This window comes from Burkholderia sp. AU16741 (genome assembly GCF_002223345.1).
Classification (GTDB): Bacteria; Pseudomonadota; Gammaproteobacteria; order Burkholderiales; family Burkholderiaceae; genus Burkholderia; species Burkholderia sola.
Genome location: NZ_NKEZ01000011.1, coordinates 740,537 through 797,742, shown reverse-complemented (window position 1 = coordinate 797,742; position 57,206 = coordinate 740,537). Strand labels below are relative to the sequence as shown.

The window sequence follows — 57,206 nt, the reverse complement described above, 5'->3', positions numbered from 1 at the left end:
CGTTCGTCGGTCGGCGTGCTGCAATTGCCGAAGGGCGCGTCGGTCGAAGCCGATTTCATTTTCGGGTTGAATCGCGGGGGCGCCACCGGTTGATTCGGAATGGCCGTGCCGACGGACCGGGCCGATCAGCGGCTTGAACTGGCCGATGCGCCGGATCGCGATCTCGAAGTTGGGGCTGAACAACGCGGCGAACAGCGGTGGATCGAAGGTTTCGACGGAGACCAGACCGAGTATCCGCAGCGCGAGGGCCGGTGCATTCGCGATGTCTTCCATCGCGCGCCACAGGCGGAAGTACTCGCGGGTCGTCAGCCCGTTCTCCGGCCGCGTGAACGGATCGGCGGGCAACTGCGCGCGCCGCAGCAGTTCGTCGACGCGCCGGCCGAGGTCGACCAGCACGACCTGCCAGCCCGGCGAAATCGCGAAGCGGTTCAACGCCGCAATTGCCCGGTTTCGACGAGCTGCTGGAAGAAGTCGTTCATCGACTCGGCGAGCGGGCGATAGCGGATGCCCAGTTCGTTGCGGCTGCGACTGTTGTCGGCGCGCCAGGGCAGCCCGACGTTGCGCGCGATCATGCGGCGCGTCACGCTCTTGTTGGCGAGCGGGCCGACGAGCCACACCAGCCATTTCGGCAGGATGCGCCGCGGAATCGGGTAGTCGGCGCCATACCGTTCCAGCAGTGTGGCGGCCATCGCCGGCAGGCTCGTGTCGTGCGCCGACACGATGTAGCGGCCGCTGGCGCTCGGCAGGAACGCCGCACGCAGATGCGCGTCGGCGACGTCGCGGACATCCACCGCGCCCACGCCGAGATCGGGCACGCCGGTCTTCATCGTGCCGTTGCCCATCTGCCGCACGATCTCGAAGCTCTCCGACGTCGCGTACGGATTGATGCCCGGCCCGATCACGAGCGACGGATTGATGGTCACGAGCTCCCAGCGTTGCTGCTGGCGGGCGATCTTCCACGCTTCGCGCTCGGCGACCGTCTTCGAATACGAATAGGGCTGATGGGTCAGCGACGAACTGGTGTTCCAGATTGCTTCGGTAAACATACCGTCCGGTGTCGCGGCGAGATCGGCGTTGTCGCCGTAGATCGCCGCGCAACTGCTGGTCAGCACGACGCGCCGCACCGACGGCGTGCGGTTGGCCGTCTCGAGTACGTTGCGCGTGCCGAGCAGCGCCGGATCGACCAGCTCCTTCTGCGGATCGCGAACGGTGACGGTGAACGGCGACGCGGTATGGAACACGGTCCCGCAACCGGCCATCGCGTCGGCGTACGACCCGGGTTCGAGCAGGTCCGCGCGGAAATAGCGGATCGTGCCGGGCTTGCCGGCCGCGATGCGCTGGAGATGCTCGAGCTTGTCCGGGCTGTCCGGGTCGCGCACGGCCGCATGGACCGTCAGGCCGGCCTCGAGCAGCCGCTGCACGAGCCAGCCCGCGACGTACCCGGTCGCGCCGGTCACCATGACGGGGAGGTCGGTATCGATATGCATGGCCGGGATGCCGTAGCAGAGGAGATGCGCCATGATGCCGCCTTTTGCGCGCCACTTCACTCGCAAAGCGCGCCAATCGACATGCAGGGGCGACAGGCGGCGCGATACCGGCACGGCCATGCCCGATTTCCAGTCGAAGGAATGACGACTGGAACGATGCGGGGCGTTGGAACTTCAGGAGGCGTGCGACGAAGCCGCACGTCGCTGCCGACGGCCGATTCATCAGACATGAAAGCGCGCGATTCGCCGGAATGCTCGCCATCGTGCTGCTGTGCAACGCGCCGTCGCGGCGGCCGGCCGTTTTCACCCCGTCCTTTCCGAACGCCATCGGCCCAACCATATCGGCCGGCATCCCCACTTTTGGGGATGCCGGCGCCCTACGGTGCGCTTACGATGGTTACCGAGGCATCGCGACCGGATGTCGCCGGAACAATCGGACAGGCCTGTCGTTCCTCTGTCGATCGCCGTGTGCATCCGCACAATCGATTGACACGTTCGTCGCATACGCTGAGGCGCAACGTGTGCGGTGCGTCGTGGCGCCGCGGACGATGGCGCGTTGATGACGGAAGGCCTGATGTCGTATTTCGGGGATTTCAATCAATATGCTCGCACGAGACTATGTGGAGCGTGAGCTCTCTCACATCCAGAGAATGGTGGCGCTGCTCGACAGCGAGACGGCCGTCGTCGATGTGTCGATGTCGGGGGCGGGGCGCGTCAGGCATCCGCGATACTGGCGCGGGCGTATCGAGGAACTGCTGTCGACGCCCGACGTGCCGCGTCACGTCAGAAAGCTGAGCGAAGCGGTGCTCGCGAAGCTCGACGAACTGGAAGCGCGGTTCACGACGATGAAGTAAGTGCCTCGTCGGAGCGGGCGGCGAAACGCGTTCCGGTCGCGTCGCCGGTTGCGTCGTTTTGACCGCGCGTCGTCCCGCTATCCCGCCATCCCGCGCCGCGCAGGCCGCCGCCTGCGTCAACACGGATTGCGTCGTCCTGTTGAAAAATAACCATTTCGTTTGACGAGAAGCAGTCACCCCCGTGGTATTTCGATCACATCCGCATCGTCAATTTGAACAATGAGGTCGATTGAGTAAGATGCCCGAACGGCGTTCGATAAAAACGCACGGCACGGGGTGGCCAGATGCAGATGAACGGGTTGGTTCCATCGGCATGGATCGATGACGTCTACGCCGCGGCGCTGGGCGACCAGCGATGGGAGGCGGTGCTGGACGGGCTGCGCGTGTCGGTCGGCGTCCGCATGGCGACGCTGCTGTCGTTCGACGATGCGGCGCGGCTGCCGGCGATCGAGCAGGCGGCCGGCGACGATCCGTCATGGGTCGCCGCGTGCCACCGCCGCTACAACACCGAGTTCTACCTGTACGACCCGGTCGTGCCGGTTGCCGCCGACTGGCAGGCAGGGCGCTGGTTCGAGGACGTCAAGCATCTGTCGGTGCGGCAGCGCACACATGGCGTGTTCTATCGGGAATTCCTGGAGCCGTTCGGGATCGGCAGCATTTCGGGCCTGTACATCCATCGCGGCGAGGGCGCGGGCGCTTTCCTCAGCGTACAGAGCGGCCCCGAGTCGCAAGGGCTTTCCGACGAGCAGCGTCGCGCGATCGAAATCATGGGCGCCCACATCAGCCGCGCGCTGCGCATCCACGCACGCATCGCCGAGCTCGAAGCGCGCGTGGCCGCGGCGGAATCGGCGCTCGACGCGGTGCCGGTGCCGATATTCCTGCTCGGCCCGCAACGCGAACTGCGTTATACGAACCGCGCGGCCGATCAACTGATTACCGCCGAACCGGCGCTGCGAATCCTGAGCGGTCGTTTTGCGCCGGAAGGCTGCATCGACGACGCGCAATGGCGGCATGCGTTCGCACGCGGCGGGCTGCTGCTGCGTCGTGCGACCGGCGAGCCGCTGCCGCTTGCGTTGATCCCCGTGCCCGAACAATCGCGCCTCGCGCGCGAACGGCCTGGCGTCGCGGCGCTGATGACGGCCGCCGACCTGCGTTCGCCGTCGGCGCGCGCGCAGCGCTTGCGGGTGTTCTACGGGTTGTCGTCGGCGGAGGCCGATCTCGCCGTATTGCTGTGCTGCGACGGGCGCTCGCCGCAGGAATGCGCAACGCTGCGCGGCGTGTCGATCGGCACGGTCCGCGCACAGATCAAATCGATCTACACGAAGACCGACGTGGCGCGCGCCGCGCAACTGACGTCGCTGGTCATGCAGACCTGAAGGATCGATGCGCGCGAGGCGCCTGCGTTTTTACCTACCCGCCGCCGATTCCCTGCAGTATCTTGCCGGTCCCGCCGCAGACGGTGCACGCCTGCCCCTCCACCATGCCGGTGCCGCGGCAGACGCGACACGTATCCTCGCCGATGCCCGGCGCATCCGCGGGGCCTTCGTCGCCGCCGTTCGGCGGGGTAGCCGGGTCGGGCGGCGCTGATCGCTTCGTGATCGACATGACGGGCTCCTTTCGTGTTTCACGCCGGAACGGCGCGCATCGCGCGTGCCTGGCAGGCGGCGCGCCCGACGACCCCGGATGATCGAGCGCATGGGATATCACGGCGGCGTGGCAATATTGTAGTCAGTCATCATATGACATGGGCCCAACGAAGCGAAAGAAGGCCGACGGGGTGGGCCAAAACTCCGGCGTCAATGTTCCAATCGGCATGCCGATCCGCTTCCGGAAAACGTTTCGCGAAAAAGTCCGAAAACATAGAATCCGGTGCCCCGATTCCTCCGTGAGCCCCTGATGACAGCGGTTATAGGGGTATGCACCAAGTGAGTTAAACGATTAACCGACGTACATTCGCTCAACACGTCATACGACGTATGACTCCGCGGTTCGGGGAAGCGCCTGGCTGAAGCCCGCACGGGCCGCCGGATCGCCGCACAACAACGATCGACCATCCTGGAGACTCACCATGAAGCACCGATTCACCGGCTCCCGTATTGCCCTGGCCGTCGCCTTGATGGCCGGCTTCACGCTATCCGCGCAGGCGCGCGTGTTCCGTTCGGCGGACGTGCACGGCGACACCTTCCCGACCAACATGGCCGTGAAGTTCATGGGCGACGAACTGTCGAAGCAGACGGGCGGCAAGGATTCGATCAAGGTGTTCGGCAACAGCGCGCTCGGCTCCGAGAAGGACACGGTCGACCAGGTGCGGATCGGCGCGATCGACATGGCGCGCGTGAACGGCGCGTCGTTCAACGAGATCGTGCCGGAATCGCTGATCCCGTCGTTCCCGTTCCTGTTTCGCGACGTCGACCATTTCCGCAAGGCGATGTACGGCCCGGCCGGCCAGAAGATCCTCGATGCGTTCACCGCGAAGGGGATGATCGCGCTGACGTTCTACGAGAGCGGCGCGCGCTCGATCTACGCGAAGCGCCCGGTGCGTTCGCCGGCCGACATGAAGGGGCTGAAGGTGCGCGTGCAACCGTCGGACCTGATGGTCGACGAGATCCGCGCGATGGGCGGCACGCCCACGCCGATGCCGTTCGCCGAGGTGTACACGGGCCTGAAGACGGGCCTCGTCGATGCGGCGGAAAACAACCTGCCGTCGTACGAGGAAACCAAGCATTACGAAGTGGCGCCCGATTACTCGGAAACGCAGCACGCGATGACGCCGGAAGTGCTGGTGTTCTCGAAGAAGATCTGGGACACGCTGTCGCCGCAGGAGCAGGCGGCGATCAAAAAGGCGGCGGCCGACTCGGTGCCGTACTACCAGAAGCTGTGGACCGCGCGCGAGGCGTCCGCACAGCAGCTGGTGACGAAGGGCGGCGCGAAGATCGTGCCGGCCGCGCAGATCGACCGCGCGGCGTTCGTGAAGGCGATGCAGCCGCTGTGGACCAAGTATGAAAAGACGCCGCAGATGAAGCAGATCGTCGACGAGATCGAGGCCACCAAGTGACGCGTCGCACTTCCCTGAACGGCGCGTCGGCCGCGGGTTCGACCGGCGGCGGCGCCGCGGACGGCGCGGCACGGGCGCGGCCGCACGCCGCGCCGCTGCTGCGCTGCGTGAACGACGTGCTGTTCCGCGTGCTCGCGGTGGTCGCATCGGCGTGCCTCGCGGTGCTCACGGTGCTGGTGTTCTACGCGGTCGTGATGCGCTACGTGTTCGAGAACGCGCCGGATTTCGTCGAGCCGATCGCGCTGCTGCTCGTGATCGTGATCGCGATGTTCGGCGCGGCGATGAAGGTGCGCGACGGCGGCCATATCGGCCTCGATTCGCTGGTGCGCCGGCTGTCGCCGAAGGCGCGCACGGTGGTCATCGCGATCCAGCACCTGAGCCTGATCGCGTTCGCGATCATGATCATGGTCGGCTGCGGCGGCATGGCCGCCGAGACGATGGGCGACCGCATCCCGATCATCGGGCTGCCCGAAGGCGTGCGCTACCTGATCGCGATGCCCGCGGCGATCGCGATCATCTTCTTCTCGCTCGAGCACCTGCTCGCGCTTCGTCGCTCTTCGTCGGGACAATAACGCCATGGAACTCGCGATTCTGTCCGTCAGTTTTCTGATATTCCTCGTGCTCGGCGTGCCCGTGTCGTTCGCGCTCGGCATTGCGTGCGTGCTGACCTACATGGTCGAAGGCCTGCCGATCGCCACCGCGATGCAGGCGATGATCTCGGGGATGAACGCGTTCTCGTTCCTCGCCGTGCCGTTCTTCATCTTCTCCGGCGAGCTGATGCTGCATGGCGGCATCGCGGACCGGATCCTGCGCTTCGCGCAGGCGACCGTCGGCCACTTCCGCGGCGGCCTCGGGATGGCGAACGTCGTCGCGTGCACGCTGTTCGGCGGCGTGTCGGGCTCGCCGACCGCCGATACGTCGGCGATGGGCGGCGTGGTGATTCCGCTGATGAAGCGCGAAGGCTACAGCGCCGCGTACGCGGTCAACGTGACCACGCATGCGTCGCTCGCCGGTGCGCTGATGCCGACGTCGACCAACATGATCATCTACGCGTTCGCCGCGCAGGGCATCACCGGGATGCTGCACGGCCAGCCGGTGAGCGGCGTGTCGATCGGCGACCTGCTGTTCTCGGGGCTCCTGCCGGTGCTGTGGGTGATGGGCTTCGTGCTCGCCGCCGCGTACTGGCAGGCCGTGCGTCACGGCTACCCGCGCCGCGAGGACGGCTCGTCGGCACTGCCGCGGTTTCCCGGCTGGTATGCGGTGCTGCGCAGCTTCGTCGGCGCGGTGCCCGGGCTGATGGTGATCGCGATCATCCTCGTGTGCGTCGCGAAGGGCATCGCCACCGCGACCGAAGCGGCCGCGATCGCCGTCGTCTACTCGCTCGTGCTGACCGCGGTGGTGTACCGCACGCTGACGGCCGAGAAGCTGCGCCGCGCGCTGTCGCATGCGGCGCGCACGACGGGCGTCGTGCTGCTGCTGATCGCGGTGTCCAACATGCTGCGCTTCCAGATGTCGTACCTGGAGATTCCGGATGCGATCGAAGGACTGCTGAAGCAGTCGACCGCCGCGCCGTGGCTGATGCTGCTGTATATCAACATCATCCAGGTGTTCCTCGGCACGTTCGTCGACATGGCCGCGCACATCCTGATCACGACGCCGCTGTTCCTGCCGATCGCGATGGCGTGCGGCGTCGGGCCGGTGCAGTTCGGGATCATGCTGTTGCTGAACTGCTCGCTCGGCCTCGTGCATCCGCCGATCGGCTCGGTGCAGTTCGTCGGCTGCGCGATCGGCAACGTGTCGATCGGCGAGACGACGAAGATGGCGTGGCCTTACTACCTCGCGATCTTCAGCGCGATCAACATCGTCACGTATCTGCCGTTCTTCTCGACGTGGCTGCCGAGCGTGATCAGCGGGCACGCGGTGTTCTGATCGCACGCTTCGCCCGTCGCGGCGCCGGACGACCGAGGGTGTCCGGCGCCGCGCTCGCCTGTGCGCGCGTGCCGGCCCGCCGCGCGCGGCCGGCTCAGTCCTGCCGTCCGTCCGGCTCGACGTGGCGATCGGCCGAGCGTTCGTCGCGCCAGTGCGCCAGCGCGCGCCACAGCGCCGGGCGCGCATGGTCGCGCGGCGGCAACGGGATCACGCAATCGACGCCCCGCACGTTGACCACCACGCCCGAGTCGGGCAGCGTGGCCGGGATGCCGGAGCACGAAGGGTCGACGTCGGGTTCGGACGGGGTGCCCCGGTCGGGCGGGCGTGGCGACATCATGCGCATTCTCCGTGAGGTGTCGAAGCAGTGCATCAGTAACGGACCCGCCCGACCAGGCCGAGCGGATCGATCGCGTGCTGGACGGCGCCGGCGAGCTGCCGGTGCGCGGCCGGCACGTGCTTGCGGTAGTACGCGATATTGACCGGCCCGATGCCGTGTTCCGCGCTGAAGCAGCCGCCTGCCCGCACGACGCGGTCGTACAGCGCGCCGCGCAATGCCACCTGTTGCAGCGCTCCGTAGCGTTGTGCCTCGGTAGGCGGAATCGACACGACGAGATGGCAGCCGCCGTCGCCGAAATGGCCGAACGCGTGACAGTGCAGCGCCGGATGCGCGGCGGCGAGCCACTGCTCGGCATCGGCGACGAATCCGGCCAGCGCGCCGCGCGGAAACGACACGTCGAACGACAGCGGCAGGCCGCCCTGCGCGACCGCGGCCGGCAGTGCGTCGCGAATCCGCCAGAAGCGTTCCGCCGGCGCGCATGCCGCGTCGAGGACGAGCCGTTCGTTCATCAGCGCGTCGAGCGTCGCGACCGCGCGTTCCTCGAGCAGCGCATCGAGCCCCGGCATGCCGGTCGCGATCTCGACGAGCGCATAGCATCCGGCTTCACCGGGCTCGAACGGCGCGCGCAATGCCGGAAATGCCGCCGCGACGCAACCGACCGCCGCCGCCGACATGAACTCGAACGCCGACACCATCTCGCCGAATGCGCGTTCGAACGCGAGCAGGCCGGCGAGTGCCGCGTCATACGACCCGAACGCGACGAACGCCGCGCACGACGACCGTTCGAGCGGCGCGAGCGCGAACGACACGGCCGTCACGAGCCCGTTCGCGCCATTCGCGCCGATGAAGCATTGCGCGACGTCGAAGCCCGCGTTGCGCTTGCGCAGCGGCGCGAGCGCGTCGATCACGGTACCCGCTTCGTCGGCCAGCACGACTTCGACGCCGAGCACGTGACGGCGCACGTCGCCGTACTTGATCAGGCGGCTGCCGCCCGCGTTCGCGCCGACGAGGCCGCCGGCCGCCGGATCGCTGCCGAGATCGATCGGCACGCAGAGGCCGGCTTCGCCCGCCACGCGATTGAGGTCGGACAGCCGCACGCCGGCGTCGACCGTGATGCTGCGATTGGCCGGATCGAACGCACGGATCGCGCGCATCCGCTCGAACGACACCACGCATTGCGTGCCGCTGCGATCGGGCACGGCCGCGCCGACGAGCCCGCTGCGCGCACCCTGGGCGACGAGCGCGATCCGGTGCGCGACGGCGACGCGGGCGAGCGCGCGCACGTCGGCGGTCGAGGCCGGCCGCGCGACGCCGAGCGGCACGCCGCCGTGTTGCACGACGTCGGTCGCATATGGCTCGCATGCCGCGCCTTCGAGCCAGCCGTCGCCGAGCGCCGCGGCGAGCGCGTGTCGTTGCGCGGCATGTGCCGCGTGTACTGCGCGGTCGGGCAGCGCGTTCATCGTCAGCGTGCCCGTGCGAGCTGCTTGCGCAGCCGGCCGCGCACGACGACCAGCGCGATCAGCGGCACGACGCCGCCCCACAGCGGGCTGTGACGCATCGCGATCGACACCGCGAGCGCGACGACGGTGACGGCGAGCAGCACGAGCGACAGCGAACGCGCCCGCGCGTGATCGACGAACGTGCCGTCGACGAAGCCGCCGTCCGACCACGCGGTATGCACGATGCCGACCACCAGCACGCAGACGAGCATCGCGGCCGGCCCGAGTTCCTCGCCCCACAAACGGCTACCTGTCGGCGAGACGAGCGCGAGCACCGCGCCGATCACGAGGAACAGGTCGACGCCGATCGCGATGCTGTTGCGCTCCGCGCGGCGGATCAGCCACGCGCCGTGCACGAGCGCGAGCACGCCGCCGATCAGGAACGCATGGGTCCAGCGCAGATCAGGCTGCTCGGGGCCGAGCCGGCCGTAGAACAGGAACACGATCGCCGGCAGGAAGTTGCTCGCGTGCAGCAGGTAGCCGGTTATGGGATTGCTCGATTTCATCGGGGGTTTCTCCTTCGTCGAAACAGCGTGGCGACGCGTCATGCGTCGTGCCAGCGGAACAGCCGCGCGGCGGCGAACAGGAACAGCGCGGTGCACGCGGCCATGCCGAGCAGTTGCGGCGCGAGCTGCGCGTACGGCGCGCCGTCGACCAGCGCGCCGCGCAGCGCAACGGCGAACTGGTTGGTCGGCAGGAACGCGAGCCCGGCCTTCAGCCACGCGGGCGCGTCGTGCATCGGGATCGTCAGGTCGCTGAAGAACAGCAGCGGGTAGTAGGTGACGTTGCACGCGAGTTCGGCCGCCGCGAGCGAACGGGTACGGCTCGCCAGCAGCACGCCGATGCTCAGCACCATCGCCGCGCCGAGCAGCACGATCGGCAATGCACGCAGCCCGTCCGGCGTCGCGATCGGCAGCGCGATGCCGAACACGACGCGCGCCACCGTCAGCAGCACGAGCGCCGACAGCGCCATCATCGCCATCCGCGCGACGATCAGCGCGGCGAGGAACACGCCGCGCGACACCGGGAAGCACACGTAGAGCTTGAACGTATTGCGCTCGCGAAGTGAGGCGATCGCGGTGGTCGTCGAATTGAGACCGATCGCCATGAACGCCATCACCAGGATGCCGGTCGCGAAGAACGCGCCGTAGTCGAACGGGCGGCGCGCGGGCGCGGCGTTCTCGAAGCGAGCCTGCGCGGCCGGCAGCCCGAGCCGCTGCGCGGCGCAGCGCGCGAGCGCGATCTCGACGACGCGCGACGCGGCCTTCACCGCGAGCGAGCCGTTGAAGTCGTAACGGATCGTCGCCGGCGTGCGTTCGTCCGCGCCGAGCACGACGGTCACGCGATCGGCCGGCGCGCCGCGCCCGCCGAAGGTCGCCTTCACCGTGTCGCTGTGCGACAGGCTGGCAACGATCTGCGCCTTGCACGCCTGGTTGTACGGCGTCGCGCCGCCGGGCATGTCGAACGCGATGTCGGCCGCGCCGAGCGAGCCCGATCCGCCGAACGCGAACAGCATCACGCTCAGCAGGAACACCGGGAACACGAGCGTCCAGAACAGCGACGAGCGGCTGCGCAGATAGCCGAGCAGCTCGTTGCGCACGAGGATCAGGAATACCTTAGCCATGGGTCGGGCCCTCGGTGCACAGGCGCAGCAGGTCGCCCGGCGTGCTCGGCGCGAGTGCGAGATGCTGGATGCCCTGTTCGCCGACGATCCGGTGCACGTTCGGATGCAGCGTCGCATCGCCGAACGCCTCGACCACGTGCGCGGCCGACACGCGCACGCCGGTCACGCCGGGCAGCGCCGCGAGCCGTTTGCGCAGCGCGCGCGCATCGGCTTCGTCGCGGCAATGCAGGACCGCGCGCGCATCGCCGACGAGCCTGGCGCGCAGCGTGTGCTGGTCGCCCTGGTAGCGCACGCCGCCGTCGCGCACCCACACGAGATCGTCGACCACGCTCAGTTCTTCCTCGGAATGGCAGATCATCGCGACGCTCGTGCCGCTCGCGCGATGGCGCAGCAGGTCGATCACGACGCCCGCGTAGCGACGGTCGAGGCCCGTGAACGGCTCGTCGAGCACGGCCAGCTCGGGCCGGTGCGCGAGCGCGACGTAGAGGTCCACGCGCTGGCGCTGCCCCTTCGACAGCGCGCGGCACGGCTTGTCGAGCAACTCGGCGATGCCGAGCGCGTCGGTGATCACCGAATCGGTGTGCGCGTACATCGCGCGGTGCAGCGCGACGATCTCCGATACACGCAGGTGATCGGGATACTCGACCTTCTGCAATTGCGCGCCGAGCCGCCGCAGCGAGCGCGAATCGCGCATGAAGCGTTCGGCCGGCACGTCGAGCACGCGCACGTCGCTGCCGCCGCGCCGGAAGCCGAGCAGCGTCTCGAGCAGCGTGGTCTTGCCCGAGCCGTTCGGCCCGACGATCGCGGTGATCGCGCCGAGCCGGAACCGCACGTGGCGCGCGGATAAGCGGAAATCGCCGGCCGCGACGTCGATCGCGCGCGCACCGAGCGCCGCGCCCGGCGCATGCGCGTCGGGCAGCGGCGGCGTGCCCGCGCGCTGCGGCCGGTCGAACGCGGCGGGCGGGCCGAACATCGCGCGCACGGACGCAAGAAACGAAACGCTCATCGTCGGCATCCTCAGTCGAACAGCATGACCTGCGTGTCGCGCGCGCCCCGGTACGGGTTGCGGCCGTGCGCGACCAGCATGTTGTCGACGACGAGCACGTCGCCGGCCTGCCACGGGAACGCGAATTCCTCGTCGTCGAGCGCGTCGTAGATCGGCGCCAGATCGTCGAACGGCATCGGCGCGCCGTCGCCGTAGCGAATCTCGTACGGAAACGCCGCGCGCGTGCCGTACATGCGCTGCAGGTAGCGATAGCTGAGCTCGCCCATCGAGCGCGGGTTCGGGTGCTGCGCGCTCGCCTGGTTGAACCACACCGTCTCGCCGGTGCGCGGATGCGTGCGCAGCGCGCTGCCGACGTGCGACACGGTCACGCTGCCGTCGTCGAGCCAGCGACAGCCGACGCCGCGTTCCGCGCACAGCCGCTCGACCTCGTCGCGCGCCGTCGTGCCGAACGCGTCGTCCCACGGCCGGTGGTAGGCGGCGAACGGCAGGTTCGGATTGGCGGCGAGGCCGTCCGCGCGGTCGCCCGGCGCGGCGAAATTGCGCAGGTACATCACGCCGCGCTCGGCGAACCGAGCACGCAGCGCGGCCGGTACGCGCGCGGTCACGCGCCGCATGTCGCAGATCGGCGTTTCGCCGCCCGCGTCGGCCGGTTGCCGGCAGTAGAACGCGACGAGGCGCGGGAACGCCGGCATGTAGGCCATCTCCTGATGCAGCCCGATCTTGAACGGCGGCGGCATGCGGGTCGATTCGTAGACCTGGCCATCGATCTGCTTGCGCGGGGCGGCGCCGGCCGTATAGCCGTTCGCGTGCGCCGGATACAGCGCGCCGAGGCGGCCGAACGCGGCGGTGTCGGGCACCGCGAAGCCGCGCCACAGCAGCGCGCCGCACGCGTCGAGCAGCGTGTCGATCGTGTCGAGCCGCGAGCGGTACCACGCGACGAACATCTCCGGCGACGTCGCGAGTTCGGGGCTGCGCGGCGTCACGCACAGCGGCAGCGTCGCGCCGGGCGCGACCGGCGCGCACCGCACGTCGTCGGCGCCGAGCCGCACGGCGGCATGCGCGGCGAGGAAGGCGAGATCGGTCATCGCTCAGGCCAGCGCCGGTTTCTTCAGCAGGATTTCGAAGCCGAGCGCGCCGAGCCCCATGCTCGGGCTGTAGATCGACGCAACCGACGACAGGCCGGCATCGGCCACCAGCGCATGCGCTTCGTCGAGCGTGATCTTTTCCTCGACGTGGGTCGGCGGATAGTCGGCGGCCGCGCGCATTTCGGTGAAGCGGTCGAGCAGGTGCTGCGGCGCGTCGCGGCGCATGTCGTGCACGAGCGCGATGCCGCCCGGCTCCAGCACGCGGTACATCTCGGTCAGGCTGAGCGCCTTGTCGGGCAGGTGATGTAGCGTCGCGCGGCCGACCGCCATCGTCAGCGTGCCGTCGTCGAACGGCAGCGCGAGCGCGTCGCCGACGCGCATCTCGATCGTGTCGTCGAGCCCGAGTTCGCGGATGCGCGGGCGGCCTTCGTCCAGCATCGCCGGATCGAGGTCGATGCCGACGTAGCGCCAGCCGCGCATCGCCGGATCGGTCGCGAGCCGCACCGGCACGACGCCGGTGGCCGTGCCGATGTCGGCAATCGTGCCGGCCGTCATCCCGCGCGCCAGTTGGCGGATGCGACTGATGAACAGCAGGTCCCACGGTTCGAGCGTTTCGGTGGCGAAGCGATCGTAGTCGTTCGCCGGGCGCAGGTTCTTGAGCAGCATGACGTTCCTTGTGCGAGAGGGTGAGGGTTCACAGCCAGCCGACCGGCACGGCGGCCAGCAGCCGTCGCGCGGTCGCGCTGTTGACGCCGAACGCCGGGCGGCGGCGCCGTTCCACTGCATGCGCGGCCATCGCCGCGATGCGCGCGGCCAGCCCGACGCCGACGCCCCACGACGGCGCGGCGACGCCGAGTTCGAGCAGCGTCGCGGCGGTCAGGAAATCGATGTTCGGCCGCAGCGCGCGGCGCGTGTCGGCCTGCGCGCAGCATGCGTCGAACAGCGTCACGTATCCGCCGTCGAAGCCGATTGCCATCAACCGGCCGCGTATGTGCGGCGGACGCGGATCGGCGACGAACAGCGGATGGCCGAAGCCGTACAGCGTGCGTTTCGCGTCGAGCGCCGCATCGATCGCCGCGCGCCCGGCCGCGTCGAGCGCGGCGGCCGGCGCGTGGGTGCCGCACGGCACCGACTGCACGAGCGCGGCGAGCCACTGCATCGCTTCGAGCGCCGCGCCGACGTGCGACGGCCCGCTCGCGAGGAAGCCGGAGGCGACGGCCTGGGTCAGCGTGACGCCGGTGCCGATCGCGACGCGCGGCGCGAGCACGGTCGGCGTGATGTAGCCGAAGCCCGCGTGCCACGCGACGAGCAGCATGTCCATCGCCGCATGCGCGGGCGCGTCGTGGCGCGTCGCGCCGGTCAGCACGAGCATGCGTTGCGCTTGCGTCCGCGCTGCATCGAGCGCCGTGCTGCCGCCGGCGTGCGTGCCGGCCGCGAACGGCCGGCCCTCGATCGCCGCATGCAGCAGGAACGGCGCGGCGGCCGCGCACAGCAGCATCGTGTCGAGATCGGCATCGTCCGGCGCCGGGCCGTGCACGCGTGCGGTCACGTCGTCGAGGCCGCGCAGCAGGCCGGACGCGGCCGCGAACACCGGCGCGACGCCCGCCGCGCCGAGATCGGCCGCGACCGACTGCGCGGCCGAGCCTGGCGCGAGCGCGTCGGTGAACGCGGCGAGCCGCGCGCTGATCGTCGCTTCGTGCGCGCGATGGTTGGCGCTGCCGGGCGCGACGTCGAACCACAGATGCGCGAGTGCGCCTTCGAACGTCGTCGCGCCGATCAGCGCGTTCAGGTCGAGATCGCGCACGCGCAGCGCTTCGGGGGCGAGCGTCGCGCCGTCGATGTCGGTGCCGCGATGGCGTGTCGCCGGCCGGCCGAGCAGGTTGCGCGGCGCATCGTCGGCCGCGGTCGTGGCGGCGGCGGCGCCGGAATCGAGTGTCGTGTCCATGTCATTCCACCGCGGCGAGTTCGTCGCTGCTGACGCTGATCGCCGCGTGCGCCATCGCGGCGATCACGGCCGCGTGCTGGTCGACGACGGGCAGCACGTTCGCGAAGTAGTAGCGCGCGCTTTTCAGCTTGCCGCGATAGAACGCCAACTCGGCCGGCGCGTCGGCGGTTTCCGGCGCATCGAGCCGGCGCGCGGCGATCGTCGCCGATTCGAGCAGCACCCATGCGGACGTGACGACGCCGAACATCTCCAGAAAGCGCGTGTAGAACTGGCTGCTGCGATGCGTGTGGCCGTCCTGCACGTCGCGCGCGATGTCGTCGAGCGCGGCGGCGATGCGATCGGCGCCCGCGCGTAGCGCATCGAACAGCGGCCGCAGCTCCGCATGCGTGCCGGCATGATGCTGCTGCGCGAGGAACGCGTCGAGTTCGTCGCGGTAGTACTGGATCAGCCGCGAATGGCGGCCGAAGCCGAGCTTGTCGCGCACGAGATCCTGCGCCTGGATGTAGTTCGTGCCTTCCCAGATCGACAGGATCTTCACGTCGCGCGCGTTCTGCTCGACCGGGCTCGCGTCGGTATAGCCGAGCCCGCCGTGCACCTGGATCGCCGTTTCGCAGATCCGCCACGCCTGGTCCGAGATGAACGCCTTGCAGATCGGCGTCAGCAGCAGTTGCAGCTTGCGATGACGCTCGATCTCGGTCGGGTCGGCGTCGGGCGTCGCTTCGAGCATCGCCGCGCGCGTCGCGGTCGCCGCGAGCTTGCCGAGCAGGCCGCGGCAGCCGTCGACGCGGCTTTTCATGTCGACCAGCATGCGCTGCACGTCCGCGTGCTCGACGATCGCGACCCGTGCCGCGTTCGTGTTCGACGCGCGCTCGATCGGCCGGCCCTGCAGCCGGCGGCCCGCGTACTCGACCGCGTGCAGGTACGCGCTCGATGCGACGCCGACGCCGAACATCCCGGTGCTCATCCGCGCCTGGTTCATCAGCGGCATCAGCTGCAGCAGCCCGACGTTGCGGCGGCCGCCGAGCAGCCAGCCTTTCGTCGTGCCGTTCGAGCCGAACACGAGATGCGTGTTCGCGCAGCCCTTGAGGCCCATCTTGCGCGGCAGGCCGATGCAGTCGACGTGGTTCGGCTGCAGCTCGCCGGTGGTTTCGTCGGGCCAGAAGCGCGGCACGACGAGGCACGACAGCGAGAACGAATCCGGCGACGCGGTGTCGATGCGCCCGAGCACGAAATACAGCGTGTTTTCCGTCAGCTCGTGCATGCCGGCCGAGATATAGACCTTCTCGCCGTCGATCGCGTAGATGTCGCGTTCGAGCGGCGTCGCGCGCAGCGCGACCGCGGTCAGGTCGGTGCCGGCCTGCGGTTCGGTCGCGCAGAAGCACGCGTCCCAGCGGTACGCTTCGAGCGGCGCGATGAGCGCCTTCTGGTGCGGCGTGCCGTGCATCTGCAGCAGCTTGACCGCGGGGCGCGTGAAGCCGCCGTACGTCATGAACGACGGATTCGCGCCCATGAACATCTCGTAGATCATCTGCGTGACGATCGGCGGCAGCCCGTGCGCGGTGCCGAACAGCGTGTTCGACCACTCGTCGCGAAAGCGCGCCCACAGTGCGTGGAAATGCGAAGGAATCCGTACCTGGCCGTCGTCGAGCAGCGTGCAGCCCTCGACGTCCGCCTGCTGGTAGCTGCGCCCGAGGTCGAGCGCGAAATCGCGTGCGCGTTCGAGCAGCGCGTCGATCGACGCGCGATCGTGCGTGCCGTACAAGCCGTGTTCCGCCAGGAAGCGCTTGTCGGCCTCGAACAGTTCCCACAGAAAGAAGCGCAGCTCGCGCAGGCTGACCTTGTAGGCGCTCATCATGCGTCTCCTTCGATATCGAGTGCGGCGTCGAGCCCGCCGGCCAGGTCGACGACGGCCGCCGCCGCCGCGCCATGCAGCGCCGCGTCCCAGACGAGCACCGTGCGGCGTTCGCCTTCGTCGAGCGCGCCCGCGAGCCGGATCAGCGCGGCGGCCGATTCGGCCGACGACAGATGGCCCGACCCGTCGTGCTGGATGCGCGCGGGAACCGGGATCGACGCGGCATCGGCCACGCGCGCCGCGAAGCCGGGGTCGAAGCCGGGCGGCACGCACCAGTCGATCTCGTTCGCACGCAGGTCGGCCTGGTCGAGCGCGCGGCGGATCGCGCGCGCGGCGACCGGTGCGAGCGTGTCGCGCAGCGCGGCCGGCGCGTCGGCCCACGGATCGGCGATCGACGGCCCGAATTCGAGCGCGACTGAGCGCACGCCGCCCCACGGGGCCGGCTCGGGCGTCGGTCCCGCGCGCGACACGAGCAGCGCGGCGGCGGCATCGCCGTAGCCGACCAGGTCGCCGAACTGGCGGAAGAACGGGTAGAGCCACTTGTCGCTGAGGATCACGAGCGCCTGGTCGCCTTCATCGCGCAGCAGCCCGTCGAGCAGCATCAGCGCCGAATACCAGCCGAGCGTGCCGTTCTGGCCGAGCGCGAACGGCGTCACGCGTTGCAGCCCGAGTTCGTACTGCATGCGGCCGACGACCGAGTCGCCGATGCCTTCGTTGAGCGCGCAACTGGCGACGATCACATGCGTCGTGCGGGCCAGCGCGCCGGAGCCGAGCTGGTCGCGCAGGTCGAGCGCCGCATCGGCGGCGAGATCGGCGAGGCTGCGCCCGGGCGGTGCGACGCGCAGCGCGGGCCGCCCGCCCGGCGCGAGACGCGTGCCTTCGTCGGGCGTCAGCGCGCCCATGCCGCGCGGCCGCGCAAAGCGCGCCTGCGGCAGCAGCAGGTGCCGGTAGCCGGGATGGCGCTCCTGCGCCTGGATCGCACTGAACACGACGGCGGGCGGCAGCACCACGACGCCGCCGGACAGCGCGAGCGTGCCGGGCGCGGCGACGCGCGGTGCACCGACACAGGTTTCGTCGAGCGTCGACAGGGTCATGCGGCGGTCTCCTCGAGGTTCGGACGCGCGAACGCGTCGCGATACTGCGCTTTCAGCGCCGGTCGGTCGATCTTGCCGTTCGGGTTGCGCGGCAACGCGGGCAGCGGCTCGACGACGAGCGGGTTCATGTAGGTGGGCAACGCGTCGCGGCACGCGCGGGCGATGTCGGCGCGGCACGCGTCGGCGTCGAGCGTCGACACGACGCATGCGGCGATCGCCTCGCCGAGCGCCGGGTGCGGGACGCTGAACACGGCGGCCTCGCGGATGTGCGGCAGCGCGAACAGCACGTCCTCGACCTCGGTCGGGCTCACGCGATAGCCGGACGTCTTGATCATGTCGTCGCCGCGCGCGACGAAATACAGGTAGCCGTCCGCGTCGCGCCGCACGATGTCGCCGGACCACACGGCGACGTCCGGGCGCGGGATTTCGCCGTGCCGGCGCGGCAGCGGACGAAAGCGCTGCGCGGTCAGCTCGGGCCGGTTCCAGTAGCCGAGCGTGACGAAGGCACCGCGATGCACGAGTTCGCCGGGCTCGTCGGCCGCGCATTCGCTGCCGTCCGCGCGCAGTACGAGAATCTCCGCGTTCGGCACGGCCTTGCCGATCGACGTCGGGCGCAGCGCCGCATCCGCGGGCGGCAGGTAGGTCGAGCGGAATGCCTCGGTCAACCCGTACATCAGGTACGGTGACGCCTGCGTGAACAGCGCCTGCAGCCGGTGCAGCAGCGGTGTCGCGAGATGGCCGCCGGTGTTCGCGAAGCGGCGGATCCGCGTGCGCGCGCCGTCGCTCCAGCCGGCCGATGCAAGCTGCATCCAGAGCGGCGGCACGCCGGTGATCGACGTGACGCCGAACGCATCGCAATGGCGCGGCACTTCGGCCGGCTGCAGGAAGTCGAGCGGCGTGTAGCACGCGCCGGACGCGAGCGCGGTCGTGAGCTGGCTCAGGCCCGCGTCGAAGCTGAGCGGCAGCACGCCGAGCACGACGTCGTCTTCGGCGAGCTGCTGGTACGCGGCGACGCTGAACGCACCCGACACCAGGTTGCGATGCGACACGACGACGCCTTTGGGCTTGCCGGTCGAGCCGGACGTGTAGAGCAGCGCGGCCGGATCGTCGTCGACCGGGCGGCCGAAGGGGGCCGCTGCGGACGCTGGCGTGTCGGTGCGGGGCGACTCGATCGCATCGGCGAGTTCCTCGATCAGCAGCGTGCGCGCGCCGACGAGCGCGGCGAGCGCCGGCAGGCGCTTGAGCCGCTGCGCGCCGGTCACGAACAGCGCGGCGCCGCTGTCGGCGACGATGTGTTCGATCTGCGCTTCCTTCAACTGCGGATTGACCGGCACGAAGATCGCGCCGAGCGCGTTGGCCGCGAGCATCGCGACCACGGTTTCGATGCGCTTCGGCGCGTAGATCGCGACGCGTTCGCCGGGCCGCACGCCGCGCGATGCGAGCGCGGCGGCGGCGCGCCGGACCGCGCGGGCAAGCTGGTCGTAAGTCAGGGTGCGGCCGCCGTCGGCGTACGCCGGATGATGCGGCCAGCGCTCGGCGCCGTGTTCGAGCAGGTCGGCGATGCTGATCAATGCGTTCATGATCGGCTCCTCGGGTTCAGGCCGGCCGCACGTATACGTGCGCGGCTTCGTGGGACAGGAAATGCGCCATCGAGTACGTGCGGTGATACGCGCCGCAGCGCTCGAACATCGCGATGTCGCCGACCTGCGGCGGTGCGCCCGTGTCGTCGCGGCCGATCACGTCCGCGCGGCTGCAGGTGCTCCCGACGAAGAGCGTTGGCACGCCGCGAGGCGGCGGCGCGGGCGTGCGGCGCACCAGCGACGGGGCGGCCAGGCGGCGCATCATCGTTTCGGTCTGGGCGAGCAGGAACGCATGCGACAGGCCGCCGTCGCAGACGGCGATCGTGCGGTCCTGCCACGTCTTGACCGCGACGACGCGCGTCGCGAACACGCCTGCATCGGCGAAGATCGCGCGGCCGGATTCGTGGGCGAGCGAATACTGGCCGGCGAGCGGCGCGAGCGCGGCGGCATAGCGTTCGAACGCGGCATCGCCCGGATGATCGTCGGCGAAACCGCCGCCGAGGCTCAGCGACGCGAGCGGCGCACCGTTGGCCGGCGCGAGATCGCGGGCCAGCGCGGCGAGCCGCTCGGGCAACACGAGCGTGTCCGGCTGCGTCGGGTCCTGGCGGATGAACGAATGCGGGCCGGAGAACACATGCAGCCCGGCGACGGGCAAGCCGGCGGCCGCGAGCGTGCGCACCGCGTCGTGCGCCTCGTTCGGCGTCATCCCGAAGTGGTCGTGCCACGGCGCCCGCGCGTGCTCGCCTGCCAGCGCGCCGGCGTTCACGCGCAGCAGCACGGCGCCCGGCGTGCCGCCGCCGGCCGCCGCTTCACGCGCGAGCGGCACGAAACGCGCGACCGCATCCGGGTTGTCGAGCACGAAATGGCAGCGCGACGCGAGCCCCGCGCGCATGAACATCTCGTCCATCGACGGATTGTTCAGGTAGCGCGGCGTCTTGATCCGGCCGATCACCGCGTCGAGTTCGCCGCGGCTCGCGAGTTCGACGCCGTCCTCGTACGCATGCGCGCAGCGCGCGAGCATGTCCTGGTTCGGGTTCGCCTTCAGCGACACGATCAACCGCGTGCCGAGCCGCGCCTTGAGCGACCGGTAGCGGGCGATCGCGACCTCGGGCTCGTACACGTAGCACGGCGTGCGCAGATCGGCGATCCACGCGCGATCGGCGGCGGGAAGCGGGCGCTCAGGCGTCATGGCGGCTCACCGGATGGAGCGTGGCGGCCGCATACGCGCCGCAGTTCGACTGCATCACGCCGAGCACGCGCCGGCCGTGCGCGACCGCATCGAGCCCGACGTCGGCCAGGTTGATCGGAAAATCCGAACAGCACGCGTGGCCGCGCGCATGGATGTTGTCCGCGTAGAGCCGCTCGGCCGGCACGCGCATCGCGCGGCACAGCGCGTTCCAGCCGGGCAGGTCGGCGTTGTGCGGCAGCACGAGATCGTATGCGTCGAGCGCATGCGGCTCGAGCGCGACGGCCGCGTCGATCGCGCGGCGCGTGTACGGCCATTCCATCATGATCAGGTCGGCCTCGTTCGCGGCGACGGTGTCCGACCCGCGATGCCATTTCGCATGCGTTTCGATCGCGATGCCGCCGAGCCGGTTCTTCGTGCTGTTGCGCGCGATCAGCATCGCGGCCGCGCCGTCGCACTGCACGCCCGTCATCTGCCGCATCCGGTAATCCTCGCCGTATACGCGGTCGGACGACACGACGAGCGCCGCATCGAGTTGCGGATGGCGGCGCATCAGCGCGCGCACGGTTTCGATGCCGGCCGCGACCGACACGCAGTTCAGTTGCGCGACGGAGCCGAGCCACAGCGGCTCGATGCCGAAGCGCGCGGCCACTTCGTGCGGCAGGCTGCGCGGCGCGGGCGGCACGCTGAACTGCTGCGTGTGCACGTGCACGATCGCGCCGACGTCGGACGGCTGCACGCGCGCGGTGTCGAGCAGCCGGCCGACCGCCGCGATCGCGAGATCGGTCTCGCTCGTGTCGAGCGCCATGTGGAAATAGCGGCTGCCCGACTGCGCGATCGCGGCCGCCCGCTGCGCCGGGTAATCGCGTTCGGCGGCCCAGGCCTCGATATCGACGGGCGGGCCCGGCAGCTCGTAGGCCACCGCGTCGATGCCGATCCAGAAGCCGGCGTCGCGGGATGCGTGGGAGGAGGGCATCGTCATGTCAGTTGAGCGGCATCGCCGCGTAGTCGAGGACGTCGAGCTTTTCGAAGGTCGCCTGCACGGTCGGCGTGAGCAGGCCCATCTCGCGGATCGTCGGCACGAGGCGCCGGAAGATCGAGCGGCGGATCGAGCTCGACACCGGCGACTCGCGCACCATCGCGCTGCATTCGCGCTTGGAAAGCCCCATCGGTTCCCAGATGTCGTCCGCGCACAGGTGCTCGTACAGCACGGCCGCGCCTTCGCAGATGAATTCCTCGCGCTCGCGCAGCTCGTGCGAACTCATCTCCGCGTACACGCGGCACAGCGTGATCCGGCCGACCGCGAAGTGGCGTGCTTCGTCGCGCTGGATCCGCAGGAACAGGTCCTTGACGAACGGGTCGGTGCTGTACGCGACGACGCTCTGGAAAATCGACAGCGCGATGCCCTCGACCAGCACCTGCATCCCGAGGTTCGTCATGTCGAGCGCGCTGCTCGTGATCGTGTCGTGCAGCAGCCCTTTCAGCGAGCGGCTCATCGGGTAGCTGACGTCGAGCTTCTCGTTGACGAGCTTCGCGTACGCCTCGACGTGGCGCGCTTCGTCCATCATCTGCGCGGCCGCGCACAGCCGCGCGCTCAAGCCGCTTTCGGCCGACGCGAGCTTCGACGCGCAGATCAGCGCGGCCTGCTCGCCGTGCAGGATCTGCGACAGCAGCCAGCCCTGCGCGTGGTGGCGCACCTCGCGCTTGTCGGCGTCGGCGAGCTTGCCCCACAGCTCGGTGCCGTAGATCAGCAGCGTCGGGTCGGGCATGCCGAGCGGGTTCGCCGGGTCGAGGTCGTGGCGCCAGTCGACGTCGGTCGCGACGTCCCACTGCGCGGCTTTCGCCTTCTCGTACAGCCGGTTCAGCGCCTCTTCGCGCAGCGCGTAGTCGTTCGACATCAGCGCGTCGACGGGCATCGACCAGCGGATGTCGGCCGTATCCTGCATCACGGTAAGCGTGTCATTCATGTCAGGGTCTCCCCGGCCGCGCGGCGGCGCCGGAATGATGGGCGGAATCGGTGAACGGGGCGGCGCGCGGTGCGCCCGGGTGCGGTTCGAGCCGGATCGCGAACGACGGCCACGCACCACGCAGTTGCGCGTCGAACGCATCGGCGAGCCGCGCGGGCCAGATCGCGCAGCACACGCGGTTGTCGCCGGCGAATTCCGCATCGCGCAGGATGCGGTCGCCGATCCAGGCGACCGGCGCGCCGCGTGCGGCATCGCGCAACGCTTCGTCGTACAGGTGCACGCCGAGCAGCACGTGCGGGGCGAGCAGTTCGGCCGGCAGCGCGCCGAAGTACGGTGCGCACACTTCGATGAAGAGGCGGGCGTCCGCGTGCACGGCGTCGCGAATCCGTGCGGCGATTTCCGCGAGGAACGCGAAATACTGCACGTGGTCGAGCAGCACGCGGCGTTCGCCGCCGGCCCCGTCGTGCGTATTGCCCGTGTCGTACGCATCGCCGGCCGCTTCCGCGAGCGCGGCGCGTGCGTAGTCGGCCGGCGTGTCGAGCGGCATCCGGTACGCGCTCGCCGCGACCGCGACCGGCTGGCGCGCATCGCGCTCGATCCGATAGGTGAAGTGAACGGGTCGCACCATGTCACGCCTCGCCGTCGAGAGAGAACGTCGCGTCCGGCGCGAACGCGACGTCGGCGATCGCGTAATAGCCGTTCAGCGCAAGCGAGCAGACTGCCGCGCGGCGCGGCGTGTCGCCGTCGCGGTGCGCGAGCAGCACCGACAGCCACGGGTCGCTGCCGAACGCATGACCGAACACGCCGTGGCCGTCCGGCAGCAGCGGCGTCTTGCCGACCGACGCGAGCAACGCGCGCCGCGACGTGGCCGGAAAGAACGGCAGCGCCGCGTGCAGGCCCGGGCGCGCCGCGCAGAACGTGCGGATGTCGCGGCCGAGCCGCACGACCGCGCTGGGCGGCGGCGCGGCGTCCGCGATCACCGACTGCGCCGGCTCGCGGCCGACGTCGACGAGCAGCGTGCAGACGCCGAAGCCCGAGCGCCCCCAGGCGGGATTGCCGTGCCAGTAGGTAAAGCCGTGCACGTCGACGTCGACGATCTGCAGGAGCAGCGTGCGCGGCCCGGTCTCGGCCGCGGTGGCCAGCGCGCGGCGCAACACATAGCCCCAGCCCGCGCATTCGTACGAGCAGGTCATCCAGTCGGGCGTGTAGTCGTTCGCGCCGGCAAGCGCCTGCGCGAACACCCGGTGCTGCGGCGAATCGTTCATCAGCAGCATCGACAGGATCGTCGAGCTGACCACGTAGTCGTCCGCGCCGACCGCGCCGCACAGCCGCTCGCGCTCGGCGCACGCGAGCGTGCCGATCACGTGCGCCGTGTCGTCGAGCGGCACGGCCGCGCCGTCGCGCGACGGCGCGACGCGCCGGTACGCGAGCGCCTGCACGGTCAGCGCGGTCGCCGGGGCCGGCTGGACGGCGGCGGCCGCCACGGGGGCAAGGGGCGCGAGCATCGTCGTATCAGGCCGCGTGCTGCTGGCTGCGCAGTTGCGCGTCGAGCTGCTGCAGCGTCGTGTACTGCGTGATGTTCAACGCTTCCGGATCGATCGAACCGTAAAGCTGTTCGCAGAACACGATCAGCTCGACGATGTTCAGCGAATCGATGCCGAGTTCGCCGATGCCGGCGTCCGTGTCGACGGTTTCGACGTTGAGGATCTTCGCGACTTCGCGGGACAGGATGTCGAGCGCGTCGGCCGGAACGTTCTGGGTCGTCATGAGGGGAGCTCCTGGAGTTGAGTTGAATTGATCGGGATCGATCGGCCTGTCGCGTGGATCAACTGCCGGCTTCGCAGCGCAGGCTCTTGCGAAGCTCGTGATAACACCGGTACGAACTGCCTTCCATCTTCGAAAACGCCAGCAGGTCGCGCTGGTCGTCGAACCGCGGCACCTTGCCGTCGCGCACGAGCGCGGTCAGGAACTCGTTCGACAGCAGCTTGATCGCGAGCACGCGCTGCACCTTGCCGAAGCTGTAGTGCGCGTCGTCGGTCTGGGTGCGCGCGGCGTCCGCGATGAAGCGGTGCACGGCGCGCGCGTCGGCGTCGAGTTCGACGCCGCCGGTCCGTTCGAGCCAGCCGACGTGCGCCATCAGCGCGCGGACGAAGTACGGCCGCACGACGGTCAGGTATTTGTTGAAGACGGTCGGGCCGCCGATCCGCAGGCGATCCTCGGCGGCGACGCGCACCTGGCCGCCGACGTTCGCGAGCTGCAGGTTGCCCGCGAGGAACGGCGCGCCGCAGGGCGAGCGCTTCAGTTTTCGATACTCGTCGGGCCATACGAGGTACGCGGCCGGGAACATCACGCCCGGCAGGCGTGCCGCGACGACGGCCATGCAGTCGCGGTGCGCCTCGATGCCCCACACCTTGTCGACGGTCAGCGCGAGCCCGTTGTCGTCGCTGCGCACGACGGTGCGCCAGGCGGCCAGCGTCGGGCCGCCGCCGTCGCTCATCAGGAACGCGAAGTTGTGGCCGGCGTCGATGCACTCGCAGGCGCGACGGTTCTGGTCGTCGGAGAAGAACAGCCCGAACATGATGCGGATGAACGCGCGCATGAACGGCTTGAACAGGTGATGAAATCCTTCGTTGCCGATCTGTTCGAGCAGTGCTTCGGTGAGCGGCGCTTCGTCGTGCCGCAACGGGGTCGACGCGGATGCGTCGGGCAGCACGTCCGGCGTGGCGGCGCGCAGCGCGATCACCATCTCGCTGTCGAGCAGCCGCACGGCGGCGGCTTCGACGAGCCGGGCCGCCGCGCGCGGCGGCGTGCCGATCGCGTCGAGGTGGCGCAGCACCGGATACGCGGCCTGGTCGGCCACGCGCAGCAGCGGCGACGGTGCGACCGGGGTGGGGGCGGAAAGCGTGGACATGGCAGGGTTCCTGTCAGAAACGCACGCGCACGGCGGCGTCGATGCGGGTGCCGAGACCGACCATCCGGTACTCGGACTGGCCGTCGGAGAAAGCGTGGGTGAGCGCGACGTCGACGCTCACGCGTGTGTTCACGTCGGCGACGACCTGCGCGATCGCGAGCAGGCCCTTGTCCTGCGGCGAATAGACGCCGCGCAGCGAATACTCGACGCGGCCGACTTTCTTGCCGAGCCGCGCGAACAGGTAGTCGCGCAGGCTGCCGTCGACGCTCACGAAGTTGGCCGTGCCGCCGAGGCCGGCCAGCGCGGCGCCGGGCGCGACCGGCAGCAGCGCGTTGTTCGCCTGCACCGCGCCGACCATCCGGCGCCACTGGCTCGCGTCGTAACGCGCTTCGTCGTGCGACCACTCGACGATCAGCGACAGGTTGCCGGGCAGTGCGCTCTGCATGCCGACCGCGCTGCGCCACACATATTGGCGATCGTTGCGGCGATCGACGGCGTCGTACGCGGCGGCCGAATCGAGCGGCGTGCCGTTCGCGATGAAAGCGGGCAGCGGGCGGGTCGTGCCGCGCTCGAGCCATGCGCTCGCATAGACGGTGTTCGAGCGCGCGACGTCCAACGACAGCGTCGCGCCCGCGCCGCCGCGGCCCGCGTGACGGCCCGCGAGCAGCGCGGCCGAGCCGCCCGGCCAGTTGTACGCGCCGCGCACGAGCTGCGTCGCGCCTTCGACGTCGCGGTTGTCGACGTCGTTGCGCAGCGTGCGGTTCTCGCCGGCGATGAACTGCAGCGTGGTCTGTTCGCCGGCCCATTTCGCCTCGACGAGCGGCGTGCCTTCGACGTCGCCGTAGCGATCGTAGATGTCGGCCGTCGCGGCCCGTTTCTGGAAGAAGCCGAGCGGGAAGAATGCCTGCGACGTATCGAGCGTGTCGATCCGCTTGCCGGCCGTCAGCGTGATGCCGTTGTCGAACGCGTAGCGCACGCCGGCTTCGTTGAAGCGGCTCGCCTGTGCGCCGAGCGAATGGTTGCTGGCGACGACGCGCGCGTTCACGAACAGGTTTTCGCCGTCGATGCGCGCGAGCAGCCCGGCTTCCTGCTGATCGCGCGGCGAGTCGCCGATCAGGCGGCCGAGCAGCGCGCGGCCGTCCATGTTGTCGACGGTGCGCGCGTAGCCGATGCCGTTGAGCGTGCCGAGCTGATCCATCAGCGATTCTCCGTGCGCGAGCGTGCAGCCGAGCGCGAGCGGGATGGCGAGCGCGACACCGGGCCAGCCGCGGCGGGCGCGATCGGGCGATGAACGGCGGCGGTCACGATGGGCGTCGGCATCGGCGTCGTACTCATTGGCCATCGGCGAGCGTGTCGGGATTGAACCAGCCCGACGGAATCTTGCGCGGCTGGCCGTCGAGGATGTCGACGACGCTCGCGCGCTGTTTCTCGACCTCGTTGCGATACGTGATCTTGCGGATCACCTTGCGGCCGTTCGCGTCGACCGGCGCCGAGAAGTCGGCGCTGCGAAACAGCAGGCCGCTCGCCAGGAAGAACTGCGCGCGCACCGGCACGTCGGTGTCGGGCGTGACCCACAGCTTGATCGTCGGGTAGACGTTGTCGGGATCGGTCGCGCTCAGGTCGAGCTCGGTGGCCGGCTTGCCGGCGATCGACGTCGTGCCCGGCACGGCCGTCGCGCGATAGCTGTCGGCCCAGTGCGTGCGCGTGATGTCGCTGATCACGACTTCGCCTTGCAGCCGCTGCATGCCGTTGATGCGCACCGCGCTGCGCGTGTTCGGCACGTAGAACCAGTGCCCGCGTGTCGTCGCGAGGTATTTCTGGCCGTCGTTCTCGCCGCTGCGCGTCAGCGCGAGCGTATCGCCGTTGCCGCGCGTGTAGACGAGATAGCGCGTCGCGTCGCCGGATTGTCCGCCGACTTCGTTGGTGATCTGGATGTTCGTCTGCGTATCGGCGGCCGTGCTGCGGTACGCGTCGGCGCGGGCGAGCATGGTCTGGGCCGTCGGCGCGTCGGCCGCGTGCGCGGCGAGCGGCGCGCACGCGACGAGCGCGGCGAACGTGAAGCGAATGCGGTTCATGGGGCGAGTCCTTCGAGGATGTTGCGTTTCGCGAGCCCGAGCGTCGCGAGCAGCGCCGCGGCCACGCCGAGCACGACGAACGCGGCTTCGACGGCGGCCACGGCGATGGGCGACACGGTGAATTCGAGCAGGATCGGTTTCACGCGGCCGGGCGGCGCGGGCAGGTGGATCTGCGCGTGATTGAGCGCGACCATCGTCAGCAGCGCGAGCGCGATCCCGGCCGCCGCGCCGAGCAGGCCGAGCAGCGCGGTCTCCTGGATCAGCACGCCGCGCACCGTCGCGGCCGGCACGCCGAGTGCGCGCAGCGTCGAGATCTCGCGGCGTCGCTCGACGATGCTCATCAGAATCCAGTTGCTCATCGACAGCAGGATCGTCACGCAGAGAATCGCGCCGAACACCGAGAACTGGTTCTTGTACAGCGCGACGACCTGGTGATAGAGCGACACGAGCTGATCCCAGGTCCGCACGTCGAGCGTCGGCAGCGCGGTGCGCAGCGCCGCGGCGGCGGCCGTCGTGCCGGCGGTGTCCTTGAGGAACACCGCGATGCGCGATGCACGGTCGGTGCGCAGCAGCGCCTGCGCGGCCGTGAACGTCACGTTGACGATCCGTTCGTCGACGTCCTTGTTGCCGGTGCTCATCACGCCGACGATCTGCGCGTCGGTCGCGTTGATGCCGCCGTGCGCGGTCGACGCCATCAGCTGCACGACCGAGCCGACGTGCACGCCGAGCTTGCGCGCGAGTTCGGCGCCGACCACGACTTCGGTCCCCGCGTTCGTCGGCGACAGATAGCGGCCCGACAGCACCGTGTGATAGTCGAAGAAGCCGGGCGGCTCGCGGTTCGGTTCGATGCCTTCGCCGACGAAGCCATAGCTGAGATCGCCGTTCGATACGAGCCCGTCGAAGTCGATGCCGCGCGCGGTGGTCGCGACGCCGGGCAGCTGTGCAATCGCCCGCGTGGCGGCAGCCTGTTCGTCGGCGGTCAGCCCGTACTGCAGTGGCCGTTCGCCGATCAGGTCGAGATAGCCGTGATGCAGCACCTGCACGTGGCCGACGCCGCTGTCGATCGACCCTTCGCGCACCGCGTCGAAGGTCGCGATCACGTAGCCGAGCGCGAGGCTCGACGCGAACGCGGCGACGCCGATCATCGCCATCGTCAGCACGGTGCGGCGCTGGTTGCGCCAGAGGTTACGCCACGCAAACGTCGACCAGTTCACGATTCACTCCCGGTACGCCGTCGCGCATCTCGATGCGACGCGGCAGGTGCGCGCACAGACGATCGTCGTGCGACGCAATCAGAAAGGCGGTGCCCAGCGTGCGGTTGGTGTCGAGGATCAGCTCGGCGACCGCCCGCGCATTGGTGCTGTCGAGGCTCGCGGTCGGCTCGTCCGCGATCACGATCGCCGGCTCCTTGGCGAGCGCGCGGGCCAGTGCGACGCGCTGCTGTTCGCCGCCGGACAGCTCGCCGGGGCGGTGCCGTTCGCGCGCGGCGAGCCCCACCGCGTCGAGCATCGCGCGGGCGCGTTCGCGCCGCGTGCGCGGCGTACCCCACGCGAAGCAGCCGAGCTCGACGTTCTCGAGCGCGGACATCACCGGTATCAGGTTGAATTGCTGGAACACGAAGCCGATACGTTCGCGGCGAATCCGTTCGAGCGTGTCCGGCGCGTCGTCGATGCGTCGGCCTTCGAGCCAGCGTTCGCCGCTCGTCGGCACGTCGAGAAAGCCGGCGAGGTTGAGCAGCGTGCTTTTGCCGCTGCCCGACGGACCGACGAGCGCGACGACGTCGCGCTGCCCGATCGAGATCGTCGCGTCGCGCACCGCGACGACGCGGCCGGCGCCTTCGTATACACGCGTGACGTCGCGCAGCTCGAGCACCGGGGTTAGCGAAGCGGCCGTCATGCGAACGCTCCCTGGCTGGCTTCGACGGCGGCCGGCGCGGGAATCACCGGCAACGCGCCGTTCGCATAGAGATCGCGACACTTCACGCGCTGCAGCTTGCCGCTCGTCGTGCGCGGCAGCGAGCCGGGCTCGACGAAACACAGATCCTGCGCGGCGAAGCCGATGCGCGACGCGAGCAACTGCTGGCACTCGGTACGCGTTTGCGGCGTCGCGTCGACGGGCCGCGCCTCGATCGCGACGACCAGCCGCTCGGTGCCGGTTTCGGGATCGGGCAGCCCGAACGCGATGCACGTGCTCTTGCGCAGCGCGCTGTGCGAGGCCAGCGCTTCCTCGATCTCGTGCGGGAAATAGTTGCTGCCGCGAATGATGATGACTTCCTTCTTGCGGCCGAGGATATGCAGCTGGCCGTCCGCGACGTAGCCGATGTCGCCGGTGCGAAACCAGCCGTCGGCCGTCAGCGGCGCGGCGATCGTGCCGTCGTCGGGGTTCAGGTAGCCGAGCATCACCGACGTGCCGCGGATCGCGACTTCGCCGACCGCGCGGTTTGCCTGCGCGTGGTCGCCGTCGTCGAGGATGCGGAACGCCATCCCGTCGATCGGCGTGCCCATCGCGAGCACCGTTTCGGTTTCCGTATCGCGGCCGTCGTTCGCGGCGACCGGCTGCGCGTCGCGGCGCTCGATCAACGCGCGCCGGTCGAGTGCGTCGGCGATCACGTACGGCGCGCCATCGACCGCGCCTTCGTGCCACGCGCGATGCATCGATACCGCGAGCGTCGATTCGGCCATGCCGTAACACGGTTGCAACGCCGATGCCGCGAGGCCGTACGGCGCGAACGTCGCGGCGAAATCGCGCAGCGTCGCGTCGTCCACGCGTTCGCCGCCGATGAAGATGTTGCGACACGCGGACAGGTCGACGCCGTCCATCGCGGCGGCATTGAAGCGGCGCACGCAGTAGCGCAGCGCGAAGGTCGGCACCGACGTCGTCGTCGCGCGCGCCGATGCGATGCGCTTCAACCAGCCGAGCGGATTCCGGATGAAGCTGTTCGGCTGCATCATCAATAGCGGCGCGCGGTAATGCAGATTCGACAGCAGCGTGAGCAGCCCCATGTCGTGATAGAGCGGCAGCCACGACGCGGTGCCGTCGCCGGCCGCGATGTCGAAGCGCACCGAGCCGCCGATGCCGAGCACGTTCGCGATCACGTTGTCGTGGCTGAGCACCGCGGCCTTCGGATGCGACGTCGAACCCGACGTGAGCTGGACATGATGCGGATCGTGGCCGCTCTTCGCGCTGATCAGCGCGCGCGCGCCGGCGTCCGCGGCGCTCGACAGCGTCGCGAGATCGACCACGCGCGTGGAGGCCGCCGGAAACGCGTCGTCGCGCCAGGCCGCGGCCTGCGCATCGGCGGCGACGACGATGCGCGGCCGGTACAGCTCGCACGCGACGTCGACCACCTGCCGTCCGGCTGTCGCGCGCCGTGCGGGAACGGGCACGGTGCAGGGCAGCGCACCCGTCATCACGCAGGCCATCATCGCGGCCGCATGCTCGACCGACGCGGGCAGCGCCAGCATCACCAGATCGTTCTCGCGCACGCCGAGCTCGCGCAGCGCGCCGGCCTGGCGAAACACTTCTTCCGCGAAGCGCCGGTACGTGATGCCGGCTTCGTTGCCCGCGTCGTCGACGAACGTCATGCGATGCATGGCGCCCGCGACGTCCTCGAGCGATTCGATCAGGCGATGAATGGTCGATGCGTACTTCGTCACGAGGATTCTCCCGTTGCGGAACACGGCCGCTCGCGCCACGGTGCCGGCGGCGCCGTTCGTCGAGTGAGGGGGATTCTTGCCGGATCGATCGTCCGCGACAAACGGAATCTATGCAGGCTATGCATGAGCGGAGCGCATCCACTCGGGCCCGTGCCCATTCGTTATTGGCGGGAACGGTGAACACGCGCCAGGCGACTGGTCTGTCTCATTCGACCGGTCGTCTAGTTCACGATGTGGTGCGCTCATGCGCGGGCGTCATGCAATGCGTTCGGAAAATTCGTTTGTCCGAAACATCGACTCACAGAAGAATTGCATCCCGGCAGCGCGCCAGCGCCGCCGCGTCATCGTGCCGGGCAGGGCCCGGCTCAAGGAGAGCGTCTTGTCCGTCACCTCATCGCTGGTCGCCCGCACGAAATCGGTTGGAGACATGAAGAGCCGCCCGAGCGGCGTGGTCTTCTCGCTGAAGCTGGCGGTGTACGTCGCGCTCATCGCGCACGGGATGATGTTCGCGCTGTCGGCGCTCGTGATCCTGAAGATCGTCGGCATCCTGCTGATCGGTGCGATGTATGCGCACGGCGTCGAGCTGCAGCACCAGGCGCTGCATTACCAGGGGTTCCGCAGCAAGCGCCTGAACATGGTGTTCGGCGTGCTGCTCGGCATGCCGATGCTCGTGTCGTTCCACGCCTACCAGGACAGCCACCTGCGCCATCACCGGCTGCTCGGCACGCCGGAGAACAAGGAGTTCTTCGACTACGGCGACCAGTACGGCGCGCGCCCCGTCGTCAATGTCGGGCTGTGGGCGTGGCGGCTGTCGATGGCCGCGCACTATATCCAGTTCACGAAGAACGTCGCGAAGCTCGTCGTGCCGGGCGCGCGCTTCGGCGACAACGCACTCGTGTCGCGTGCGATCCGCCGCGACTACCTGCTGATGGCCACGACGATCGCGTTGCTGGCCGCGCTGTCGGTCGCGTTGCACACGTGGTTCGTCGTCTGGGTGTGGGTCGTGCCGCTCGTGTGCGTCGCGGCGCCCGTGCATGCGCTGGTCGAGATGCCCGAGCACTATCGCTGCGACCTGACGAGCACCGACCCGTTCCGCAACACGCGGACGATCGAGAGCAACGCGTTCATGACCTGGTTCACGAACGGCAACAACTATCACGTCGAGCATCACATGATGCCGAACCTGCCGATCGAGCGGTTGCACGATCTGCATGGCGCGATCGCGCCGCGCATCCGCTATTACCACCGCACGTATCGGCAGTTCTATTACGCGCTGTTGCGCGGCCGGCTGACGCCGCGCTCGGTGGACGACGATCGGGACGATCGCGAGCCCGAGACCGAAGCGGCCGCGCCGGCGTCCACGCAATCGGCGTGACCACCGGTGTCGAATGCGTTGCAACCACGGTGACGACGATGCTCTATCCGGAACTTTACAGGTCGTTCGAAGCTGTCCGCTGGGACATGGAGAAGGACATTCCGTGGGACAAGTTCGACGCTTCGCTGCTCACCGACGAGCAGGCGAAGACGATCAAGATGAACGCGATCACCGAATGGTCGGCGCTGCCCGCGACGGAAATGTTCCTGCGCGACAACCAGCACGACAGCGATTTTTCCGCGTTCATGAGCGTATGGTTCTTCGAGGAGCAGAAGCATTCGCTCGTGCTGATGGAATACCTGCGCCGCTTCAAGCCGGAGATGGCGCCGACCGAAGCAGAACTGCACGCGGTGCGTTTCGAGTTCGATCCGGCGCCGCCGCTCGAGACGCTGATGCTGCACTTCTGCGGCGAAATCCGCCTGAACCACTGGTACCGCTGCGCGGCCGACTGGCACACCGAGCCCGTCATCAAGCAGATCTACGACACGATTTCGCGCGATGAAGCGCGTCATGGCGGCGCGTACCTGCGCTATATGAAGAAGGCGCTGAACGACCACGGCGACGTCGCCCGTGCCGCATTCGCGAAGATCGGCGTGCTGATGGCGTCGGCGCGCCGCACCGAAAAACCGCTTCACCCGACCAACCTGCACGTGAACCAGGCGCTGTTCCCGCGCGACACCGTGCAGTCACGTCTGCCCGATCCGGAATGGCTCGAGCGCTGGCTCGACGAGCAGATCCGTTTCGACGGCGAGTGGGAGAAGAAGGTCGTCGAGCGGATTCTGCACAACCTGTCGATCCTGTTCGAGCGCACGTTCGCGACCGCGCAGGAACTGAACCGCTATCGCCGCGAAGTGATCGCGCGGACGAAGGATGCGGTGGACTGCGCGTAGCGGATCGACACCTCAGCTATCGCACGGCGCGGGCTCCATTCCGGCCGACAGGCGAACGCCATGCAGCCGACCTGCGCTAATGGCGCTAACGGCCGGAGAATTAATCATTTCCGGACATAATCGACGCATCAGTTTCTTGAAATTGCATGATCCTTTGAACTTCTTGTGTTTAGTATATTTATGTAAACACTTGATTAGGGATTTAACCGGTATTTTTCGTGTATGTTGCTGGCCGTTTGTCTTTCGCAATCCGGGAAATAGAATTAAAAGTCAGCTAATTGAAATTGAATTGTAGGAACCTGGTGTTGCGTCTGTTTGCGCGACGAACCCGGCATGAGAGCGTCGTGTTTTTATGGTAATTCTATGTTTTTACGGGGGTTTATCGACTATCTTGGGGGGCGGATTCGTTCGGATATTAATTTACAAAATCACTACATGGACAATGTTGGTGTAAGTAAGTCGATGCGATGAAAATCGATAGATAAATACAAGTGTCACGATTGAAAATAAGAATGCTGTGCCTCCATACTTCAAGATAAAATCGTTTCCGAATCCAAATAGGAGAAACGATTCAGGGAGACGAAGGGCGACTTATCGGTCGATGGGTGCAACTTTGAGGCGGCGGTATGGCTAATGTGAGATTGGCAAAGCGATTGAGAAGTCTGCCTTCGCTGGATTTCCTGCGGGGCTTCGAATGCGCGGCGCGCCATTTGAGCTTCACGCGGGCGGGGCAGGAACTGAACGTCACGCAATCTGCCGTGAGTCGGCAGGTCAAGGCGCTCGAAGAGCAGCTCCGGATCGAGCTGTTCCATCGGCACATTCGTTCGTTGACGCTGACCGACAAGGGGCGCGAGCTGTACGACGCGATCTCGTTCGCGTTGTCCGACTTGGAATCGGTGGTCGGCAAGCTGTCGTCGAGTGTCGGCCAGCGCGCCATCTCGTTGTCGACCACCGTCTCGTTCGCCGCGCTGTGGCTGATTCCACGCCTCGGTTCGTTCCGCGCCAGCTATCCGGACATCGACGTGCGCGTGTCGGCCACGAGCGAAATCGAAGATCTCAAGCGCAAACGTTTGCACCTGGCCGTGCGCTATGCAGGCCCGTATACGTCGACCGACGATACGGACGTGCTGTTTCGCGAGCGGGTCGTCGCGGTGTGCAGCCCGAGCCTGGTGGCGGCGGGCGACGCCGCGTCGATGAGGCCGGCCGACCTCGACAAGCACGTGCTGCTGCACCTCGACGATCCGCGCGGCGAGTGGCCATGGCATGGGTGGAGCCATTTGCTGAAGGAACTCGGCGTGCCGCGGCTGCGGCCGGCCGGCGCGCTGCACTTTAGCCAGTACGATCAACTGGTCCAGGCCGCGGTCGACGGCCACGGCATCGCGATCGGCAGGCGGCCGCTGGTCGACGGGCTGTTGAAGCAGGGGCGGCTCGTCGAGCTGTTCCCGCACTGCACCGTTGCATCGGGCAGCTACATGCTCGTGCAGAACCCCGATGCGTGCAACGAATTCGATATCGCGGTGCTGACCAACTGGCTGCTCGAACAAGCGTGTCATTCGCTCGAGACGGAGCAGGAGAGCGCCGGCAGCAACGTGCTGCCGATGTACCGCGTCGGCTAGCGCGGCGCTGCGAATGCGTCGCGCGCGGCGTCATGCGCGGCACCTGCAACCTGTGCGATGATGCGCCGCTTCGCGTTCGTCGCAGAACGCCGCCGACCGCGGCACCCGTTTCCGGGCCACCGCCGCGTCTTGACACCCCGGAGACCGCATGCCCGCACACAGCATTCATGGCAGTACCCTGCACTACCTCGATCGCGGCGCCGGTTTTCCGGTGCTACTCGGGCACAGCTATCTGTGGGACGCGACGATGTGGGCGCCGCAAATCGACGCATTGTCGCGACGCTATCGCGTGATCGTGCCGGATCTGTGGGGGCATGGCGAATCGGACGCGCTGCCGAGCGGCACGCACACGCTCGACGATCTCGCCGCGCACGCAAGCGCGTTGCTCGACGCGCTGGAGATCGAACAGTGCGCGATCGTCGGGCTCAGCGTCGGCGGCATGTGGGGCGCCCGGCTCGCGTTGCGCGAGCCGCAGCGCGTGCGCTCGCTCGTGATCATGGATGCGTCGCTCGAAGCCGAACCCGATGCGACGCGCACCCGCTACTTCGCGATGCTCGACGCGATCGAGGCCGCGGGCCGCATCGCGCCGCCGCTGCTCGACGCGATCGTGCCGCTGTTCTTCCGGCCGGACGTCAATCTCGACGACCCGTTGCCGACGGCGTTTCGCGATGTGCTCGCGAACCTGCCGGCCGACCGGCTGCGGCAATCGATCGCGCCGCTCGGCCGGCTGATCTTCGGCCGGCCCGATACGCTCGCGACACTCGCCGAACTCGATGCCGCGCGCACCCTGCTGATGTGCGGCGCGGGCGACATGGCGCGCCCGCCGTCGGAAACCGTGAAGATGGCGAGCGTGATCGGCTGCGCGCATGCGCTGGTGCCCGACGCCGGCCATATCTCGAACCTGGAAAATCCGGCGTTCGTCACGCGCACGCTGCTCGACTGGTTCGACGCGCAGCAACTGCCGTCGAACTGACGATCGCGCGAACGGCGACGCCCGCACGCTCGGCGCCGCGCAGCGGTCGGAATTGTCGGACGGACATGCGCGCGGCTGCCGAGTTTCTATGATCCTGATTGCGTTGGGCGTTGGGCGTTGGGCGTTGGGCGTTGGGCGTTGGGCGTTGGGCGTTGGCGTGAGCGCCGCTGTCGGGTCGCGTGGCAGAATGTATGCGATCGACCATCCGTCGTCCGGAGTACTACCGATTCGATTGGACATTGAGCGTTTCCTGTCGACGCACGAAAATCGGAAGTACGAGTGAAAGTTTGTTGCGCACCGGGTGCATGACTGAAACGCATCTGGCGTGGTAGCCCGCAACCGTTTTCTCCTTTCGTGATCCCGGGCCGGCGGTGCGGATAGGGCAGCGCGCATATCGCATGTGCCGCATTCGACCGACGCGCAACGCCCATCGAAAGAAGTCGATCCGAATTCGATGAGCGCCCGCCGGACGAATGCCCTATGACGGATCGATGCCGACAAGTCCGATAAACCGCACAGGATCCGGCACCCGGGCGAATCATCTCGTGTAATCAATAGTAATCGCGTGTAATTCTCGGGAATTTCACGCGGTCCATGTATCGGCTCCTGGGCGTCTTCAACGACAAACGTTTGCGTGACGCTATACCGAGAGATTCGACGATGGCGCCGGTATTTCATTACCGATCCGAGGTCACATACGATCTGAATTTTCCTTAAATGCGCACCCAAATCCCCCAGATGAACGTTTGCGCGAAATCGATGCGTGTGCGATGCACTCGCGGCACCACCGATTCGCCTAATTCCAACGACTAGCCCGGGTGAAGTCGAAAATCGGAGTATCCAGCTTTGACGCAAACGTTCCACCGGAGCGCGCGAGCAATCGGAATACTGGCCAGGGTTTGGGCTCGACGGCATGTCGGCGTGTGCAGCCACGTGCTTTATTGCAGGCCGCTTTCATCCCGACCTGAGCGACATCGACCATGCGCGCCTGAAACGGCTCTCACCCTCGCCCGCGTGGGGTCCCCGCGATACGACCCGCTCGCCCATTGCGGCGGCGCCACTCGGAAAAGGCGACGCATTCGATCGATTTCGGTTTTTCTTCATTACCGGCGATATCCCCCTGCCTGCGTTATCCCGATTTATATTTCTTAACATTGATGCACGTCAATTTCCCGCGAAATGGCGTGACCGTATCTTCACCGAAATTGACGAATTTCAATAAATAGTTCCATATCATTGGCTTGATTGAATCCGACAACAACACGGCGAAAACAGACATTGACAAATCGGCGAACGAGAACCGCCCCTTATGATGCGGCGCAGAAAACAACAAATGTAAGAAATTGTTAAAGGGCCGCAAGATGCAAACAGTGCCGAATCATTCATCGACGGGGTCAAGCGTGAATCGGGGTAGAGGCGCCGGCAACGGACATCAGCGAGCAAGCGTAATCGTACTGTTGCTCGAGGGTTTTTCCATTATGCAGATGGGCAAGCTGGCCGCCGTTTTCGAACTGGCGAATCAGCTCGGGCGGGTCGATGGTGCATTCGTCGACCGTTACGAATTGCGCCTGTATTCCGTGCATGGCGGCCCGGTTCGTTCGTCGTCGGGCGTGGGCATCTGGACGGAAGCAGCGCGCACACTCGAAGCCAGCAGGGTGCACGCGATGTTCGTGTTGAGCGGTCAAGGCGGGACCGACGAACTCGACGAACAGTTTATTGCGTGGGTCCGGCATGTCCATCAGCGGGCGCGGGTCGTGCGCGGCAGCCATGGCGGCCGGAGATTGCTGACGCAGATGCGCCTGGCGCAGAAGGAGATAGAGAAAGCCGCGCCAGGAACGGACGGCGGCGCGTCGTCTGTCGGCCGCGATGACGATGAAGCCGCCGGCGACGAAGACGACGGGCCTTTCTCCGATGCGTTGTCGATCGTCCGGGTGGACATGGGTTACGAAATCGCGCAGGAAATCGTGATGTGCATGGTGTCCGGCGCGAACCGCAAACTGACCGACGTGCTGTTCGGCGCACGCGTCGCCCGTGCGAGCACGCTGATCCGGATGGCCGCGCATCATCTGCGGGTCAATAGCGAGAACCGCATTTCGATCGCCGATGCCGCGCAGGCCGCCGCGATGAGCGAGCGCAATTTCTTGCGGCGCTTCAAGAACGAAATCGGTGTCACGCCGACCGAGTTCGTGCTGAGGATACGCCTCGAAAAGGCCTGCCGCATGCTGATCGAGACGGATCTTCCGGCGGACAAGGTCGCGCGGCGTACCGGCCTCGGCAGCGGCGATCGGATGGCGAAACTGTTTCGCCAGCACTTGCAGACGTCGCCGACCGAATTTCGGGCAGCGGCACGAAAAGACAGTGACGCCTCGGCGGACACGCTGTACGCGTCGGATTTGGGCGGCTGGATGAGCGGCGCGTCGTCCTAGAGCGGGCGATCGCAATTCGCCATTTTCCACCAATCGACGTAATCTCTTTGCCCGAATTCAAATCCATACGTGGATATCGATGTTTGGTCGGCGTGACTTTTTTATTAATTCGGATCGCAAATAAGAAGTGTAGTCAATTCTGATAGGGTAAAGGCGGATTCGGCCACAATCGTGGCATGGTCGGACATGAATCAACCCACGCGTATTTCCGCTGATTAATTTATCGCCTGGCCTTTCGAGGAGGCGGCACCCCGGCACTCCTCGGAATTTTGCCTGCCGGATCGTCGTGAGCGAACCGTGCAGGCCTTTTTATTCGTTGAGCGAGCATCGAGTGCTGTAGTCCGGCCAATGCTCGCTCGTAGGCTGAGACGCGCCAGGCGATGCATGCGCGTGCTCCGTGCGCGGGCAATGACGGCCGCGTCGAATTGCAAATCGAGATGAAAGTCGTGTCGTACATCTGATCCGAATCCGTGCATGAATGGGTGCGAACGCACGTTATTCGTGCATCGCTCGATTCGGGAAATAGCTTGAATAATTCGCTCGCGGAATCGGCTTGATTTGTTCCGCCATCAACAAGGCGGATTCGGACGCAATCGATAAAGGCGCGAGTCGCGGCGAATATGATGCACTGCGGAAACGTTGAAGCAGAGGCGCCGCAACCAGCGTGCCGCATGACGTGATGCCGCACTGCGTCGTGAATGGATATTGGATGATGACTTAGGAGTTCATATCAATGAATTCATTGATCAATCGAGCGACCGATATCGGAATGATCGTGCTGGGCGCGTTCATCCCCGCGTTGATCGGTGCGACCGGCGGTGCGCGCGGCACCCTGTTCGACGGTGCTCTCGTCGCGTTTGCCGCCGCGCTGGCGTTGTCGGTATTTCCCGCCTGCGGCATCTACGAGAGGGCGCGAACGCGATCGGCGCTGCACCTGCTCGGGCGCACGGTGCTTGCATGGATCGTCGTGCAGGGCATGAGCACCGCGCTGCTTTACGTGCTGCATCGTGCGCATGTGCTGTCGAGCGAGTGGTTCGTGTGCTGGACGCTCGCCAGCGGGATCGGCCTGATCGCATTCCGCGCGCTGACGCTCGCGATCTTTGGCGTGATCGAGCGTGCGGGCGGTCAGGTGCGCGCGGCGGCGATCGCACACGCGGACCTGCGCGGCCAGCTGGAGATCGGCCACCGGACGGTCGGGCGCCTCAAGCGAATGGTCAAGCGGAGCTTCGACCTGGTGGGCGCGTCGTTGCTGCTCGTCGTGCTCGCGCCGGCATTGCTGGGCATCGCGTGGGCCGTGAGGCGCGATGGCGGTCCCGCGATCTTCGGGCACGAGCGTGTCGGCCGAAACGGCCGGCGGTTCAAGTGCCTGAAATTCCGCTCGATGGTGACGAACGCCGATGCGGTGCTCAAGGCGCTGCTGGAGCGCGACGCCGACGCCCGGGCGGAATGGGCGCGCGAATTCAAGCTGAAGAACGATGTCCGCATCACGCCGATCGGCCGCCTGCTGCGCAAGACGAGCCTCGACGAACTGCCGCAGTTGCTGAACGTGCTGAAGGGCGACATGAGCCTGGTCGGGCCGCGCCCCATCGTCGAGGCCGAACTCGAACGCTACGGCGCCGACGTGCGCTACTACCTGATGGCCAAGCCCGGCATGACCGGCCTCTGGCAGGTCAGCGGCCGCAACGACACCGACTATTCGACGCGCGTGTCGCTCGACGTGTCCTACGTTCGCGATTGGTCGCTGCGCCGCGACATCGGCATTCTGTTCAGGACGATCAACGTGGTGGTGCGCGGCTCGGGGGCTTACTAGCCATTTCCATCCGCACGCGGAGAAGGCGATTCGATCGCGCGTCGCGGGAGCCGGCGCAACGGTACGGTGTGGCAGCAGGCATGTCCGGTCTCGACAGGGGTGCTGTACTCGCGGTCGACACGACGCGAGGCGACCGGAGCAATTTCAGACTAAAAAAGAGCGAGGTTGTAATGCAGAGGTTGCGTCAAATGGAGCCGGCGCGCGCGCCGCGCCGACGATCGCGTGTCGGCCCACTCGTGATGATCCTGCCGCTGTGTGCGTTGCTGGGCGCGTGCGGTATCGCGCCGGGCATGCGTATGCAGCAGCCGGCGTCGATTCCGCTGCAAAGCGGCATGACGCCCGGCGAGAGCGCCACGCTGCCGGTTCCGGTGACGAATATCGATCTGTCGCTGATCCGGCGCATGCGCGATACCGAACGCGGTATGCCCGGCGAGCTTCGCGATATCGTCTCGTCGCCGGATGCATACACCATTGGCCGCGGCGACGTGTTGCAGATCACCGTATGGGATCACCCCGAACTGGCGGCGGCGCTCGGCGCGCCCGCACAGTCCGCGCCGCGCGCCGCGGATGCGCCGCCGGGGTTCGTCGTCGATCAGGACGGCACGCTGCAATTCCCGTACGCGGGCCGGCTGCCGGTCGCCGGGTTGACGGCCGAGCAGGTGCAGACGCAGCTTGCGCGCCGTCTCGACAAAACGTTCAGGAATCCCCAGGTCACGGTGCGGATCGCCTCGTTCCGCGCGAAGCAGGTTTATATCGAGGGCGAGGTGCATACGCCGGGCTCGCAGCCGGTGAACGACATCCCGATGACGCTGTATGACGCGATAGGGCGGGCAGGCGGCTTCTCGGCGGGGGCCGACCAGAGTCGCATCGTGCTGGTGCGCGACGGCGTCGAGCGCCGGATCGATCTGACCGGGATGGCCGAGCAAGGACGCAATCCGTCGAAGATCGTGCTGCGCAACGGCGACCTCGTGCGCGTGCCGGCGCGCGACGAGAGCGGCGTATTCGTGATGGGCGAGGTCAACAAGCCCGTGACGGCGTTGCCGATGCGCAACGGCCGGCTGACGTTGAGCGAGGCGATCGCGCAGGCCGGCAGCCTGAACGCGAACACTGCCGACGCCGCGCAGCTCTACGTGGTGCGCGGGATGCAGGACGCGCAGCCGCAGGTCTATCACCTCGATGCCCGCTCGCCGGTCGCGATGGTGCTCGCCAATCAATTCCAGTTGAAGCCGAAGGATGTCGTCTACGTCGACGGCAACGGGCTCGTCCGCTTCAGCCGCGTGCTCAGCCTGTTGCTGCCGGCCATCAATGCCGGCCTGACCGCGGCGATCGCGACCAAATGATGGAGTCCATCCTGATCGTCTGCGAGGGCAACGTCTGCCGCAGCCCGATGGCCGAAGCGATGCTGCGTCAGTCGATGCCGGGGCGCCGCGTCGCGTCGGCCGGCCTGAACGCGCTGGTCGGCATGCCGGCCGCACCGTACGCACTGGACGTCATGCGCCTGCGCGGGTTCGACGTGTCGCCGCATCGTGCCCGGCAGGTCGACCGCGCGTTGTGTACCGACGCCGACCTGATCCTCGTGATGGACCGTCGACAGCGCACGTCGCTCGAGAACCGGTTCCCGTTCGTGCGGGGACGCGTGTTTCGTCTCGGCGAATACACGGACTTCGACGTGCACGACCCTTACCGCCAGCCCAGGTTCGTGTTCGAACGCTGCGCGCGACTGATCGAACTCGGCGTGTCAGAGTGGTCGAAGCGCCTTCGCATCGTCTGAAGCCGCCGTCGGCCGACGCTCCACTGGAACCCCTACGCCTCATATCGTTGCCATGACCCAACCCCCCGCCCCGCCGCCGCAAGCCGCCGAAGACGGCAGCGAGACCGATTTCGTCGCGGTGCTCGACATTCTGCTGGAAAGCCGCTGGCTGATCGCGACCATCACGTGCGTGCTGCTCGCGGCCGGCCTCGCGTACGCGATTCTCGGCAAGCCCGTGTTCGAAGCCAACATCATGGTCCAGGTCGAGGACAGTCCCGACACGTCGGCTGCCAAGTCGTTGCTCGGCGACGTGTCGGCGCTGTTCGACGTCAAGTCGTCGGCCGCCGCCGAGCAGCAGATTCTCGCGTCGCGCCTCGTCGTCGAACGTGCGGTCGACAAGCTCAACCTGTTCATCGACGCGGAGCCGAAGCGCTTTCCGCTGATCGGCGACTGGATCGCGCGCCATCGCGACGGCTTGTCCGAACCCGGCCTCGCCGGCCTGGGCGGCTACGCGTGGGGCCGCGAACGCATCGACGTGCAGCGTTTCGACGTGCCGCGCAAGAACGAAGGCGACGCGTTTACGCTGACGAGCCTCGGGGGCAAGCGCTATCGGCTCGACGGCGGCGATCTCGATGCGCCGGTCGAGGGCACCGTCGGCGCGCTCGAACGCTTCGAGTCGCCGCGCGGCCCGATCGTGCTGCAGGTCGCATCGATCGCCGCGAAGCCGGGCGCCGCGTTCATGCTGGTTCGCCACTCGCGGCTGAAGACGATCGAGGACATCCGCGACCGCCTCAACGTGCAGGAACGCGTGAAGCAATCGGACGTCGTCGTTGCCAGTCTTCAGGATACCGATCCGAAATGGGTCAGCGACACGATGAACGAAATCGGCCGCCAGTACGTGCGGCAGAACATCGAGCGGAAATCGGCGGAGGCCGCGCAGTCGCTTGAATTTCTCACCGCGCAATTGCCGCAGCTCAAGCAGCAACTGGCCGATTCCGAAGCGCGCCTGACCAAGCTGCGCGACGAGCATGGCACGGTCGACCTCACCGAGGAGGCGAAGCTCGCGCTGGCCCAGATCGCGGATGCGAAGACGCGCCTGCTCGAGTTGCAGCAGAAGCGGCAGGAGCTGATGTCCCGTTTCACCGAACGGCACCCGAGCGTGGCCGTGATCGACGAGCAAATCGCCGCGCTGAACGGCTATCGGAACGCCGCCGAGCTGCAGATCAGGCGCCTGCCGGATCTGCAGCAGGAGGCCGTGCGGCTGATGCTCGACGTGAAGGTCAACACCGACCTCTACACGGCATTGCTGAACAACATGCAGCAGCTGCAGCTCGTGCAGGCCGGCAAGGTCGGCAACGTGCGCCTCGTGGACACGGCCGCGGTGCCGGAAGTGGCGGTGCGGCCGAAGAAGGTGCTCGTCGCGCTGGCGTCGCTGCTGCTCGGGCTGCTCGCCGGCTGCGGCACCGCGATCGTCCGCTCGATGCTGTTCCATGGCATCTCGGATCACAACGAGATCGAGCGCCGCCTCGGCCTCGCGGTGTACGCGACGGTCCCGATCAGCGACCGTCAGCGCGACCTGGCCGAAGAGGCCGCGCGCAAGAGCGGCCACAAGTCGGTCCTGTCGATCGCTTTCCCGAACGAGCCGGCCGTCGAGTGCCTGCGGAGCCTGCGCACCGCCCTGCAGTTCGCGATGCTCGAGGCGAAGAACAACGTCGTGCTGATTGCCGGCCCCGCGCCGGGCGCCGGCAAGACCTTCATCTCGTCGAACCTCGCGGTCGTGATGGCCAGCGCCGGGAAGCGCGTGCTGCTGATCGACGGCGACATTCGCAAGGGCCGAATGCACCACTATCTCGGCTTTCCGCGCGGCCGTGGCTTCACGGAGCTGATTGCCGGCAGCGCACGCGTGGAGGAGGTGCTTCATCGCGAGGTGGTCGAGGGGCTCGACTTCATCTCGGCCGGCACGATGCCGAAAAATCCCGCGGAACTGCTGTTGAACCGCAATCTCTCGACGCTGCTCGACGGCCTGTCGCCGTGTTACGACATCGTCGTGATCGACTCGGCACCCGTGCTCGCCGTGCCCGATACCGGCATTCTCGGCGCATTCGCCGGTACCGCGCTGCTCGTCACGATGGCGGGCAAGACGAAGCTCGGCGAGATCGACGAATCCGCGAAACGCTTCGCGCAAAACGGCGTTCGCCTGAACGGCGTCATCTTCAACGGTGTCAATCCGCGGCTCGGACAGTACGGATACGGGTCGAAGTACGGCGGTTATCGCTATGTCGCATACGAGTACGGGGCGCAGGATGCGTGATACGTCCAGCGCAGCCGGCGGCCCGGCATGCGAATACGGTCGCGCGCGGCGTACGGAGGCGCGATGATCAATCCGCGGGATTCAATCGTTTCGCTGGCCGGCGTCGTGATGGGGCAGATCGCGCTGTTCGTCTGCATCTTCGTGATCGGCCGTCGGTTCGGGCCGGCGTCGCTCGGCCACTTCAACTATCTGCTCGCGCTGGCGTCGTTCGTCGGCACGCTGCTCGCATTGCGCTACGAACTCGCGTGCGTCGACGATTCGCCGCGCGAATCGTTCAACGCATGGGTGAACGTGACGGTGCTGAGCTTGATGGTCGCCGCCGCGGGCGGGGTGCTGATCGCGATCGCTCGCCGCGCGGACCTCTATCCCGTCGCCGTCTATGCGCTGGCATCGTTCGTCCAGCTGGCTGCCGGCGCCCACCTGAACAGCCTCAGACGCTACGGATGGATTGCGCTGTCGCGCGTGGTCGTCAACGGTGGGTTCCTGATCGGTCTCGTGCTGTCGCTCGCCTGCCTGGCGTGCGGCAAGGTCGACATATTCGCGCTGTACGCGTGGGTGAGCGCCGCAGTGTCGATCGTGATGGCCGCCGCGATCGTGCTGAGCGGCTATCGCGCAGGGTATTCGTTCCGGTTGTCGCCGGGTTTCTTCGTCAGGAATCGCCGGTTCGCGCTGTACATCCTGCCGTCGACGCTGTGCGCGTCGGTGCTGACCTATGCGCTGGCGATCGCAATCCCACACTGGTTCGACGCGCAGAGTGCCGGCTACTTCGCCGCGGCTTACCGGCTCGGGTTCTTTCCGGTTTCGCTGATCGCGCAGAGCGTCGGCGGCGTGTTTCGGCGCGACGCGATCGGCGCGATGGCGCGACCGGATGCCGGCTCGGCGGTGCATCGGGTGTACCGCACCTACGCGCGCGCGCTCGCGGCTCTCGCCGTCGTGTACATGGCCGGCGGATTGCTGCTGTTCGCGCCGCTCGTCGACCTGTTCTTCGGCGCAAGCTGGCGCGGGTCGGTCGGCTTCTATTACAGCCTGATGCCGCTGTTCGCGCTGCAGCTGATCTATGTGCCGCTGTCGCAGATCTTCCTGGCCACGCGCGCGCAGCGCGTCGATTTCCTGTTTCAGCTGACCTGCGGGATGGGTCTCGTCGGCGCGCTGGGCATCGCGCGGCTGACGAACCTGGCGGCCCCGACGAGCGTACTGATTTTTTCATTGACCGGCGCGGCGCTGATGGCGGCGGGCATCGCGCTGACGTACCGGGTCCTCGACGCGAACCTGTCCCGATCGGGGGCGCTGGCGTGATAACGCCGATACGACGAACGAGTACACCATGATCCTGATAGTCATCGACTCCCTTGAGCGCTATTACTTCGTCACCCGTCTGGTGAAAGCGGTTCGGTACGAATACGAGTTCGCATTCCTGACGAGCGAGCCGGTCGCGCATCTTGGCCTGCTGCTGGGCGGTTTTCGTTCGGTGTACCTGAACCGGCTGATGCCGATCGACGTGCCCGACGGCGGAGCGGCCGACCGCACGCCGTACCAACTGTCGATCGAAGTGATGAACGGGCAGATGACCGAGGCGCGTGCGAAACGCGAGTCGGCGGCGATTTTCCATATCGCATCGGAGGTCCTGCGCGGCTTGCGGATCGATCAGTGCGTGATGTGGAACGGGCAGCAGCTCGTGTGCCGTGCGGTGCGGCAGGCGTGCACGGTGCAGGGCGTGGCGACCCGCTTCATCGAGATCTCGAATCTGCCGGGCAAGCTGTTCGTCGATTCGCTGGGCGTCAATGCATTGTCGACGATCAGCCGCAACCCCGAGGTCATCGATCGCCTGCCGCTGCCCGACGAGGACACGCATGCGCGCTGGCTGTCGGCCTATGAGCGCGACAAGCGGAAGCCGCTGCCGCAGGCGCGGACGTCGTTCGGACGCAAGGCCACGTCCGCGACGAATTATTTGCTGAAGGCAGTCAGCCGCGGCGTCGGCCGCCGGCGTCTGGCAAGCGTGCGCGCGCGCAACGGAATGCCGGCGCCGCGACAGGCCATCCATCTGTCGGCCGACATGCTGTCGACCTGCCGCTATGTATTCCTGCCGCTTCAGGTGTCCGGCGATACGCAGATCAAGCTGCACTCGGACGTCGGCAATCTCGACGCGATTCGCCATGCGTTCGCGTTCGCGGCGAACGAGAGCGCCGACCTGTTCGTGAAACTTCATCCGGCCGAAACCGACGCGGCCGAGATCGACGCGGTCGTGCGCCTGCAGCAGACGTATCGCTTCGAGATCGTCACGTCGCCGACCACGGAGCTGTTGCGGCATGCGCATGCGGTCGTCACGATCAATTCGACGGTCGGGCTGGAGGCGATGCTGTACGGCAAGCGCGTGGTGTCGCTCGGGCGGTGTTTCTACAAGGAATTCGACCATGAGCGCCTGCTGAAGTACATCCATTCGTTTCTGGTCGACGGCATCGACTACTTCGGCACCGCGCATATTCCGGCCGATGCGGCGCGGCGCGTTTTCGCGGGACAGCGCTGACATGCCCGTCACGTTACGACAGACCGCCGAGGCGATCGCCGAAGACTGCCGCCGCAATGCGTTCGTGAAGACGCGCGGCGTGGTGATCTTCTATCGAATCGTGCACTACCTCGCGTGCCGGAGCCGGTTCACGCTGGTGGCCGGCGCGCCGCTGATCCTGCTGTACATCGTGCTGTGCGACTGGGTAATGGGCATCGAGATTCCGCCGAAGACGAAGATCGGCAAGGGACTCGCGCTCTATCACGGCACCGGCCTCGTGATCAACGGATACGCGACGATCGGCGCGTACTGCACGCTGCGGCACGGCGTGACCGTCGGCAACACGATCCGGAAGGACGGCACGCTCGGCGGCGTGCCGACGATCGGCGATCGCGTCGAGTTCGGCGCGCACAGCGTCGTGCTCGGGGAGGTTCGCATCGGCGACCGCGCGCGGATCGGCGCCGGGGCGGTCGTGCTGACCGACGTGCCCGAAGGCGGCGTCGCGGTGGGCGTGCCGGCGCGCATTCTCGAGAACGGAAAGGAGTCGAAATGAAAGTGTTCATTCTGCATCCCGGCAAGGCGAACTATCCCGAGATCGCCGCCTACGGCCGTCGGCTGAGAACGCACGGATTCGAGGTGTTCGACGGCGATCTCGACGCGTATGCGCGCTTCCCGGACCGGGACGTATGCGTCCTGTGGTGCATCATGGGTTTCTACCGGGCATTGCCGCCCGCGCGGTTCGTCATTCACGACTATCGTTCGCTGTCGGTGGGCCGGCTCGCGGCCGTCAAGGATCGCGTGAAGCGCGTGCTGAACGTGCGGCCCGATTTGCGCATCTTCCAGAACGAGCGGATGCGCGACGCGATGGCGTTTCGCGACGGCGTGCGCGCGTTGCTGCTGCCGATGGGCGTGCCGGACTGGATCTTCGATCCGGTCGAGGCCGGAGCCGGTGCCGATGTCGCGGCCGGCGGCAACGCCAGTGCCGGCGCCGCGCCGACGCCGTCCGGGCGGTTCTGCTATATCGGCGAGATGAGCCGCGAACGCGGCTTTCACAAGGTGCTCGCCGCCTACCGCGACGTGCGGCGCGACGAAGCGGACACGCTCGTGCTGGTCGGCCATCCGGAGCCTGAAATCCGCGCGGCTTTCGCCAACACGCCGGGCATCCGCTTCGTCGGCCGCGTGCCGCAACGCGACGCGCTGCGAATTGTCCGCGACTGCGAATACGCGGTGTGCTTCTTTCCGTATCACCGGCCGCATTGCTTCCAGACGCCGACGAAGCTGCTCGAATACGCATCGCTCGGAAAGAAGATCGTCTGCAACGACGCGCCGTCGAACGTACGCACCGCGAAAGAACTCGGCATCCCATGTCACGTCACCGGCGCGGCGATCTTCGACGAACTGTTTCCGCTGTCGCGGATTCGTGCGCGTCGTCCCGATCCGGCCGCGATGAAGTCGCTCGAATGGGGGCGCGTGATCGAAGGGTCCGGCGTGCTCGCGTATATCGATGCGGTCGCGGGGCGCGGGCCGCGTGTTTGACGGCGTCGCTCGGCGTCGGTGCGCGACGGCTCATTTTTATGGAACGGACCCGATGAAAATCGTCCACATAGTCGAATCCAGCGCGACAGGCACGTTGTCGATGGTGTGCCTGATTGCAAATCGCTTCGCTCGCGAAGGGCACGACGTGCACGTCGTCTATTCGGTGCGGCCCGATACGCCGCCCGGCCTGGCCGCGATGTTCGACGCGAGGGTGTCGTTGCGCCACGTCCAGATGAAAGGCGCGGGCCCGTGGCGGACCGTGATGCGCCTGCGCGCGACGCTCAACGCGATCGGCCCGGACGTCGTGCACATGCATTCGTCGTTTGCCGGCTTTTTGGGGCGGCTGTCGACGCTGTTTGCGTTGCCGAACGCGGCGTTCTTCTACAGTCCGCACTGCATCTCGTTCATGCGCCGCGACATCTCGCGCGTGAAGCGGCTGGCGTTCGTCGGCCTGGAGAGAATCGCGTGCGTGCGCAAGTGCCTTTACGTCGCGTGCTCGGAAAGTGAAAGCCGAGCGATTCGCACCTGGCTGCGTCAGCCGGTGGTGGTGGTCGAGAACGCGGTGGTCGAGGCCGCGTCGACCGCGCATTCGGGCGACGCCGCGCGGCCCCCGGACGGCCCCGTCTATGTGGTGACGGTCGGCGGTATCCGCGCGCAAAAGAATCCGGGCCTGTTCGCGCAGATCGCGTACGGCATGCGCGCGCGCGGGACGCGCTTCGTCTGGATCGGCGACGGCGACGATGGTTCGAAGGCGGAACTGGAAAAGGCCGGCGTCGAAGTGACCGGATGGCTGTCGCGCGACGAGGTCGAGCGTCGGCTCGGATGCGCGGACGTGTACCTGTCGACCTCGTCGTGGGAAGGGATGCCGGTGTCGGTGATCGAGGCGATGCTGGCCGGCCGGCCCGTCGTCGTGTCCGACTGTGCGGGCAACGTCGATGTCGTGCGTCATTTGCAGACCGGCGTGATCTATGCGACGGCCGCCGACGCGGCCGCGTGGCTGCAGCGCCTTGCCGGCGACGCTGCACTGCGGTCGGAACTGGGCCGCCGGGCGAACCGCGAGGCGCGGCGGCGTTTCGGCGAGGAGCGCCTGTTCGGCGAGCTTGCGCCGCTCTATGCGGCGAGCGCGGAGCGCTGACGTCGGCGAGCAACGACGCGAACACCATCGTCCTCATTTCGTGGAGAACCTTATGAATGTAACCATCACGCCGGACGTCACGGTCGGCAACGACCTGCCGTTCGTCCTCTTCGGCGGCCTCAACGTGCTCGAAAGCCTCGAGCTCACGCTCGACGTGTGCGGCACGTTCGTCGAGGTCACGCGCCGTCTCGGCATTCCGCTGGTGTTCAAGGCGTCGTTCGACAAGGCCAACCGTTCGTCGATCCACTCGTATCGCGGCGTGGGCTTCGACGCGGGGCTGCGGATCCTGGACGAAGTCAGGCACCGGTTCGGCGTGCCCGTGATCACGGACGTGCATGAGGTGTGGCAGGCCGGCCCGGTCTCGCAGATCGTCGACGTCCTGCAGATACCGGCATTCCTCGCGCGCCAGACCGATCTCGTGGTCGCGATCGCCGAGACCGGCAACGTGGTCAATATCAAGAAGCCGCAGTTCATGAGCCCGACGCAGATCGAGCACGTCGTATCGAAATGCCGCGAGGCCGGCAACGACCGCGTGATCCTGTGCGAGCGCGGTTCGTCGTTCGGCTACGACAATCTCGTCGTCGACATGCTCGGTTTTCGCCAGATGCGCGATGCGACGGGCGACTGCCCGGTGATCTTCGACGTCACGCACAGCCTGCAGATGCGCGATCCTCACGGCGCCGCATCGGGCGGGCGGCGGCGGCAGGCGCTCGATCTCGCGCGCGCCGGGATGGCGGTGGGGCTGGCCGGGCTGTTCCTCGAAGCGCATCCGGATCCCGACCACGCGCGTTGCGACGGCCCGAGTGCGCTGCCGCTCGCGTTGCTCGATGCATTCCTGCAGCAGGCGAAGGCGGTGGACGATCTGGTCAAGCGGCTTGCGCCGCTCGATATCCGATGAGCGGCGCGATGTATCGCGGGGCCGTGCGCCTGGTGCTGTTCGACGTCGACGGCGTGCTGACGGACGGCCTGCTGCACGTGACGGCCGACGGCGAGTTCATGAAGAGCTTTCACGCGCACGACGGTGTCGCGGTCGCACTGCTGCGCGCGCACGGAATCCGCGTCGGCATTCTGTCGGGCAAGCATAGCGGCGCGCTGGCGTGGCGGGCCGCGCAACTCGGCGTCGACGTGCTGGTGACCGGCTGCGACGACAAGGCCGCCGGCTATGCGGACGTCAAGGCACGGCAACGAATGGGCGACCACGAAATCGCGTACGTCGGCGACGACGTGAACGATCTCGCGGTCATCGAACGCGCCGGCGTGTCGTATGCGCCGGCCGATGCGCATCCGCTCGTCCGCGCACGCGTCGATCATGTCGCCCGCACGGCGGGCGGCCGCGGCGTGGCGCGCGAGGTGGCCGAGCATCTGCTGACCGGGGCCGGGCTGTCGCTCGACGACGCGTACCGGCCGTTGTTCGAAGCATGGAGCAGCCATGACGTCATTCAATAACGGGCGGCCGGTGCACGTCGTGATCCCGGCCCGATACGGCTCGACGCGCCTGCCGGGAAAACCGCTCGTCGATCTGGACGGCGAACCGATGATCGTCCGCGTGCACGCGCGCGTGAGCCGTGCGCTGCCCGATACCGACATCGTCGTGGCGATCGACGATTCGCGTATCGCCGAGGTGCTCGCCGCGCGCGGCATCCGTTTCGCGATGACCGATGCCGGTCACGCGTCCGGCACCGATCGCGCCGCGGAAGTCGCGCGGGCGTTCGGCTGGCGCGACACCGATGCCGTGCTCAACGTACAGGGCGACGAACCGCTCGCGCCCACGGCGCTGCTCAGGGCATTCGCCGGCTTCTGCAGCGTGGCGCCGGACCTCGGTGTCGCGACGGTGGCCTGCCCGGTCGGCGACGCCGCGCTGCTCGACGAGCCGGGCATCGTCAAGCTCGTCGTCGACGGCCGGGGGCGTGCGCTGTATTTCTCGCGCGCGGCGATTCCGTTCTGCCGTGACGGCCGGCCCGCGCAAACGAGCGGACCGAGCGGCGGTGGTTTTCTGCGGCACATCGGCCTCTACGGCTACGCGAATACGGCGTTGCAGTCGCTGGCGGCCGCGGCGCCGTGCGAACTCGAGCAACTGGAGCGGCTCGAGCAGTTGCGGGCGCTCTGGCTCGGCATGCCGATCGACGTGATGCGATGGCCCGATGCGCCGCCGGCCGGCATAGATACACCCGACGACGTCGCGCGCGTCGTCTCCCTTCTCAAACGGCAAACCCATGATGCGACAGAACCATATTGAATCCGCCCGGCAGGTCTTCGAGATCGAATCGCGGGCATTGGCCGGCGTGGCCGCGCGGCTCGACGCGAATTTCGACGGCGCGATCGAGATCATTCTCGGCTCGCGCGGGCGCGTCGTCGTGTGCGGGATGGGCAAGTCCGGTATCGTCGGCAGAAAGATCGCCGCGACGCTGTCGAGCACCGGCACGCCCGGCTTCTTCATGCATCCGGGCGAGGCTTATCACGGCGATCTGGGGATGGTGACGCCGGACGACACGTTTCTCGCGATTTCGAATTCCGGGGAAACGGACGAGGTGATCAAGCTGATCCCGTTCTTGCGCAGCAACGGCAACGACCTGATCGCACTGACCGGCAATCCTGCGTCGACCCTCGCGTGTGCCGCGCGGGTTCACCTCGATATCGGCGTCGAACGCGAGGCGTGCCCGCTGCAGCTCGCGCCGACCGCATCGACGACGGCCACGCTCGCGATGGGCGATGCGCTGGCGGTCACGCTGATGCGGGCGCGCGGCTTCCAGCCCGAGCACTTCGCACGCTTTCACCCGGGCGGCTCGCTCGGACGCCGGCTCCTGTCCACGGTCGACGACGAAATGGCGTGCGGGGACCTGCCGCTCGTGACGGAAGACATGTCGACGCTCGACGTGCTGGACGCGATGACGCGCGGGCGTCTCGGGCTCGCGATCGTGAAGCGGAATGCGGGTTGGGGCATCGTGACCGACGGCGACATCCGCCGCGCGATCGAGCGGTATGGCGACGGCGTATTGCGGCGCACGGCGGCCGACATGATGTCGATCGAGCCTTGCACGGTGCGCCCCGGTACGCGGGTCGAGGATGCGTTGCTGCTGATGCAGCAGCAGCGCATCGGCGCGTTGCTGGTGGTCGACGGCAGCAACGTCGTCGGCGTGTTCAAGAAATAGACGGGCGGCCGGTATCGGCTCGGGCTACTGCAGGCTTTGCGTCAGCGCACTGGATGCGGCGTTGTCGCGGAACCGGCGTACGCGCAGGAACGTGATGAAATTCGAGTCGTGCTGGCTGGCCGCGCCGCCCTCCGGGTCGTCGAACGCGACGCGGAGCACGGCAACGAGGTCGGTGCCGTCGAATTGCCAGTCGACGTACTGGAAGCCGTGCCGCTTCGTGTCTGCGTGTTGCAGCAGGATGCGCCGCGCGGTCCACCGCCGAAGATCGGGCGACGACAGCAGCACCAGCGTGTTGCGCACGCGCTCGAGGTTCATCGGCCCGACGCTCTTCGGAACCGCGTTCGTGATCGTCCAGTATTGCTTCGACTGGGGATCGAAGCGGATCGTGAACTTCTTGCCCGCACCGGGCAGGTCGACGAAATCGCGCGTCGGGTCGAACGACAGCGTTCGGCCGTCGTCGCTCGTCGTCACCAGAGCGGCCTTCTCCGGACCGTTCGTCGTATTCACGCGCAGCACGACGACGGGTGCGGCGCCTGGCCTGCCGACGACATTGCCTTCTTCCCAAGACTGGAATTTGCCGTCGAGCCAGCGTTTGTCCGACGGCAGATGCGCGGACATGCGCCAGTTGCGCGCGTCGAGCAGATCGCGATCGGCGGGGGCGGACAATACCATCGCGCGCAGGTCGCCGCCGTCGACGCTTTCATACGCGCGCCACACGCGCCCGCGATCGACGAGCACCGGCACCGGCCCGGTGATGAAGTGCCCGGGATACGGCAACAGACCGGTGGACGCATCGACCGGCGTGGTCCACGACGCGCCGCCGTCGTCGGAGCGGCGAATCGACGGCGTGCCCATCGAGCGGTCGGTGCCCATCAGGTATAGCGCGCCGTTCAGCACGAACAGCGACGACCAGTACTGATTCGGCACGTCGGCGAGCCTCGACCACGTCGCGCCCTTGTCGTGCGACGTGAAGACGGACACGCGGTTCTGTGCCGAGGCGGCGCCGAACGTGTCGAAGCTCGCGACGTAGTCGCCGTTCGGCAGCAGGGCGAGCGACGGGGAGCCGAGATACACGCGCGTCGCGGCCGGACTGTGCGCGATGACTTCGCCGGGCGGTGCGGGCACGGAGTCGGCGTTCGCTGCCGTCATCGCGCAGGTCATGCACAGCGCCGCGATAAGCGATCGTTTCAATGTGCGAAACATCGACGCATGTCGGAGTGATGTCATGTCGGATGCGCGACGGGCTCGTCGCCGGACAGGGTGGGAAGCGGGCGGGCGACCGCGCGCCGTTGCGGCGCATCCTGGTCGGCCAGCACGACGAACAGCAGAATGGTGAGCCAGAGCATGCCATAGAGCACGTGATATTTGAACAGCAGGATCGGCAGCAGATAGAGCAGATATTTGCGTCGGCCCTTGCGGCGAAACAGCATGACCAGCGTACCGAAGAACACGACGAAACCGGCGACGCCCGCTGCGAACACGAGGTAGATGTAGAACGAGCTGTCCCGCACCTGATAGCCGCGCAGGTGCGTTTTGCCGACGTTGTTGCGCTCGTCCCAGAAGAGGCCGCCGCCGAACACGCCCGCCACGACGTCGCGCTCCGTCAGCTCGGTCAGCACGAGCGTACGGCTGCCGACCGCGTCGTAGTCGACAGACTGGTTCACCCGCTGGTCGTATACGCTGTAAAGCCAGGGCACGCAGGCGAGCGCGACGACGACGACGGCGATCCGGGTCCGCAGCCGGCCGCGCCCGATGAGCACGTGCAGCCCGCACAACGCGGCGCACACGGCCATCGACGCGACCGAGAAGCTGAGCAGCGCCGTCGCGAACCCGACCGCGGGTGCGAGCGTCATGCGCCGCTGCGACAGCAGCAGGACCACCGCGCTCGGCACGACCGTCATCGCATAGAACGACGGCTCGGAATACAGGCCGAGCGCACGGATCGAAATCAGGCTGTCGGTCAGCGCCTTGGTGGCGTAGAGCGCTTCGGAGTCGGCTTCGCGCACGTAGCTGTCGAAGTCGATGAAGGTGCCGGTGCCCAGGTAATAGACGAGCTGAAACGTGAAGAACGCGGCGTGGACGTAGATGAGCGTCCGGCATGCGGTGTCGAGCGTATCCCGCGTGAGCACGCCGCCGGCAAACATCCAGTAGCACAGCGCGATATACGTCTGGATCAGCACGAACTTGACGTAGAAGTTCACGTAGAAATCGCCGAACGCGGACAGGACGAATGCGACGCAGGTGCTGATCAGCCAGTACGCACAGACGGGAAACAGGTGCCGCTGCCGCTTCATCAGCGTCGGCGCGCGAAGAAAGGCGAGCGCGCAGAGCAGGAAATAGGCGGCGAAGGTTGCCCGTACGCTGAATGCGTTGAGGGAGAAGAACAGTACGCTGGCTGAAAAGAGCAAGGTCGACATGCGTGCGCCCGATCGGAGACTCCGGATTCGCCACGCGCCGGCCGTTCCGGCGCCGTACGGCGAGATGCGTCGCGACGCGGGCAAGGCGCCTGTCGGGCAGGGCTGGCTTGCTCGCCGGTTCGCGCGCGGAATACGGGGCCGTCGTTCGGGACGACTCGATTCCGGCGATCAAGCATAGACGGTTGGACGGCCGGGCGAGCGGCGTTGTCCGATCCGGGCGGCATTCCGTCTTTTTCCGGCGGGGCGACGAAGCGGGCCTGGAGCCCGCGGCGGGGAGCGGCCACCCCGGCAATATCGCACCGCACCGCACGGTCCGACCGCGCGATTCCGGCGATCAGGGCCGCAGCGCGAACCGCCCGCACAGAAACGGCGAATAGTTGTCGATCGCCGCCTGAATCGGCGCGTGTCGGCCATAGGCGACGGCCGACACGGCCAATAGCGACCCGGCAACGAGCGCGCGATACCGCGCATCGACACGCGGTGCCCCATGCCGCCACACGAACGCCAGCGCGACCGCCGAGCCGACGAGCCAGCCGGCGACGACTTCCGCCGGCGTGTGCGCGTCGTCGAACACGCGCGCCACGCCGATCAGCGCGCCGAGCCCGAGCCCGAGCGACAGCGACGTGGTCGCCCGCAACGGCGTTCCGCCGCTCAGCGCCAGCACGCATGTCATCGGCCAGACCGCCGATGCGAGCATCGTGTGCCCGCTGATCACGCGGAAATCGATCGCGCGGATCTGGATCCCGCAGCCGGCGTACAGTATCTTCGTGGCGCCGACCAGCGCCATGCCGGCCGCGAGCATCACAGCCCATGACACCGCGTGACGGCGCCCGGTCACCGAGCTCGTCAACCAGCCGATACACACGAGCGCGAGCGGCAGCGTCATCGCCGCGTCGCCGAGATCGCTGACGGCCGTCCACATGAACTGGTTCGTCATGCAGCGGTTCAGGCGGCCAGCAGCGTCGACATGCGCGCGGCCAGATAGCTTTCGAAGTCCGCGGCCACTTCCGGGTGCCGCAGCGCGAACTCGACCGTCGCCTTCAGATACCCGAGCTTGCTGCCGCAATCGAAACGCGTGCCGTCGTAGCGATGGGCCAGCACCTGTTCGTCCGTCAGCAGCGACTGGATCGCGTCCGTCAGTTGCAGTTCGCCGCCCGCGCCGGGCCGCAGCGCGCGCAGATGCTCGAACACCTTCGGCTTCAGCACGTAACGCCCCACCACGCCGAAATTCGACGGCGCGTTCGCCGGCGCCGGCTTCTCGACGATTCCGGACACCTTGAACAGGTTGTCCTCCCAGCGCTTGCCGTCGATCACGCCGTATGACGTCGAGGCTTCGGGTGCGATTTCCTCCACGCCGATCACCGACGCGTGATAGTGATCGAACACGTCGATCATCTGGCGCAACACGGGCGTCGGACCGTCGAGCAGATCGTCCGCGAGGATCACGGCGAACGGCTGGTTGCCGACCAGCTTCTCCGCGCATAGCACGGCGTGGCCGAGCCCCAGTGCTTCGGCCTGGCGAACGTAGAAGCAGTCCACGTGGTTCGGCTTGATGCTGCGAACCAGCGACAGCAGCTTTTCCTTGCCGCGTGCCTCGAGCTCGGCTTCGATCTCGTAGGATTTGTCGAAGTGGTCTTCGATCGCGCGCTTGCTGCGGCCGGTCACGAAAATCATTTCGGTGATGCCGGCGTCGATCGCCTCCTCGACCGCATATTGAATCAGCGGCTTGTCCACGACCGGCAGCATTTCCTTCGGGCTGGCTTTCGTCGCAGGCAGAAATCGCGTGCCGAGACCGGCGACCGGAAAGACGGCTTTCGTCACTTTCAACATGGTTTTCGGATTCCACTCGTTCGGGTTCCGGCATCGACGATGCCGAGAGGGTGACGATGCGCGAATGCCATCGTCGTTTGCACGGTCCCGCGTCGCTCGCGCAAACGGGCCCGCGCGCCGTCCGAAAATCGTAGGGGTGTTCCGCTTTCCGGGGGTGACCGAATCTAGGCTGAATCCGACAGCGACGAACCGCGAATCATCGCTTTGCAAGCGCCGATTTCGCGTATGTCGGATGCGATCTAGGAATTGTCCGCATGATGCGCGTCGCCTGACATAGATTCAGGCATTCACTACTGCACGGCCGGTCACGGCGCCGCGCGCGGCCCGGCAAGACCCGCCGTCG

53 protein-coding genes and 1 pseudogene (1 of these 54 cut by a window edge) are annotated in these 57,206 nt (G+C 67.5%); 24 read left to right on the top strand and 30 right to left on the bottom strand.

The genetic code is table 11. The features are described 5' to 3' along the window. Positions 1–93: the 3' end of a RidA family protein gene (locus tag CFB89_RS32640; RefSeq protein WP_089471554.1), read on the top strand. It extends 396 nt beyond the left edge of the window; the window shows 93 of its 489 coding nt (coding positions 397–489); the start codon falls outside the window, past its left edge; its stop codon occupies positions 91–93. Positions 94–102: 9 nt separating this feature from the next. Here CFB89_RS32640 and CFB89_RS35820 read toward each other — a convergent pair. Both CFB89_RS35820 and CFB89_RS32630 read right to left on the bottom strand, forming a co-directional pair. Then, positions 103–396 (bottom strand): annotated as a pseudogene (locus tag CFB89_RS35820) (AraC family transcriptional regulator ligand-binding domain-containing protein); the annotation flags it as partial. A gap of 32 nt (positions 397–428) precedes the next feature. Then, entirely contained in the window at positions 429–1,520 is a 1,092-nt protein-coding gene (locus CFB89_RS32630; RefSeq protein ID WP_089471737.1) for an NAD-dependent epimerase/dehydratase family protein, read from the bottom strand. Between the two features lie 569 nt (positions 1,521–2,089). Here CFB89_RS32630 and CFB89_RS32625 point away from each other — a divergent pair. Both CFB89_RS32625 and CFB89_RS32620 read left to right on the top strand, forming a co-directional pair. Beyond that, on the top strand, positions 2,090–2,341 hold the full coding sequence (locus CFB89_RS32625) for a hypothetical protein (protein WP_089471553.1): 252 nt from the start codon (positions 2,090–2,092) through the stop codon (positions 2,339–2,341). A 290-nt stretch (positions 2,342–2,631) separates the two neighbouring features. Continuing rightward, on the top strand, positions 2,632–3,717 hold the full coding sequence (locus tag CFB89_RS32620; RefSeq protein WP_256979828.1) for a helix-turn-helix transcriptional regulator: 1,086 nt from the start codon (positions 2,632–2,634) through the stop codon (positions 3,715–3,717). 34 nt (positions 3,718–3,751) lie between these two features. Here CFB89_RS32620 and CFB89_RS32615 read toward each other — a convergent pair whose 3' ends face one another. After that, on the bottom strand, positions 3,752–3,946 hold the full coding sequence (locus CFB89_RS32615) for a hypothetical protein (RefSeq protein ID WP_089471551.1): 195 nt from the start codon (positions 3,944–3,946) through the stop codon (positions 3,752–3,754). Positions 3,947–4,409: 463 nt separating this feature from the next. On the opposite strand from CFB89_RS32615, the gene CFB89_RS32610 reads away from it, so the two are divergent. Genes CFB89_RS32610 through CFB89_RS32600 form a run of 3 tightly spaced genes read left to right on the top strand, consistent with a single transcriptional unit; the run spans position 4,410 to position 7,325 of the window. Next, positions 4,410–5,396 (top strand): TRAP transporter substrate-binding protein, encoded by a 987-nt coding sequence (locus CFB89_RS32610; protein ID WP_089471550.1) that lies wholly within the window; start codon positions 4,410–4,412, stop codon positions 5,394–5,396. Continuing rightward, positions 5,393–5,968, top strand: a complete 576-nt coding sequence (locus CFB89_RS32605; RefSeq protein WP_089471549.1) for a TRAP transporter small permease — start codon at positions 5,393–5,395, stop codon at positions 5,966–5,968. Before CFB89_RS32610 ends, CFB89_RS32605 begins: the two co-directional genes overlap by 4 nt. Positions 5,969–5,972: 4 nt before the next feature. Continuing rightward, positions 5,973–7,325, top strand: coding sequence for a TRAP transporter large permease (locus tag CFB89_RS32600; RefSeq protein WP_089471548.1), 1,353 nt, complete (start codon positions 5,973–5,975; stop codon positions 7,323–7,325). 94 nt (positions 7,326–7,419) lie between these two features. On the opposite strand, the gene CFB89_RS32595 is transcribed toward CFB89_RS32600, so the two are convergent. The 23 genes from CFB89_RS32595 to CFB89_RS32485 are packed head-to-tail and all read right to left on the bottom strand — an operon-like array spanning position 7,420 to position 31,142. Continuing rightward, positions 7,420–7,662: a hypothetical protein gene (locus CFB89_RS32595; RefSeq protein WP_256979827.1), complete on the bottom strand. Its 243-nt coding sequence runs from the start codon at positions 7,660–7,662 to the stop codon at positions 7,420–7,422. Between the two features lie 32 nt (positions 7,663–7,694). After that, complete coding sequence (locus CFB89_RS32590) at positions 7,695–9,122, bottom strand: FAD-binding oxidoreductase (protein WP_089471546.1); 1,428 nt, start codon at positions 9,120–9,122, stop codon at positions 7,695–7,697. 2 nt (positions 9,123–9,124) lie between these two features. Continuing rightward, positions 9,125–9,667, bottom strand: coding sequence for a permease (locus CFB89_RS32585; RefSeq protein ID WP_089471545.1), 543 nt, complete (start codon positions 9,665–9,667; stop codon positions 9,125–9,127). 38 nt (positions 9,668–9,705) lie between these two features. Then, complete coding sequence (locus CFB89_RS32580; protein ID WP_089471544.1) at positions 9,706–10,785, bottom strand: ABC transporter permease; 1,080 nt, start codon at positions 10,783–10,785, stop codon at positions 9,706–9,708. Further along, positions 10,778–11,791, bottom strand: a complete 1,014-nt coding sequence (locus CFB89_RS32575; protein ID WP_089471736.1) for an ATP-binding cassette domain-containing protein — start codon at positions 11,789–11,791, stop codon at positions 10,778–10,780. Before CFB89_RS32575 ends, CFB89_RS32580 begins: the two co-directional genes overlap by 8 nt. A gap of 11 nt (positions 11,792–11,802) precedes the next feature. After that, positions 11,803–12,876 carry a TauD/TfdA family dioxygenase gene (locus CFB89_RS32570; protein WP_089471543.1) on the bottom strand — a complete coding sequence of 358 codons (1,074 nt, stop codon included), beginning with the start codon at positions 12,874–12,876 and terminating at the stop codon, positions 11,803–11,805. 3 nt (positions 12,877–12,879) lie between these two features. Further along, a complete protein-coding gene (locus tag CFB89_RS32565; RefSeq protein ID WP_089471542.1) occupies positions 12,880–13,542 on the bottom strand; it encodes a class I SAM-dependent methyltransferase in 663 nt (220 codons plus the stop codon). A gap of 28 nt (positions 13,543–13,570) precedes the next feature. After that, positions 13,571–14,821 carry a citrate/2-methylcitrate synthase gene (locus CFB89_RS32560; RefSeq protein WP_089471541.1) on the bottom strand — a complete coding sequence of 417 codons (1,251 nt, stop codon included), beginning with the start codon at positions 14,819–14,821 and terminating at the stop codon, positions 13,571–13,573. Between the two features lies 1 nt (position 14,822). Next, complete coding sequence (locus CFB89_RS32555) at positions 14,823–16,673, bottom strand: acyl-CoA dehydrogenase (protein WP_179233575.1); 1,851 nt, start codon at positions 16,671–16,673, stop codon at positions 14,823–14,825. Further along, positions 16,673–17,767 carry a hypothetical protein gene (locus CFB89_RS32550; protein ID WP_089471539.1) on the bottom strand — a complete coding sequence of 365 codons (1,095 nt, stop codon included), beginning with the start codon at positions 17,765–17,767 and terminating at the stop codon, positions 16,673–16,675. Before CFB89_RS32550 ends, CFB89_RS32555 begins: the two co-directional genes overlap by 1 nt. After that, positions 17,764–19,347 carry an acyl-CoA ligase (AMP-forming), exosortase A system-associated gene (locus CFB89_RS32545; protein ID WP_089471538.1) on the bottom strand — a complete coding sequence of 528 codons (1,584 nt, stop codon included), beginning with the start codon at positions 19,345–19,347 and terminating at the stop codon, positions 17,764–17,766. The genes CFB89_RS32550 and CFB89_RS32545 overlap by 4 nt, the downstream gene beginning before the upstream one ends. A 16-nt stretch (positions 19,348–19,363) precedes the next feature. After that, positions 19,364–20,536, bottom strand: coding sequence for a PLP-dependent decarboxylase (locus tag CFB89_RS32540; RefSeq protein WP_089471537.1), 1,173 nt, complete (start codon positions 20,534–20,536; stop codon positions 19,364–19,366). After that, a complete protein-coding gene (locus CFB89_RS32535; RefSeq protein ID WP_089471536.1) occupies positions 20,526–21,515 on the bottom strand; it encodes a 3-oxoacyl-ACP synthase in 990 nt (329 codons plus the stop codon). The genes CFB89_RS32540 and CFB89_RS32535 overlap by 11 nt, the downstream gene beginning before the upstream one ends. A 1-nt stretch (position 21,516) precedes the next feature. Next, complete coding sequence (locus tag CFB89_RS32530) at positions 21,517–22,500, bottom strand: ferritin-like domain-containing protein (RefSeq protein ID WP_179233574.1); 984 nt, start codon at positions 22,498–22,500, stop codon at positions 21,517–21,519. 1 nt (position 22,501) lies between these two features. Further along, entirely contained in the window at positions 22,502–23,128 is a 627-nt protein-coding gene (locus CFB89_RS32525) for a hypothetical protein (RefSeq protein ID WP_089471535.1), read from the bottom strand. 1 nt (position 23,129) lies between these two features. After that, entirely contained in the window at positions 23,130–24,005 is an 876-nt protein-coding gene (locus tag CFB89_RS32520) for a hypothetical protein (RefSeq protein ID WP_089471534.1), read from the bottom strand. 7 nt (positions 24,006–24,012) lie between these two features. Next, positions 24,013–24,267 carry an acyl carrier protein gene (locus CFB89_RS32515; RefSeq protein WP_006481176.1) on the bottom strand — a complete coding sequence of 85 codons (255 nt, stop codon included), beginning with the start codon at positions 24,265–24,267 and terminating at the stop codon, positions 24,013–24,015. Between the two features lie 58 nt (positions 24,268–24,325). Then, entirely contained in the window at positions 24,326–25,411 is a 1,086-nt protein-coding gene (locus CFB89_RS32510) for a hypothetical protein (protein ID WP_089471533.1), read from the bottom strand. Positions 25,412–25,424: 13 nt separating this feature from the next. After that, positions 25,425–26,753 (bottom strand): hypothetical protein, encoded by a 1,329-nt coding sequence (locus CFB89_RS32505; protein WP_089471532.1) that lies wholly within the window; start codon positions 26,751–26,753, stop codon positions 25,425–25,427. Further along, the gene (locus CFB89_RS32500; RefSeq protein WP_089471531.1) at positions 26,743–27,486 is read right to left on the bottom strand and encodes an outer membrane lipoprotein-sorting protein; all 744 of its coding nucleotides are present in this window, start codon (positions 27,484–27,486) and stop codon (positions 26,743–26,745) included. The genes CFB89_RS32505 and CFB89_RS32500 overlap by 11 nt, the downstream gene beginning before the upstream one ends. Then, positions 27,483–28,700 carry an ABC transporter permease gene (locus CFB89_RS32495; protein ID WP_089471530.1) on the bottom strand — a complete coding sequence of 406 codons (1,218 nt, stop codon included), beginning with the start codon at positions 28,698–28,700 and terminating at the stop codon, positions 27,483–27,485. The genes CFB89_RS32500 and CFB89_RS32495 overlap by 4 nt, the downstream gene beginning before the upstream one ends. Continuing rightward, a complete protein-coding gene (locus CFB89_RS32490) occupies positions 28,672–29,382 on the bottom strand; it encodes an ABC transporter ATP-binding protein (RefSeq protein WP_089471529.1) in 711 nt (236 codons plus the stop codon). The genes CFB89_RS32495 and CFB89_RS32490 overlap by 29 nt, the downstream gene beginning before the upstream one ends. Next, positions 29,379–31,142 (bottom strand): fatty acyl-AMP ligase, encoded by a 1,764-nt coding sequence (locus CFB89_RS32485; protein ID WP_256979826.1) that lies wholly within the window; start codon positions 31,140–31,142, stop codon positions 29,379–29,381. The genes CFB89_RS32490 and CFB89_RS32485 overlap by 4 nt, the downstream gene beginning before the upstream one ends. A gap of 427 nt (positions 31,143–31,569) precedes the next feature. Between CFB89_RS32485 and CFB89_RS32475 the strand changes: the two genes are divergently transcribed. The 18 genes from CFB89_RS32475 (at position 31,570) to CFB89_RS32390 (ending at position 52,616) form a co-directional block, all read left to right on the top strand. After that, positions 31,570–32,517, top strand: coding sequence for a fatty acid desaturase (locus tag CFB89_RS32475; protein ID WP_089471527.1), 948 nt, complete (start codon positions 31,570–31,572; stop codon positions 32,515–32,517). Between the two features lie 29 nt (positions 32,518–32,546). Continuing rightward, positions 32,547–33,407, top strand: coding sequence for a ferritin (locus CFB89_RS32470; protein ID WP_089471526.1), 861 nt, complete (start codon positions 32,547–32,549; stop codon positions 33,405–33,407). A gap of 626 nt (positions 33,408–34,033) precedes the next feature. Continuing rightward, positions 34,034–35,023: a LysR substrate-binding domain-containing protein gene (locus CFB89_RS32465; RefSeq protein WP_089471525.1), complete on the top strand. Its 990-nt coding sequence runs from the start codon at positions 34,034–34,036 to the stop codon at positions 35,021–35,023. Positions 35,024–35,171: 148 nt separating this feature from the next. After that, a complete protein-coding gene (locus CFB89_RS32460) occupies positions 35,172–35,996 on the top strand; it encodes an alpha/beta fold hydrolase (RefSeq protein ID WP_089471524.1) in 825 nt (274 codons plus the stop codon). 1,457 nt (positions 35,997–37,453) lie between these two features. Next, entirely contained in the window at positions 37,454–38,422 is a 969-nt protein-coding gene (locus CFB89_RS32455; protein ID WP_089471523.1) for a helix-turn-helix domain-containing protein, read from the top strand. Between the two features lie 733 nt (positions 38,423–39,155). Then, positions 39,156–40,232 (top strand): sugar transferase, encoded by a 1,077-nt coding sequence (locus CFB89_RS32450; protein ID WP_089471522.1) that lies wholly within the window; start codon positions 39,156–39,158, stop codon positions 40,230–40,232. 170 nt (positions 40,233–40,402) lie between these two features. After that, complete coding sequence (locus CFB89_RS32445) at positions 40,403–41,572, top strand: polysaccharide biosynthesis/export family protein (protein WP_306427144.1); 1,170 nt, start codon at positions 40,403–40,405, stop codon at positions 41,570–41,572. Next, complete coding sequence (locus CFB89_RS32440) at positions 41,569–42,003, top strand: low molecular weight protein-tyrosine-phosphatase (protein WP_089471520.1); 435 nt, start codon at positions 41,569–41,571, stop codon at positions 42,001–42,003. Before CFB89_RS32445 ends, CFB89_RS32440 begins: the two co-directional genes overlap by 4 nt. Positions 42,004–42,055: 52 nt before the next feature. Then, positions 42,056–44,293, top strand: a complete 2,238-nt coding sequence (locus tag CFB89_RS32435; protein WP_089471519.1) for a polysaccharide biosynthesis tyrosine autokinase — start codon at positions 42,056–42,058, stop codon at positions 44,291–44,293. 63 nt (positions 44,294–44,356) lie between these two features. Then, on the top strand, positions 44,357–45,589 hold the full coding sequence (locus tag CFB89_RS32430) for a lipopolysaccharide biosynthesis protein (RefSeq protein ID WP_089471518.1): 1,233 nt from the start codon (positions 44,357–44,359) through the stop codon (positions 45,587–45,589). Positions 45,590–45,617: 28 nt separating this feature from the next. Then, a complete protein-coding gene (locus CFB89_RS32425; protein WP_089471517.1) occupies positions 45,618–46,817 on the top strand; it encodes a capsular biosynthesis protein in 1,200 nt (399 codons plus the stop codon). A 1-nt stretch (position 46,818) separates the two neighbouring features. Then, positions 46,819–47,349, top strand: a complete 531-nt coding sequence (locus CFB89_RS32420) for a serine O-acetyltransferase (RefSeq protein WP_089471734.1) — start codon at positions 46,819–46,821, stop codon at positions 47,347–47,349. Then, positions 47,346–48,332 (top strand): glycosyltransferase, encoded by a 987-nt coding sequence (locus tag CFB89_RS32415; RefSeq protein ID WP_089471516.1) that lies wholly within the window; start codon positions 47,346–47,348, stop codon positions 48,330–48,332. The genes CFB89_RS32420 and CFB89_RS32415 overlap by 4 nt, the downstream gene beginning before the upstream one ends. A 52-nt stretch (positions 48,333–48,384) precedes the next feature. Next, positions 48,385–49,467: a glycosyltransferase gene (locus CFB89_RS32410; protein WP_089471515.1), complete on the top strand. Its 1,083-nt coding sequence runs from the start codon at positions 48,385–48,387 to the stop codon at positions 49,465–49,467. Positions 49,468–49,519: 52 nt separating this feature from the next. Continuing rightward, the gene (gene kdsA, locus CFB89_RS32405; protein WP_089471514.1) at positions 49,520–50,365 is read left to right on the top strand and encodes a 3-deoxy-8-phosphooctulonate synthase; all 846 of its coding nucleotides are present in this window, start codon (positions 49,520–49,522) and stop codon (positions 50,363–50,365) included. After that, positions 50,362–50,913 carry an HAD family hydrolase gene (locus CFB89_RS32400; protein WP_089471513.1) on the top strand — a complete coding sequence of 184 codons (552 nt, stop codon included), beginning with the start codon at positions 50,362–50,364 and terminating at the stop codon, positions 50,911–50,913. Before kdsA ends, CFB89_RS32400 begins: the two co-directional genes overlap by 4 nt. Further along, positions 50,897–51,703 carry a 3-deoxy-manno-octulosonate cytidylyltransferase gene (kdsB, locus tag CFB89_RS32395; RefSeq protein WP_089471512.1) on the top strand — a complete coding sequence of 269 codons (807 nt, stop codon included), beginning with the start codon at positions 50,897–50,899 and terminating at the stop codon, positions 51,701–51,703. The genes CFB89_RS32400 and kdsB overlap by 17 nt, the downstream gene beginning before the upstream one ends. Next, a complete protein-coding gene (locus CFB89_RS32390; RefSeq protein WP_089471511.1) occupies positions 51,681–52,616 on the top strand; it encodes an SIS domain-containing protein in 936 nt (311 codons plus the stop codon). The genes kdsB and CFB89_RS32390 overlap by 23 nt, the downstream gene beginning before the upstream one ends. 24 nt (positions 52,617–52,640) lie before the next feature. Here CFB89_RS32390 and CFB89_RS32385 read toward each other — a convergent pair whose 3' ends face one another. The 4 genes from CFB89_RS32385 to galU all read right to left on the bottom strand — a co-directional run bounded on the left by CFB89_RS32385 (position 52,641) and on the right by galU (position 56,863). Beyond that, positions 52,641–53,819, bottom strand: coding sequence for a sialidase family protein (locus tag CFB89_RS32385; protein WP_373559890.1), 1,179 nt, complete (start codon positions 53,817–53,819; stop codon positions 52,641–52,643). Positions 53,820–53,839: 20 nt separating this feature from the next. Further along, positions 53,840–55,033 (bottom strand): hypothetical protein, encoded by a 1,194-nt coding sequence (locus CFB89_RS32380; protein ID WP_089471509.1) that lies wholly within the window; start codon positions 55,031–55,033, stop codon positions 53,840–53,842. Positions 55,034–55,367: 334 nt separating this feature from the next. Continuing rightward, positions 55,368–55,955 (bottom strand): phosphatase PAP2 family protein, encoded by a 588-nt coding sequence (locus CFB89_RS32375; protein ID WP_089471733.1) that lies wholly within the window; start codon positions 55,953–55,955, stop codon positions 55,368–55,370. 23 nt (positions 55,956–55,978) lie between these two features. Beyond that, on the bottom strand, positions 55,979–56,863 hold the full coding sequence (galU, locus tag CFB89_RS32370; RefSeq protein ID WP_089471508.1) for a UTP--glucose-1-phosphate uridylyltransferase GalU: 885 nt from the start codon (positions 56,861–56,863) through the stop codon (positions 55,979–55,981). Positions 56,864–57,206: the final 343 nt, after the last annotated feature.

Coding starts and splice junctions, on each gene's coding strand:
- CFB89_RS32630 (WP_089471737.1), bottom strand. CDS start 1,520: ATGGCGCATCTCCTCTGCTACGGCATCCCGGCCATGCATATCGATACC.
- CFB89_RS32535 (WP_089471536.1), bottom strand. CDS start 21,515: ATGACGATGCCCTCCTCCCACGCATCCCGCGACGCCGGCTTCTGGATC.
- CFB89_RS32540 (WP_089471537.1), bottom strand. CDS start 20,536: ATGACGCCTGAGCGCCCGCTTCCCGCCGCCGATCGCGCGTGGATCGCC.
- CFB89_RS32525 (WP_089471535.1), bottom strand. CDS start 23,128: ATGGTGCGACCCGTTCACTTCACCTATCGGATCGAGCGCGATGCGCGC.
- CFB89_RS32625 (WP_089471553.1), top strand. CDS start 2,090: ATGCTCGCACGAGACTATGTGGAGCGTGAGCTCTCTCACATCCAGAGA.
- CFB89_RS32460 (WP_089471524.1), top strand. CDS start 35,172: ATGCCCGCACACAGCATTCATGGCAGTACCCTGCACTACCTCGATCGC.
- CFB89_RS32505 (WP_089471532.1), bottom strand. CDS start 26,753: ATGGCCAATGAGTACGACGCCGATGCCGACGCCCATCGTGACCGCCGC.
- CFB89_RS32550 (WP_089471539.1), bottom strand. CDS start 17,767: ATGACCCTGTCGACGCTCGACGAAACCTGTGTCGGTGCACCGCGCGTC.
- kdsA (WP_089471514.1), top strand. CDS start 49,520: ATGAATGTAACCATCACGCCGGACGTCACGGTCGGCAACGACCTGCCG.
- CFB89_RS32465 (WP_089471525.1), top strand. CDS start 34,034: ATGGCTAATGTGAGATTGGCAAAGCGATTGAGAAGTCTGCCTTCGCTG.
- CFB89_RS32445 (WP_306427144.1), top strand. CDS start 40,403: ATGCAGAGGTTGCGTCAAATGGAGCCGGCGCGCGCGCCGCGCCGACGA.
- CFB89_RS32520 (WP_089471534.1), bottom strand. CDS start 24,005: ATGCTCGCGCCCCTTGCCCCCGTGGCGGCCGCCGCCGTCCAGCCGGCC.
- CFB89_RS32585 (WP_089471545.1), bottom strand. CDS start 9,667: ATGAAATCGAGCAATCCCATAACCGGCTACCTGCTGCACGCGAGCAAC.
- CFB89_RS32440 (WP_089471520.1), top strand. CDS start 41,569: ATGATGGAGTCCATCCTGATCGTCTGCGAGGGCAACGTCTGCCGCAGC.
- CFB89_RS32580 (WP_089471544.1), bottom strand. CDS start 10,785: ATGGCTAAGGTATTCCTGATCCTCGTGCGCAACGAGCTGCTCGGCTAT.
- CFB89_RS32475 (WP_089471527.1), top strand. CDS start 31,570: ATGAAGAGCCGCCCGAGCGGCGTGGTCTTCTCGCTGAAGCTGGCGGTG.
- CFB89_RS32385 (WP_373559890.1), bottom strand. CDS start 53,819: ATGTTTCGCACATTGAAACGATCGCTTATCGCGGCGCTGTGCATGACC.
- CFB89_RS32545 (WP_089471538.1), bottom strand. CDS start 19,347: ATGAACGCATTGATCAGCATCGCCGACCTGCTCGAACACGGCGCCGAG.
- CFB89_RS32615 (WP_089471551.1), bottom strand. CDS start 3,946: ATGTCGATCACGAAGCGATCAGCGCCGCCCGACCCGGCTACCCCGCCG.
- CFB89_RS32425 (WP_089471517.1), top strand. CDS start 45,618: ATGATCCTGATAGTCATCGACTCCCTTGAGCGCTATTACTTCGTCACC.
- CFB89_RS32450 (WP_089471522.1), top strand. CDS start 39,156: ATGAATTCATTGATCAATCGAGCGACCGATATCGGAATGATCGTGCTG.
- CFB89_RS32575 (WP_089471736.1), bottom strand. CDS start 11,791: ATGAGCGTTTCGTTTCTTGCGTCCGTGCGCGCGATGTTCGGCCCGCCC.
- CFB89_RS32595 (WP_256979827.1), bottom strand. CDS start 7,662: ATGATGTCGCCACGCCCGCCCGACCGGGGCACCCCGTCCGAACCCGAC.
- CFB89_RS32375 (WP_089471733.1), bottom strand. CDS start 55,955: ATGTGGACGGCCGTCAGCGATCTCGGCGACGCGGCGATGACGCTGCCG.
- CFB89_RS32490 (WP_089471529.1), bottom strand. CDS start 29,382: ATGACGGCCGCTTCGCTAACCCCGGTGCTCGAGCTGCGCGACGTCACG.
- CFB89_RS32610 (WP_089471550.1), top strand. CDS start 4,410: ATGAAGCACCGATTCACCGGCTCCCGTATTGCCCTGGCCGTCGCCTTG.
- CFB89_RS32420 (WP_089471734.1), top strand. CDS start 46,819: ATGCCCGTCACGTTACGACAGACCGCCGAGGCGATCGCCGAAGACTGC.
- CFB89_RS32380 (WP_089471509.1), bottom strand. CDS start 55,033: ATGTCGACCTTGCTCTTTTCAGCCAGCGTACTGTTCTTCTCCCTCAAC.
- CFB89_RS32590 (WP_089471546.1), bottom strand. CDS start 9,122: ATGAACGCGCTGCCCGACCGCGCAGTACACGCGGCACATGCCGCGCAA.
- CFB89_RS32500 (WP_089471531.1), bottom strand. CDS start 27,486: ATGAACCGCATTCGCTTCACGTTCGCCGCGCTCGTCGCGTGCGCGCCG.
- CFB89_RS32415 (WP_089471516.1), top strand. CDS start 47,346: ATGAAAGTGTTCATTCTGCATCCCGGCAAGGCGAACTATCCCGAGATC.
- galU (WP_089471508.1), bottom strand. CDS start 56,863: ATGTTGAAAGTGACGAAAGCCGTCTTTCCGGTCGCCGGTCTCGGCACG.
- CFB89_RS32515 (WP_006481176.1), bottom strand. CDS start 24,267: ATGACGACCCAGAACGTTCCGGCCGACGCGCTCGACATCCTGTCCCGC.
- CFB89_RS32410 (WP_089471515.1), top strand. CDS start 48,385: ATGAAAATCGTCCACATAGTCGAATCCAGCGCGACAGGCACGTTGTCG.
- CFB89_RS32390 (WP_089471511.1), top strand. CDS start 51,681: ATGATGCGACAGAACCATATTGAATCCGCCCGGCAGGTCTTCGAGATC.
- CFB89_RS32435 (WP_089471519.1), top strand. CDS start 42,056: ATGACCCAACCCCCCGCCCCGCCGCCGCAAGCCGCCGAAGACGGCAGC.
- CFB89_RS32600 (WP_089471548.1), top strand. CDS start 5,973: ATGGAACTCGCGATTCTGTCCGTCAGTTTTCTGATATTCCTCGTGCTC.
- CFB89_RS32555 (WP_179233575.1), bottom strand. CDS start 16,673: ATGAGCGCCTACAAGGTCAGCCTGCGCGAGCTGCGCTTCTTTCTGTGG.
- CFB89_RS32565 (WP_089471542.1), bottom strand. CDS start 13,542: ATGCTGCTCAAGAACCTGCGCCCGGCGAACGACTACGATCGCTTCGCC.
- CFB89_RS32510 (WP_089471533.1), bottom strand. CDS start 25,411: ATGTCCACGCTTTCCGCCCCCACCCCGGTCGCACCGTCGCCGCTGCTG.
- CFB89_RS32400 (WP_089471513.1), top strand. CDS start 50,362: ATGAGCGGCGCGATGTATCGCGGGGCCGTGCGCCTGGTGCTGTTCGAC.
- CFB89_RS32530 (WP_179233574.1), bottom strand. CDS start 22,500: ATGAATGACACGCTTACCGTGATGCAGGATACGGCCGACATCCGCTGG.
- kdsB (WP_089471512.1), top strand. CDS start 50,897: ATGACGTCATTCAATAACGGGCGGCCGGTGCACGTCGTGATCCCGGCC.
- CFB89_RS32620 (WP_256979828.1), top strand. CDS start 2,632: ATGAACGGGTTGGTTCCATCGGCATGGATCGATGACGTCTACGCCGCG.
- CFB89_RS32560 (WP_089471541.1), bottom strand. CDS start 14,821: ATGGACACGACACTCGATTCCGGCGCCGCCGCCGCCACGACCGCGGCC.
- CFB89_RS32430 (WP_089471518.1), top strand. CDS start 44,357: ATGATCAATCCGCGGGATTCAATCGTTTCGCTGGCCGGCGTCGTGATG.
- CFB89_RS32570 (WP_089471543.1), bottom strand. CDS start 12,876: ATGACCGATCTCGCCTTCCTCGCCGCGCATGCCGCCGTGCGGCTCGGC.